General features: G+C 40.2%; 53 protein-coding genes (2 of these 53 cut by a window edge). 39 read left to right on the top strand and 14 right to left on the bottom strand.

Translation table 11 applies throughout. The features are described from left to right. From ACFFGV_RS16955 to cysQ, 30 genes are all read left to right on the top strand, one after another. A protein-coding gene (locus ACFFGV_RS16955; RefSeq protein ID WP_377350372.1) for a DPM/DPG synthase family glycosyltransferase crosses the window boundary here: on the top strand, positions 1–29 show its 3' end. Its footprint begins 943 nt before the window's first position; the window shows 29 of its 972 coding nt (coding positions 944–972); its start codon lies off the left edge, out of view; it ends in the stop codon at positions 27–29. Further along, positions 16–1,767, top strand: a complete 1,752-nt coding sequence (locus tag ACFFGV_RS16960) for a DUF6020 family protein (protein WP_377350374.1) — start codon at positions 16–18, stop codon at positions 1,765–1,767. The genes ACFFGV_RS16955 and ACFFGV_RS16960 overlap by 14 nt, the downstream gene beginning before the upstream one ends. Beyond that, positions 1,760–2,107 (top strand): EamA family transporter, encoded by a 348-nt coding sequence (locus tag ACFFGV_RS16965; RefSeq protein ID WP_377350377.1) that lies wholly within the window; start codon positions 1,760–1,762, stop codon positions 2,105–2,107. Before ACFFGV_RS16960 ends, ACFFGV_RS16965 begins: the two co-directional genes overlap by 8 nt. Further along, entirely contained in the window at positions 2,097–2,429 is a 333-nt protein-coding gene (locus ACFFGV_RS16970) for an EamA family transporter (RefSeq protein WP_377350379.1), read from the top strand. The genes ACFFGV_RS16965 and ACFFGV_RS16970 overlap by 11 nt, the downstream gene beginning before the upstream one ends. Positions 2,430–2,757: 328 nt before the next feature. Next, the gene (locus ACFFGV_RS16975; RefSeq protein WP_377350381.1) at positions 2,758–4,998 is read left to right on the top strand and encodes a cell wall-binding repeat-containing protein; all 2,241 of its coding nucleotides are present in this window, start codon (positions 2,758–2,760) and stop codon (positions 4,996–4,998) included. Between the two features lie 18 nt (positions 4,999–5,016). Next, positions 5,017–5,886 (top strand): hypothetical protein, encoded by an 870-nt coding sequence (locus tag ACFFGV_RS16980; RefSeq protein WP_377350383.1) that lies wholly within the window; start codon positions 5,017–5,019, stop codon positions 5,884–5,886. Positions 5,887–6,184: 298 nt separating this feature from the next. Beyond that, positions 6,185–7,708, top strand: coding sequence for a murein biosynthesis integral membrane protein MurJ (gene murJ, locus ACFFGV_RS16985; RefSeq protein ID WP_377350385.1), 1,524 nt, complete (start codon positions 6,185–6,187; stop codon positions 7,706–7,708). Continuing rightward, on the top strand, positions 7,705–8,598 hold the full coding sequence (locus ACFFGV_RS16990) for a PIG-L deacetylase family protein (RefSeq protein ID WP_377350387.1): 894 nt from the start codon (positions 7,705–7,707) through the stop codon (positions 8,596–8,598). Before murJ ends, ACFFGV_RS16990 begins: the two co-directional genes overlap by 4 nt. Positions 8,599–8,685: 87 nt before the next feature. After that, positions 8,686–10,059 carry an O-antigen ligase family protein gene (locus ACFFGV_RS16995; protein ID WP_377350390.1) on the top strand — a complete coding sequence of 458 codons (1,374 nt, stop codon included), beginning with the start codon at positions 8,686–8,688 and terminating at the stop codon, positions 10,057–10,059. A gap of 2 nt (positions 10,060–10,061) precedes the next feature. Beyond that, a complete protein-coding gene (locus ACFFGV_RS17000; protein WP_377350393.1) occupies positions 10,062–11,159 on the top strand; it encodes a glycosyltransferase in 1,098 nt (365 codons plus the stop codon). 2 nt (positions 11,160–11,161) lie between these two features. Next, the gene (gene pssD / locus ACFFGV_RS17005; RefSeq protein ID WP_377350395.1) at positions 11,162–11,635 is read left to right on the top strand and encodes a PssD/Cps14F family polysaccharide biosynthesis glycosyltransferase; all 474 of its coding nucleotides are present in this window, start codon (positions 11,162–11,164) and stop codon (positions 11,633–11,635) included. After that, complete coding sequence (gene pssE / locus ACFFGV_RS17010) at positions 11,632–12,111, top strand: PssE/Cps14G family polysaccharide biosynthesis glycosyltransferase (RefSeq protein WP_377350398.1); 480 nt, start codon at positions 11,632–11,634, stop codon at positions 12,109–12,111. The genes pssD (ACFFGV_RS17005) and pssE (ACFFGV_RS17010) overlap by 4 nt, the downstream gene beginning before the upstream one ends. 95 nt (positions 12,112–12,206) lie before the next feature. Next, a complete protein-coding gene (galU, locus tag ACFFGV_RS17015) occupies positions 12,207–13,091 on the top strand; it encodes a UTP--glucose-1-phosphate uridylyltransferase GalU (protein ID WP_377350400.1) in 885 nt (294 codons plus the stop codon). A 15-nt stretch (positions 13,092–13,106) separates the two neighbouring features. Further along, positions 13,107–14,417 (top strand): UDP-glucose dehydrogenase family protein, encoded by a 1,311-nt coding sequence (locus ACFFGV_RS17020; RefSeq protein WP_377350402.1) that lies wholly within the window; start codon positions 13,107–13,109, stop codon positions 14,415–14,417. Positions 14,418–14,451: 34 nt separating this feature from the next. Continuing rightward, positions 14,452–15,612, top strand: coding sequence for a sulfate adenylyltransferase (gene sat, locus ACFFGV_RS17025; protein ID WP_377350404.1), 1,161 nt, complete (start codon positions 14,452–14,454; stop codon positions 15,610–15,612). A gap of 13 nt (positions 15,613–15,625) precedes the next feature. Next, positions 15,626–17,395, top strand: a complete 1,770-nt coding sequence (locus tag ACFFGV_RS17030; RefSeq protein WP_377350406.1) for an SLC13 family permease — start codon at positions 15,626–15,628, stop codon at positions 17,393–17,395. A gap of 9 nt (positions 17,396–17,404) precedes the next feature. Beyond that, entirely contained in the window at positions 17,405–18,004 is a 600-nt protein-coding gene (gene cysC / locus ACFFGV_RS17035; RefSeq protein WP_377351109.1) for an adenylyl-sulfate kinase, read from the top strand. 258 nt (positions 18,005–18,262) lie between these two features. Beyond that, the gene (locus ACFFGV_RS17040) at positions 18,263–19,024 is read left to right on the top strand and encodes a YveK family protein (protein WP_377350408.1); all 762 of its coding nucleotides are present in this window, start codon (positions 18,263–18,265) and stop codon (positions 19,022–19,024) included. After that, on the top strand, positions 18,996–19,694 hold the full coding sequence (locus ACFFGV_RS17045) for a CpsD/CapB family tyrosine-protein kinase (RefSeq protein ID WP_377350411.1): 699 nt from the start codon (positions 18,996–18,998) through the stop codon (positions 19,692–19,694). The genes ACFFGV_RS17040 and ACFFGV_RS17045 overlap by 29 nt, the downstream gene beginning before the upstream one ends. A gap of 30 nt (positions 19,695–19,724) precedes the next feature. Further along, positions 19,725–20,498: a tyrosine-protein phosphatase gene (locus tag ACFFGV_RS17050; RefSeq protein ID WP_377350413.1), complete on the top strand. Its 774-nt coding sequence runs from the start codon at positions 19,725–19,727 to the stop codon at positions 20,496–20,498. 22 nt (positions 20,499–20,520) lie between these two features. Next, complete coding sequence (locus ACFFGV_RS17055; protein ID WP_377350415.1) at positions 20,521–21,189, top strand: sugar transferase; 669 nt, start codon at positions 20,521–20,523, stop codon at positions 21,187–21,189. Positions 21,190–21,214: 25 nt separating this feature from the next. Beyond that, positions 21,215–22,264 carry a polysaccharide pyruvyl transferase family protein gene (locus ACFFGV_RS17060; RefSeq protein WP_377350418.1) on the top strand — a complete coding sequence of 350 codons (1,050 nt, stop codon included), beginning with the start codon at positions 21,215–21,217 and terminating at the stop codon, positions 22,262–22,264. Between the two features lie 38 nt (positions 22,265–22,302). Then, positions 22,303–23,517: an O-antigen ligase family protein gene (locus ACFFGV_RS17065; RefSeq protein ID WP_377350420.1), complete on the top strand. Its 1,215-nt coding sequence runs from the start codon at positions 22,303–22,305 to the stop codon at positions 23,515–23,517. After that, positions 23,514–23,963 (top strand): PssD/Cps14F family polysaccharide biosynthesis glycosyltransferase, encoded by a 450-nt coding sequence (gene pssD, locus ACFFGV_RS17070; RefSeq protein ID WP_377350423.1) that lies wholly within the window; start codon positions 23,514–23,516, stop codon positions 23,961–23,963. The genes ACFFGV_RS17065 and pssD (ACFFGV_RS17070) overlap by 4 nt, the downstream gene beginning before the upstream one ends. Before the next feature lie 10 nt (positions 23,964–23,973). Further along, the gene (gene pssE / locus ACFFGV_RS17075; protein WP_377350426.1) at positions 23,974–24,483 is read left to right on the top strand and encodes a PssE/Cps14G family polysaccharide biosynthesis glycosyltransferase; all 510 of its coding nucleotides are present in this window, start codon (positions 23,974–23,976) and stop codon (positions 24,481–24,483) included. Continuing rightward, on the top strand, positions 24,476–25,483 hold the full coding sequence (locus tag ACFFGV_RS17080; RefSeq protein WP_377350428.1) for a glycosyltransferase family 2 protein: 1,008 nt from the start codon (positions 24,476–24,478) through the stop codon (positions 25,481–25,483). Before pssE (ACFFGV_RS17075) ends, ACFFGV_RS17080 begins: the two co-directional genes overlap by 8 nt. 17 nt (positions 25,484–25,500) lie before the next feature. Further along, positions 25,501–26,250 (top strand): sulfotransferase family protein, encoded by a 750-nt coding sequence (locus tag ACFFGV_RS17085; protein WP_377350430.1) that lies wholly within the window; start codon positions 25,501–25,503, stop codon positions 26,248–26,250. A gap of 32 nt (positions 26,251–26,282) precedes the next feature. After that, positions 26,283–27,755, top strand: coding sequence for an oligosaccharide flippase family protein (locus ACFFGV_RS17090; protein WP_377350432.1), 1,473 nt, complete (start codon positions 26,283–26,285; stop codon positions 27,753–27,755). 83 nt (positions 27,756–27,838) lie between these two features. Next, positions 27,839–28,828 carry a UDP-glucose 4-epimerase GalE gene (gene galE, locus ACFFGV_RS17095; RefSeq protein ID WP_377350434.1) on the top strand — a complete coding sequence of 330 codons (990 nt, stop codon included), beginning with the start codon at positions 27,839–27,841 and terminating at the stop codon, positions 28,826–28,828. A 21-nt stretch (positions 28,829–28,849) separates the two neighbouring features. Next, complete coding sequence (gene cysQ, locus ACFFGV_RS17100) at positions 28,850–29,629, top strand: 3'(2'),5'-bisphosphate nucleotidase CysQ (protein ID WP_377350436.1); 780 nt, start codon at positions 28,850–28,852, stop codon at positions 29,627–29,629. A 145-nt stretch (positions 29,630–29,774) separates the two neighbouring features. Here the strand turns inward: cysQ and ACFFGV_RS17105 are convergent, their stop codons facing one another. After that, positions 29,775–32,102, bottom strand: a complete 2,328-nt coding sequence (locus ACFFGV_RS17105; protein ID WP_377350439.1) for a hypothetical protein — start codon at positions 32,100–32,102, stop codon at positions 29,775–29,777. Positions 32,103–32,515: 413 nt separating this feature from the next. On the opposite strand from ACFFGV_RS17105, the gene ACFFGV_RS17110 reads away from it, so the two are divergent. Next, a complete protein-coding gene (locus ACFFGV_RS17110) occupies positions 32,516–34,363 on the top strand; it encodes a cell wall-binding repeat-containing protein (RefSeq protein WP_377350441.1) in 1,848 nt (615 codons plus the stop codon). Positions 34,364–35,088: 725 nt separating this feature from the next. On the opposite strand, the gene ACFFGV_RS17115 is transcribed toward ACFFGV_RS17110, so the two are convergent. Then, a complete protein-coding gene (locus ACFFGV_RS17115) occupies positions 35,089–36,192 on the bottom strand; it encodes a glycerol dehydrogenase (protein WP_377350443.1) in 1,104 nt (367 codons plus the stop codon). Positions 36,193–36,313: 121 nt separating this feature from the next. Continuing rightward, positions 36,314–36,814, bottom strand: coding sequence for a competence protein ComK (locus ACFFGV_RS17120; RefSeq protein WP_377350446.1), 501 nt, complete (start codon positions 36,812–36,814; stop codon positions 36,314–36,316). A gap of 493 nt (positions 36,815–37,307) precedes the next feature. Between ACFFGV_RS17120 and ACFFGV_RS17125 the strand changes: the two genes are divergently transcribed. Further along, positions 37,308–37,817 (top strand): RNA polymerase sigma factor, encoded by a 510-nt coding sequence (locus tag ACFFGV_RS17125; protein ID WP_377350448.1) that lies wholly within the window; start codon positions 37,308–37,310, stop codon positions 37,815–37,817. 728 nt (positions 37,818–38,545) lie between these two features. On the opposite strand, the gene ACFFGV_RS17130 is transcribed toward ACFFGV_RS17125, so the two are convergent. The 3 genes from ACFFGV_RS17130 to ACFFGV_RS17140 are packed head-to-tail and all read right to left on the bottom strand — an operon-like array spanning position 38,546 to position 40,399. Next, positions 38,546–39,154 (bottom strand): ABC-2 transporter permease, encoded by a 609-nt coding sequence (locus tag ACFFGV_RS17130; RefSeq protein ID WP_377350451.1) that lies wholly within the window; start codon positions 39,152–39,154, stop codon positions 38,546–38,548. Then, a complete protein-coding gene (locus ACFFGV_RS17135) occupies positions 39,135–40,022 on the bottom strand; it encodes an ABC transporter ATP-binding protein (protein WP_377350453.1) in 888 nt (295 codons plus the stop codon). Before ACFFGV_RS17135 ends, ACFFGV_RS17130 begins: the two co-directional genes overlap by 20 nt. Next, a complete protein-coding gene (locus ACFFGV_RS17140) occupies positions 40,022–40,399 on the bottom strand; it encodes a GntR family transcriptional regulator (protein WP_377350456.1) in 378 nt (125 codons plus the stop codon). The genes ACFFGV_RS17135 and ACFFGV_RS17140 overlap by 1 nt, the downstream gene beginning before the upstream one ends. Before the next feature lie 452 nt (positions 40,400–40,851). On the opposite strand from ACFFGV_RS17140, the gene ACFFGV_RS17145 reads away from it, so the two are divergent. Further along, entirely contained in the window at positions 40,852–41,811 is a 960-nt protein-coding gene (locus tag ACFFGV_RS17145) for an LCP family glycopolymer transferase (RefSeq protein ID WP_377350459.1), read from the top strand. A gap of 192 nt (positions 41,812–42,003) precedes the next feature. Here the strand turns inward: ACFFGV_RS17145 and ACFFGV_RS17150 are convergent, their stop codons facing one another. Continuing rightward, positions 42,004–42,135 (bottom strand): zinc-ribbon domain-containing protein, encoded by a 132-nt coding sequence (locus ACFFGV_RS17150; RefSeq protein WP_377350463.1) that lies wholly within the window; start codon positions 42,133–42,135, stop codon positions 42,004–42,006. A gap of 180 nt (positions 42,136–42,315) precedes the next feature. Between ACFFGV_RS17150 and ACFFGV_RS17155 the strand changes: the two genes are divergently transcribed. The 3 genes from ACFFGV_RS17155 to ACFFGV_RS17165 all read left to right on the top strand — a co-directional run bounded on the left by ACFFGV_RS17155 (position 42,316) and on the right by ACFFGV_RS17165 (position 46,474). Then, a complete protein-coding gene (locus ACFFGV_RS17155) occupies positions 42,316–44,112 on the top strand; it encodes a cell wall-binding repeat-containing protein (protein ID WP_377350465.1) in 1,797 nt (598 codons plus the stop codon). A 592-nt stretch (positions 44,113–44,704) separates the two neighbouring features. After that, positions 44,705–45,475: a tyrosine-protein phosphatase gene (locus tag ACFFGV_RS17160; protein WP_377350468.1), complete on the top strand. Its 771-nt coding sequence runs from the start codon at positions 44,705–44,707 to the stop codon at positions 45,473–45,475. A 123-nt stretch (positions 45,476–45,598) separates the two neighbouring features. Beyond that, positions 45,599–46,474, top strand: coding sequence for a PP2C family serine/threonine-protein phosphatase (locus ACFFGV_RS17165; RefSeq protein WP_377350469.1), 876 nt, complete (start codon positions 45,599–45,601; stop codon positions 46,472–46,474). A 71-nt stretch (positions 46,475–46,545) separates the two neighbouring features. Here the strand turns inward: ACFFGV_RS17165 and ACFFGV_RS17170 are convergent, their stop codons facing one another. Continuing rightward, positions 46,546–46,785, bottom strand: coding sequence for a hypothetical protein (locus ACFFGV_RS17170; RefSeq protein ID WP_377350472.1), 240 nt, complete (start codon positions 46,783–46,785; stop codon positions 46,546–46,548). 300 nt (positions 46,786–47,085) lie between these two features. Between ACFFGV_RS17170 and ACFFGV_RS17175 the strand changes: the two genes are divergently transcribed. The 3 genes from ACFFGV_RS17175 to ACFFGV_RS17185 all read left to right on the top strand — a co-directional run bounded on the left by ACFFGV_RS17175 (position 47,086) and on the right by ACFFGV_RS17185 (position 50,140). Next, positions 47,086–48,081 (top strand): hypothetical protein, encoded by a 996-nt coding sequence (locus ACFFGV_RS17175; protein ID WP_377350474.1) that lies wholly within the window; start codon positions 47,086–47,088, stop codon positions 48,079–48,081. 479 nt (positions 48,082–48,560) lie between these two features. Then, positions 48,561–49,355, top strand: a complete 795-nt coding sequence (locus tag ACFFGV_RS17180; protein WP_377350476.1) for a carbon-nitrogen family hydrolase — start codon at positions 48,561–48,563, stop codon at positions 49,353–49,355. Positions 49,356–49,372: 17 nt separating this feature from the next. Beyond that, complete coding sequence (locus ACFFGV_RS17185) at positions 49,373–50,140, top strand: putative hydro-lyase (RefSeq protein ID WP_377350478.1); 768 nt, start codon at positions 49,373–49,375, stop codon at positions 50,138–50,140. 33 nt (positions 50,141–50,173) lie between these two features. Here ACFFGV_RS17185 and ACFFGV_RS17190 read toward each other — a convergent pair whose 3' ends face one another. The 6 genes from ACFFGV_RS17190 to ACFFGV_RS17215 form a co-directional block, all read right to left on the bottom strand. Then, on the bottom strand, positions 50,174–52,258 hold the full coding sequence (locus ACFFGV_RS17190) for an LTA synthase family protein (RefSeq protein ID WP_377350480.1): 2,085 nt from the start codon (positions 52,256–52,258) through the stop codon (positions 50,174–50,176). A gap of 382 nt (positions 52,259–52,640) precedes the next feature. Further along, the gene (locus ACFFGV_RS17195) at positions 52,641–53,609 is read right to left on the bottom strand and encodes a nuclease-related domain-containing protein (RefSeq protein WP_377350482.1); all 969 of its coding nucleotides are present in this window, start codon (positions 53,607–53,609) and stop codon (positions 52,641–52,643) included. A gap of 231 nt (positions 53,610–53,840) precedes the next feature. Beyond that, positions 53,841–54,863 carry an ABC transporter ATP-binding protein gene (locus ACFFGV_RS17200; protein ID WP_377350484.1) on the bottom strand — a complete coding sequence of 341 codons (1,023 nt, stop codon included), beginning with the start codon at positions 54,861–54,863 and terminating at the stop codon, positions 53,841–53,843. Beyond that, complete coding sequence (locus tag ACFFGV_RS17205; RefSeq protein ID WP_377350487.1) at positions 54,860–55,795, bottom strand: C40 family peptidase; 936 nt, start codon at positions 55,793–55,795, stop codon at positions 54,860–54,862. Before ACFFGV_RS17205 ends, ACFFGV_RS17200 begins: the two co-directional genes overlap by 4 nt. Continuing rightward, positions 55,792–56,889, bottom strand: a complete 1,098-nt coding sequence (locus ACFFGV_RS17210) for a dipeptide epimerase (RefSeq protein ID WP_377350490.1) — start codon at positions 56,887–56,889, stop codon at positions 55,792–55,794. The genes ACFFGV_RS17205 and ACFFGV_RS17210 overlap by 4 nt, the downstream gene beginning before the upstream one ends. 127 nt (positions 56,890–57,016) lie before the next feature. Then, positions 57,017–57,671, bottom strand: the 3' end of a protein-coding gene (locus ACFFGV_RS17215) for a peptide ABC transporter substrate-binding protein (protein ID WP_377350492.1). The gene runs 974 nt beyond the window's last position; 655 of the gene's 1,629 nt are visible here — the last part of the coding sequence; its start codon lies off the right edge, out of view; its stop codon occupies positions 57,017–57,019.

Genomic DNA, 57,671 nt, shown 5'->3' on the forward strand with positions numbered 1-57,671 from the left:
AGAAGGAAGCTGAAAATGTACCGTCGTAATGGGTTAGAGCTCCTCTTTAGCATACTATTGGGGGTTATCAGTACCGTTTCCTTTGTATCACTATACCAGGCTATTTCTTATACGTCCTGGATAGTGCTGTTAGGAACCTTTATTATTTTTACAGTGTTGTATGCAATGTTCATTCGATATTTCTTGAGTAATCTGAATTCCTTTGTTGATTTTGTGAAAAGACCGGCTGTTGTTGCCGTTGTACTCATTTTTTCTTTATTGCTTTGGACTAGTCTTAGAAGCTCCTTAAGCTATTTAGAAGACAACAACTTATTTATCGTTTTATTTGTGTATCTTTTCTCTTACTTCACAATTGTTTCTTTGGTATTGGGAGCATTTCATCTTCTTGTTCATCGCTCGATGACACTTGTATGGACAGTCGTATCGCGGAAAAGAATTCTATGGTACGCTCTACCGTCTATTATTATTTTTTCCATTTATTTAATGGGATTCTTCCCTGGAAATATGAGTCCGGATTCCATGTCCCATTGGCGGCAGGTGCAGTCGCATGAATTCAGCAACTGGCACCCGGTTATGTACACATGGTATATGATTCTTTTAACATCGATATGGGAATCTCCAGCTATTATTGCTTTGTCCCAAATTGTTATCTTATCTCTCATTCTTGGGTATGGAATGTATCGGCTGGAAAGAAGCGGAGTGGAGAGGAAATGGCTCTGGCTTGTTGCCATCATCTTTGCTATCTTCCCTATAAACGGCGTGTTCTCCATTATTCTGTGGAAGGACATTCTATTTAACGCCTTTTTATTCTTATTCACCATCCTGATTTACAATATTGTCTCGACTAAAGGGAAGTGGATGAGCTCTTACGGTCATCTTGTCTTATTAGGGGCGACAGTGTTAGGGGTTAGCTTTTTGAGAAACAATGGCTTGCCTATCTTTATCGTCATGGCCATCCTGCTTATAATAGCGTACCGCTCGTATTGGAAGCAACTGTTGGTAACGCTCGGTGTCGTTGCTGGCATTAACTTCGTAGTTACAGGCCCTATCTATGAAGCAATGGATGTAAAACCGGCCAACCCAAACGAAGTGCTGAGTATTCCTACGCAGCAGTTTGGTAAGGTGATTCAAGAGGACGGTGAGCTAACTGCGGAGCAACAGCAGTATTTAGGAAAGATTCTCCCGCTTGAGACGTGGAAGAAAGAGTATTATCCGTATTTAACGGATTCTATCAAATTCCATGACGACTATAACTCAGATATTATCTTTGATGACTTTGGGTATTATTTAAGCACGTGGGCAGCGGTGCTGCAAAATAACGTTGGTTTGTATGTAGGTGCCTATTTAGATCAGACTTCATTGATTTGGCAAATAAACCAGCCAGAGGACGGGTACACGAATACCTTCTCGAGAAGAGTGTATCAGCCGAATGAATTTGGTATGGAAACAACTCCAGTCAGTACGACTCTTCACGATGTGATACGAACCAATTTGGAGCGTACTGAAGACTACCTGATGGAATTTATATGGCGTCCAGCTACGTACACCTTCTTCATTTTACTAACGGGAATAGCTCTTTTCTTTAAGAGTGGTGTTCGATCCCTTTTGATTATTCTGCCTGTTTTCTTAAATGCAGGAACGATCCTACTGGCCTTGCCTGCCCAGGATTTCCGTTACCAGTATGCCAACTTCCTGATTGCCTTCCTTATGGCAATCATCGGATTTATCACGTTGGACACAAAGAAAGAGAAGGTACCACATGAATAGCTTTATAGAATCCATTAAACGCAATAGAATCGGTATCGCCCTGATGGTGATGGCCTCCTTGATGACAGCACTCGGGCAAATGTTCTGGAAAATGTCTGATGGAGGCATCAACCTTCTATTAGTGGTCGGCTTTGTCCTCTACTTCCTCGGTGCCGTATTTATGATTATCTCGTTTCGATTTGGCAGCCTATCTGTTCTTCATCCATTGTTGAGTATCGGATATGTATTTGCCCTGTTCTTCGGTAGTATGATTTTACAGGAGACGATTACAGAGTCGAATCTGATCGGTACCTTGTGTATTATCGTAGGGGCTGCTCTAATTGGGGGTGGTGACAATTAAGTGGGTATTTGTTGTTATGCTGTTCACCCTGCTCGGATCGATTGGCGGCTTTTTCTTTAAAAGGGCAAGTGCTAACGGTCTCGAGATTAGTAAATACTTTATGACTCAATTGTTCATTGGGGGGGCGTTTTATGGGACCGGTGCTATATTAAATATCATTACGCTGCGATATTTACCGTACACCGTCGTATTCCCCTTAACGTCTATTACGTATGTGTGGACCTTCCTCCTGTCCTATTTCTTCCTGAAAGAGGTCATATCGCTTCGCAAGATCATCGGAGTCGGTCTTATTATCGCCGGATCCTTTTTCTTAATTATGTAAAAGCCTTCCTGATGGAGGGCTTTTTTTAGTTTTGTCGAAATATAGAAAATCAAAGAAATTTTTAGCGAATAAACACTTAAGACTAAAGGGTGGCGAGCCGATATAGTAGAGGAGTCAGGAGTTAACATTACGCCACCATTTCCTTCTATTTATCTACTTCTCATCTACTATTTCATATTACGTATTCGTACCAAATGCCTTTTTATGAGCACAACTATTGGATTAATTTACAAATTTTTTATCGAATAATGTAGAACTCTTTACTTACCATGGTATATAGTTTACATAGTGCTAAACACATGGAATAACATAACAGGGGAGGATTATCTTGAGAAAGAGCATTGTATTTATTCTGTTTGTCTCCGTTTTTGGAATGCTGTTCTTTCCGAACCCAGCACAGGCTGGCAGTAAGAACACCATTATCATAGATCCGGGACACGGCGGAAGATATACAGGGACAGCTGGCTATTCAGGCAATTCTACTGGATACGCCGAGAAGCATGCAAACCTGGAGGTATCTTTAAAGCTTAGAGACAAATTAGAACGCAGAGGCTACACCGTACATATGACCCGCACGAGCAACAGCAAGGATTTTGGTTACCCGCTTCATACGGATTTAGGGAACAGGTCCGACTTAGCAAATGAGCTAGCCGAAGGGAATAATAATCATACCATTCTTCTATCTGTCCACCATAACGCATCTGGCTGGTCTCCAAGTACTAGAGGGTATGAGACGTATTACTTCGATATTGAAAATGGTATCGACCAAAACTACCCACCAGACCCATTACAGATTGAATATTCACCAGAAAGCAGACGACTAGCACACACAATACATAATCAAATCATAAACAATGTACCAATTTCGGAGGGGCCGAACGGCATCAAGGCGAATGACTTGTTTGTTACACGAAATGCGCACATGCCTGCCGCATTGTTGGAATTAGGCTATATGTCTAACCCTGATGAAGAACGATTAATAAAGACGGATAAGTATCAGAACAAAGCATCAGAGGAAATTGCTAATGCAGTAGATCAATATTTTGACGTCTATGAAGTTTATGATCATGAGGATAATCGTTTGAAAATCTATGAATCTAAGAATAAAGCGTTAGACTATGCCAAATCAAAGAGTAACGTGTATGTGCTGGATAAGTCTAAGCAAAAGCAAATCTATAATAGTATTGCTAAAGACTTTGGAGTGTACCATACCTCTCAGGAGGACATCAACAAATTATTCGTATCCAAAGAAGATGCGATAAACTATGCAGAGGATTGGAAGCATACAAGAGTAGTCAACAATAAGACTGGCGACATTCTATGGTCGAACTATATGTCGAAAGACTTTGTCGTCCAGCAGAGATCAAACGGCACCATTTCTCGTCATTATCAGGAGGATCAGGCAATCGAGTATGCGAAGGATCACAAGGATACGCAGGTTGTTAATCTAACCAATGGGAAAGTGGTATGGAACAATTATTTAAGAACGAAATATAAAGTAACTCATGCCGAAAAAGGTGTATTGAAAGAATTTTATCACAAAGGCCCAGCGATTGATTATGCCGATACATGGGCAGGCACGACGGTAGTGAACATGAGAAACAATGCTACTGTGTGGGAAAATGACAAAAAAGCAGGGAGCTTCACCTTCCAAACAGAGGAAATTTCCTCTAATAACCGTGTTCGTACAGCGGTAGAGGTATCGAAGAAGCTGTATCCAAATGGCTTCTCATCTGGACACTCAGCTAAAACCGTCATCCTGGCCACAGCCCATGCCTACGCAGATGCATTATCTGCTGCACCATTGGCGGCACAGGAAGGGAACGCTCCTATTCTACTTACAAATCCAAACAGCATGGAACAAGAAGTGGAGCAGGAAATTCACCGCCTAAACACGAAGCGTGTAGTCATTCTCGGCGGACCAAATGCGGTATCAGCCTCCATTGAGGATAAGCTGGAAAAGAAAGGGCTGAGTGTAGACCGCATTGCCGGAAACAATCGAGTTCAAACAAACCAGAAAATCAATGATCGACTAGATGATGTCGACGGTGCAATGGTTGCTTCAAGCTCAAGCTTCCCGGACGCTCTTGGAGCCGCTCCTATTGCTGCTATGAAGGATTGGGCGATTGTATTAACCGATAAGACAATGGACCCGGCCAGTAAGGAGTATGTAAACTTTAAGGATGTAGCTATTGTAGGCGGTGACGGAGTCGTTTCCAATAGTGTCGAGAATGCTTTAATCGATCAAAACGGGAAGGATCGCGTCATTCGCTTAGCTGGGGACCAGCGATATGAAACACAAAATGAGATTCTTACCTATTTTGAAGAGGACATTTCCTCTGCTCATACATTGACCGCAACAGGGGAGAACTTCCCGGATGGGTTAACGGCATCCTCTTTAGCAGTCAAATACCACGCACCATTAGTATTAGTAGGAAAAGAAGTAGATCGTTCTATGGATGGCTTCCTACAACAATACGGAAACGAAAATGCGATCGAATCGTTGAAGGTCGTAGGCGGAGTGCTGAAGGATAACGTCGTCCATAATATTTCTAACTACTTAGACTAACCTCTGGAGGTGTCGACCATGCGAAAAACTCTGTATTGTATTCTGTTGGGAGCGCTGCTTGTATTAGCAGCCTGCTCCAATGACTCGTCGAAAGACATAGAGGATATGGATTCCAATGAAACAGATGCCAAACAATCCAATACCGATGAACAAGTAAGTGACGACCAGGCCGAGCAGGATACGTCCGACGGCAGCGAGGAAGAAGGCAATCCATCCGATGAGGCAAGTGATGACACAGAGGATGATTCGTCGTCAGACAACGACAGTTCCGAGGGAAACACATCTGACTCATCAGAGGAGGAGAATGGAGATAATAATTCCTCCTCAGATAATGATTCAAAGCAGAACGAAGAAGAAAGCAACGACCTTTCTAAAGGATTGAATACGTATCGTCCGGAGGAAGGGATGACCAAGACCTTTATTCAGGATGACCAGTATGAAATCACCTTTAACATTGTGGCCACCAACAACACGCACCTACAACGGGTCATTCGCTTTGGGGACATTGAAACGCTGGAAATCCTAAAGTGGGTCGAGAACGACGTCTCTGTTGTCTATAAAGAGGAAAACCCTGAGAATACGAAGGACCAATTAGACTCCTTCGAGACCTTTGAGCCGCCAGAAACAATTATAGACCTTAAGCAAAAAGGCGAAGGCAAGAAAGATGAATGGCAAATCACGAAGGAAAACGCAACGGTCGAGCTCCCTTATAAAAAGCTCGACAATGTGATCGTCGTTCAAAAAACGCAAACCTCCAGCAGCTCTAATAAGAAATCGATCCTGACTAGATACTATGCCGAAGGACTAGGCATGGTAAAGGAAACACGAGAGACAGACGGAAGCAATGGCTTTAAGTCTGTAGCAGAATTACAAAGCGTGAAGAAATAACAGGGAAGCCTCTATTCTATATGGAATAGGGGCTTTTTGCTTGTCGAGCCTTTTGTAGAAGAATGGATGGCATGAAAGCGAAGAAACGCTGTTGATGGCACAGCTATTATAGGCGATTGTGAGCACCTCAACCAAAAACAAGCTCCCCATCCGACAAGCGGATAGGGACGCTGCTGCAATTTCCTTCTCGGAAAAGTAAACAAAATGTAAAAAAGAAATCCTCTTCTGAGTTGTCGAAAAATGTTATACTATTCTGTGGTTATACTAACGAAAATGAATGATGAGCGAGGTATTTGGATTGAAGTCTAAACTAGGTCTGGCTAGTATTTTATTCCTGCTAGCAACGTTACTGTTAAAAATATCAGGGCTTGTCCGGGACATGGTCATTGCCTTCTACTTCGGTGGAAGCTTAGAGAGTGATGCGTTTTGGGCTGCTTTTATTATACCGAATATGATTATTTTGTTCTTCACGACAGGCATGAAGAATGCGCTGGTGCCTAGCTACATACAGGCTATTGAGAACAAGCGTCATGAGTATCATTTAAATCATGTGTTTACAGGAACCATACTGATCAGCCTGCTGATCTCAGTACTGGGAATCGTTCTGGCCCCGTATTATATTCCGCTTTTATATGGAGGATTAGGAGAAGAGGGGCACGACATTGCGATTGTCATCTCGATGATATTCTTCTCGTCTATCTTCTTCATCGGCATGAACGCTGTACTAGAGGCCTTCTTTGATGCTGAGAATCGGTTTGCTCTATCGATGGTGTCCCAAATCATCGTCATTGTATCGCTCATTTTAGGAGCGGTATTCTTCGCCGAAACATTAGGCGTTTATGCGCTCGGGTACGGTTATTTAGCTGGTACTATCCTATCCCTGCTCTTTAAGCTGGTGATTGTGTCGAAGCGGAACGTACCGAAGTTAACGTGGAAACTCGATTGGCCTGAGGTAAAGGATTTTTATATTGTCTTTTTCCCAGTCGCCTTGACCGTTGCAGTGGGACAAATTAACCTCGCAGTAGATAATGTTTTTGCTGCCCAGTTTAAGGACGGTGTCGTGACGAGCTTGAACTATGCGAAAAACCTTGTCCATTTCCCGCAGGCTATCTTTGGCGTGACGATTGGCACCATCATCTTCCCGCTTATTTCTAAAGCGAACTCTCAAAATGACCATCAGCTCTTTAAGAAGGGGATCGAGCAAGGGCTAACAACCATGCTGTTTATCCTGCTTCCATCGATCGCTGGTCTTATGCTCCTTATGCCTAATATTATCGAGCTGCTATACCAGCGTGGACAATTTGATGCGAACGCTACGAGGACTACAGTGGAAATTGCGTATTATTATGTAGGCTCTGTCCTGTTCTTCAGCCTTCACAATGTGATTAATAAAGGCTTCTATACGTTGAAAAAAGGACACCTCATTATGATTGTCGGCGGCTTTGCCATTTTATTAAACGCTGGATTGAACGTGCTCTTTACCAATTGGCTTGGCTATCGCGGCATTCCACTTGCCTCGTCGGTGATGGCAGTATTCTACGTGGGCACGTGCTTCCTCATCTTCCTGCGCCTCGTCGATGGGTTAAAACTTCGGATGATAGGGAAAGAATATGCCAAAATCATTTTAGCAGTAGCCGTCATGGCAGGTGCTGTGGTGGGTGTCTTGACCCTAGTGGAGGATTGGAATAATATCATGCAAATTATTACGGTAGCCATTAGTGGAGCCGTGGTCTATACAGGCAGTGTATTTGCGTTGAAGGTCGATACGATTAAGATTTTCACGAATAGATTCTTGAAGAAGAAGGGGAACCAAACGTCATGAATGTAAAACAAATGCTCATGAATGCTAGTGAGCCTATTATTAACCCGATTACGAAAGCAGTGTTAAAAAAGCATTATAATCGCAGCCTGGAGCTGTCAGAGCCAGGTCCATATAAGAGGGTCGTTGTATTTGCTCCCCATATGGATGATGAAACGATTGGAGCAGGAGGAACTATCCGTCGTCATCTCCAGGAAGGGGCCGAGGTCCATTGTATCTTCAGTACAGATGGAGCGAGCAGTGAGAGCGAGCTGCCGAAGGAAGAGCTGAGCCGCATGCGTAAGGAAGAAATGGAGAAGGTCAACACGATTCTTCACATGCACAGCATTCGCTATATGGATCTGCCAGACGGCCAAGTAGAAAGTAATGCACACTCTCAAGGACTGCTCCTGGAGCTATTGAAGGAAATTGATCCCGACTTAATCTATTGTACTCCTTTTGTAGATGCTCACCCCGATCACGTGGCAACGGGGGCGATACTTGCTGATACATTACAGCTATGGAACAAAGAGGATGTCACGGTTCGTTTATATGAAATCAATTGCCCTATCCCACCGGATGAAATAAACTGTGTTATAGATATTACCTCCACTTATGATACGAAAAAGAAAGCAATCGATAAGTTTTCTTCTCAAGTAATTGCCTTTGATGGCTTCTTAGCATTAAATCGTCTGAAGAAGAACCTGGTAAATGATGGAGCTGTGAAGGCGGCAGAAGCATTTATCGAGCTGTCTGAGGACGAGTTTATCAAGCAGTATGACGCCTTACGTCAGAAGAATTATGCCTACCACGAAATATTTAAACAAGCGAATAGAACGGTTACACTCCTGTGGGCTATTTACAAAAACTACCCACAGAAAAAACAGATGTATCAAGAAAGACTATTACAGTAGTAATAGAACATAGGTAAAAATGGAAGAGTATGAATAGAAAGTACCATTACTAAATTACGGAGATAGTCCGCTGGGGGAGAATAGAGTATGTTTGAGGGGAGAAAAACAAATCACTTAGTGAAATGGGCAGAAGCCTATTTCATTTTATTCATATTATTACAGCCGATTCTGGATATGACGGCGTATATTAATTTACCAATTTCAGAACCAATTCGAGTACTGACAATGGGGCTAGGATTTATCTATATCCTACTGCTTCCAAACACACGAGCCAAGAAATTTGCTTTAGGCTACATTGGGGTACTCGCCTTGTTTATGATCGCAAGCTTCGCGAACAATTTTGTATTTAAGGATCCATTCTCCTTGTCGGTGGAAATGATCTACATTATTAAAACAGTCTATGTACTCATGATGCTGATTATCTATTACTTTGTGTTTCAATCACTCAGTAAGCGAACCAACTGGCGAAACAGTGTTCAGAAGTACGTATTTATCAGTATGTCGATCATTGGGGTCGTAATGGTCGTATCCTCCATCACGGGAACGGGAAAACGCAGCTATGATGCCTTAGCGAAAGAGGGGCATTCCGGCTGGTTTTTCGCAGCCAATGAGCTCAGCGCCATTCTTGCTATGGGCTTTTCTGTCATGCTGCTATACTTCATGAGACAGTCTAATATCAAAACAAAGCTACTCTACATTCCGCTTTTGCTTAGCGCGATATGGGGGATTCTCACGGTAGGAACGAAAGTAGGTCTAGGCGGCCTGCTCATGGTGCTTGGCTTTGGCTCGTTAATCGCCTTTGTGGACATTTGGAAAAAGAAGCAATGGAGCAACGCCATCATTGTACCATTATTGCTGGCTGGCACGATTGCCATCATTCCATTCTCTGCTATCGGGAACAACCTGGGCTATACCGTTACGAAAATGCAAGAGGGCAACGGGGCGGATGGGACGGATCCTGCAACCGGTGAAGATGGATCCATTGACGGTCCAGACCGAACCGAGCAGGCAAAAGAGCTATTAAGCGGCCGGAATGATTTCTTACGAGATAAAATCAATCAATTTGAAGAAGCGAATATTTCCCAGAAGACACTAGGCATGGGACGCGGTGGCAACTATGAGGACGTTCCAAAGCTTGTAGAAATGGATTTCATCGATTGGTTCTTTAACTATGGGGTGCTGGGAATTATTATTTTGGCGCTTCCTATCGCATTCTTTGGCATTACCATCATCAAGCACTTAATCGAAACAAGATTCAAAGTGTTTGACGGAGAAACGCTATTAATCGGTATCGCTGTAGGATTAGGTCTTGGTACCGCATTCCTCGCTGGTCACGTGTTATCCTCACCAGCCTCTGGTATCTACCTTGTCTTATTCCTGGCTTATTTACACCATGCAACAAAGCCAACGGTGAAAAACGTGCAATCGGGTTCGAACGACATTAACAGTGAGGTTGGATAATCGTGAAAAAGATACTCGTCATAACCAACATGTATCCAGGGCGTATTAGCAAAACCTTTGGTATTTTTGTCAAGAACCAGGTAGAAGCACTGAGAAGTCACGGTACAGACGTAGATGTAGCAGCAGTGGATGATCCGAGGATGGGGAAGCCGAATGTGCTGAAGAAGTACACGAAATGGATGCTCCAGACGATGAGACAGCTCGTATCAAAGGGAAAGCAGTATGATGTGGTCCACGCTCATTACGTTTTCCCGAGCGGCTTCTTAGCGCTAGCCTTCAAGAAGCTGTTTGGCACCAAGCTAGTCGTGACAGCACATGGCGGGGATATTGATAAAATGCCCCACAAAAATGCCTTCATCTTTAACCAGACGAAGAACATCCTTCAAAACGCCGACCATATCATCGCAGTCGGCGAAGCGTTGAAGGAGGAAATTGTCCAAACCTTTGGTGCTGATGAACAGCGCGTTACCATTATGAGCATGGGAGTCAATCGAGACGTGTTTACTCCGACCAATCAACAGGCTGCGAAGCAAAGGCTCGGCCTTGACCCGAATAAGAAGTCTCTCCTCTATGTAGGCAATATTATAGAAGCAAAAGGGCTAAGAGAGTTGCTGCAGGCCTATTCCTCTATAAAAGCAAAGGATGCTGATACAGCGCTCCATTTCGTCGGCAGCCCCAAGAAGGAAGCATTTCTACAGGAGCTGAAGCAGACGATAGAGGAGCAGACGATAGAAGATGTCTACTTCCTAGGACCCAAGCCGCAGCAGGAAGTCGCACTCTGGATGTCGGCAGCCGATGTATTTGTGTTACCGTCCTATATAGAAGGCTTCGGACTCGTAGCGGTAGAGGCCATGTCGTGTAACACTCCCGTTGTCGGGACAGATGTTGGTGGCCTATCCTACCTCCTGCGTAACGACCATGGGGTGTTGGTAGAGCCGAAAAATGAAGCGTCCTTACAGGAAGGAATCGAACGAGTGCTGTATAATAAAGAGTTACAGCACACGCTCACCACGAACGGAGAAAAGCAAGCACAAGATAATGATCAAGAAGTATTAACGAAACGACTTCAAGAGATCTACGAGAAGATCGGAGAGAACTAACCATGAAGAAAAACAAAAAGCTGCTGCTAATCTCGTCCATTGGCGGCCATTTAACTCAGCTTCTTCAATTAAAGCCACTATTTGAGAAGTATGAATATCATCTTGTCACAGAGAAATCGGAAATAACGAAGCAGCTAAAGGATACGTACCCAACCTCCCTGCTCGTCTATGGAGCGCGGAACTATCCTTTTCGCTATATCTTTAAATTTTCCTACAATATAATCAAGTCCTTCTTTATCTTTTTGAGGGAGCGACCTGACGTAGTCATTACTACAGGCGTGCACACCGCTGTACCGATGTGCTATATTGCCAAGCTGTTTCGGAAGAAGGTCATTTTCATTGAAAGCTTTGCAAAGTCATCCAGCCCAACCTTAGCCGGACGCATGGTGTACCCGATTGCCGATTTGTTTATCGTCCAATGGGAATCGATGTTAGACGTCTACCCTAACGCTGTATATGGAGGTAGTATCTATTGATTTTTGTTATACTAGGCACCCATGAGCTGCCATTTACCAGGCTGTTAGACGAAGTAGAACGACTAAAGCAATCAGGCGAGATTACAGACGAGGTTATAGTCCAAAACGGTAACACAGCCTATCAAACCGATGTCATGACATTAAAGCCGTTTGTAAGCTATGACGAGATGGATCAACTATTCGAGGACGCCCGACTCATTATTACCCACGCCGGAACAGGCTCTGTGACAACAGGACTGAAGAAGGGCAAGAAGGTCATTGCAGCAGCCCGCCTGCACAAATACGGCGAGCACAATGACGATCATCAATTGGAATTAGTGGATGTATTCCTCGAGCAAGGCTACATTGTAAGCTGGGACGATGGAGAGGATTTAGGAGAGGTCATGAAGGAAGCAGAGACCTTTGAACCAAAGCCATTCCAATCTGGAAAGCAGCAAATGTTTAACCTAATTGAAGATTTCATTGAGAAGATATAAGCCAAATCGCACTTTATGATTCACCCTGCAGAATATGGTAAACTGAAAACGGACGTTCATTCCTTGTATGAACTCTAATGAAGGAGCTGAAGCACATGAAAGTACGTAAAGCGATTATTCCAGCAGCAGGACTAGGCACACGCTTCCTGCCTGCCACAAAGGCGCAGCCGAAGGAAATGCTGCCGATTGTCGATAAACCAACCATTCAATATATTGTTGAAGAAGCAGTCGCTTCTGGCATAGAAGACATCATTATCGTATCCGGTCGTGGCAAAAGAGCCATCGAGGATCACTTTGACAAGTCTTATGAATTGGAAGAAAAGCTTGCCGAAAAAGGGAAGGACGACATGCTGCAGCAAGTACAGGAAATTTCAGAGCTAGCCAACATCCACTACATCCGTCAAAAGGAACAAAAAGGATTAGGACATGCTATCTCCTGTGCCAGTCGCTTCGTAGGAGACGAACCATTTGCCATCCTCCTTGGAGACGACATCGTACAATCAGAAGAGCCATGCTTAAAGCAGCTAATGGACGTTTACGAGCAAACCGAATCATCCGTTATCGGAGTACAATCCGTATCAGAGGACCTAGTTTCTAAATACGGCGTCGTTACCCCAGTAGAGGGTGCAGATACGACAAAGGACCAAATCGAAATTACCGATCTAGTGGAAAAGCCGAGCAAGGAAGAAGCACCATCCAACCTGGCCATCATGGGACGATACGTACTAACACCAGAAATCTTTAACATCTTAGAGACCCTCCCACCAGGAAACGGCGGCGAGATTCAATTAACAGACGCCATCAAGCAGCTGAATCAAGACCAGAAGGTAATCGCCTATAACTTCCATGGCACACGCTACGATATCGGGAACAAACTAGGCTTTATCGACGCAACGATTGATTTTGCGTTGAATCGAGAGGATTTGAAGGATGACGTTACACAATTACTTCAAGACAAATTAAATAAATTACATCAATGAAATTAGGTGAAAACAATGAAAATATCAGTAATTGGCACAGGCTACGTTGGATTAGTAACTGGTGTTTGCCTCACAGAAGTTGGACATGAAGTCACCTGTATTGATATCGATGAAAAGAAAGTGAAATCCATGCGTGAAGGGATTTCACCTATATATGAACCAGGTCTAGATGAAATGATGAAGGCTAATATAGAGCGACAGCGACTATTCTTTACATCCAGCTATGAGGAAGGAATGGAGGGAAAGGAAGTCGTCTTTATTGCTGTTGGAACACCGCAATCAAAGGATGGATCTGCAGATTTAACATACTTAAACAAAGCTTGTAAAAGCATAGCACAAAATATGAAGCGGGACTTAATTGTGGTAACAAAGAGTACTGTACCAGTCGGTACGAACGAGCATGTGGAGCAAGAAATCACGAAGCACATTACAAATGGCTTTAAGGTAAAGGTTGCTTCCAACCCAGAGTTCCTTCGCGAAGGCTCTGCCATTTACGATACCTTTAATGGCGACCGCATTGTTATAGGAGCAGAGGAAGAAGCAGTACTTGATAAAGTAAGGTCCATATACGAAAGCTTTAATCTACCGATTGTTTCTACAGACCTTAGAAGCGCTGAAATGATTAAGTATGCTTCAAACGCTTTTCTAGCAACTAAGATTAGCTTTATCAATGAGCTAGGGAACCTTTGCGAGAAGCTAGGAGCAAACATCGAAAACGTATCAGCAGGAATGGGCATGGATCAGCGCATTGGTAACAAATTCCTGCAGGCCGGCGTAGGCTATGGCGGCTCCTGCTTCCCGAAAGATACAAATGCCCTCCTATCTATAGGAAAAAGCTATGGGCACGACATGCCAATCATCCAAAGCGTTATCGACACGAACGAAAAGCAGCAGCGTATTATAGTAGATAAAATTAAAGAATATTCACCAGACCTACTGAATAAAAAAGTGGCTGTACTAGGTTTAGCATTTAAGCCAAATACAGATGATATGAGAGATGCTCCATCCATCAAGGTAGTTCGAGAGCTAGTTGATGCAGGTGCAGAGGTACACGCCTATGACCCAATAGCTTCTGAGAACGCCCGAATCTTCCTGCCAGGCTCTACTGTATATAACAGCTCTGTTGATGAAGCAATAGAGGATGCAGATTTTGCTGTTATTATGACGGATTGGAAGGAAATTAAAGAATATGAACTACAAAAATTTACAAAGTTATTGAAGAATCCTGTTTTATTCGACGGTAGAAACTGCTACAATTTACAAGAAGTTGCGCAATATGGACTATCCTACTACTCCATTGGAAGACCTACAGTAGGCATGAATTAATCCATTAGCAAACAACATAACGGAGGGGAATACTTTGGTACAAACTTTAACTAACGAATCTATTCCACATGGTGGTACTCTTGTTAACCAAATTGATGAATCCAAGCAAGCTAAAGAAGAAGCACAATCCTTACAGAAGCTGACTATTTCCAAATGGTCTATCTCTGACCTTGAGCTAATTGGCATTGGTGGCTTCAGCCCACTGACTGGCTTCATGAAAGAGCAGGACTACACTCGTGTAGTAGAAGAAATGCGCTTACAAACAGGCGAAATTTGGAGTATTCCAATCACTCTTCCTGTTAGCGAGAAAGAAGCAAAGCGTTTCAACCTAGAAGAGAAAATCGCACTGCAGGGGGAAGATGGTATAATCTACGGTACCCTTACAGTCGAAGAAAAATATACGTATGATAAAGAAAACGAAGCAGAGAAGGTGTATGGCACTAAGGAAGAAGCACACCCTGGCGTGAAAAAGGTGTACGACAAGGGCGATGTGTATCTTGGCGGACCGATTACATTAATTAACCGTCCAGACCATGGAGAGTTCTCTGACTTCTACCTCGATCCAGCAGAAACACGTCAATTGTTCGCAGATCTTGGCTGGAAAACCGTTGTAGGCTTCCAAACTCGTAACCCTGTACACCGTGCTCATGAGCATATTCAAAAAACTGCTCTAGAGGCGGTAGATGGTCTATTACTTAACCCGCTTGTAGGGGAAACAAAATCGGATGATATTCCAGCAGACGTTCGTATGGAAAGCTATCAGGTTATCATGAAGAACTATTACGTAGAAGATCGCGTACGTCTAGTTATTTATCCTGCAGCAATGCGTTATGCAGGACCTCGTGAGGCTATCCTTCACGCAACGGTTCGTAAAAACTACGGCTGTACCCACTTCATTGTCGGTCGTGACCACGCTGGTGTCGGCGATTATTATGGCACCTACGATGCGCAGACTCTTATTGAAACAGTAGAGGATGAGCTAGGAATTGCTATCTTTAAGTTCGAGCACGCGTTCTACTGCCAGATATGCGAGAACATGGCATCTGCAAAAACGTGCCCACACGACAAAGAACATCATGTTCACCTAAGTGGAACGAAAGTAAGAGAATTGCTACGTAACGGAGAGCGACCTCCGAAGGAATTCTCTCGTCCGGAAGTGGCTGACGTACTGATTAAAGGTATGAAGCAGAACTAGAGGTGAATGGCATATGACAGCTGAAATGATTGTTGTCATCATAGCTATCATACTAATGCTGGTCGGGCTATTTTTCGAGATAGTCCGACCAGATTTATTAGTATTTGGAACGTTATTTTTCTTCCTTATGATGGGCTATGTAAATACAGAACAAGCATTAACCGGTTTCTCCAACGAAGGCATGCTCACCGTAGCGCTTCTGTTTATTATATCTGGTGTGTTTGAAAGAAGTGGCTTAATCGAAAGACTGATAGGTAAGTTTCTGGCCAACACCAAATCAGAACGAGGGGCGTTAGTGAAGCTGCTAATCCCAATCTCTACCTTTTCCGCTTTTTTAAATAACACCCCGATCGTTGTTACGCTAACCCCTATAATCAAGAAATGGGCTTCTGAACAGAAGATATCTCCATCCAAGTTTCTTATACCATTATCCTATGCATCCATTATCGGGGGGACTATAACCTTAATGGGGACCTCTACTAACTTAGTAGTAAATGGTCTTCTGCAGCAGGAAGGGAAGGAATTCACGTTCTTCCAGCTTGCCTGGGTAGGGCTGCCAGTCACGTTAATTGGATTAGTCTATTTAATACTGTTTAGTCCTAAAATTCTTCCTAATAATCAAAGCTTAATAGAGAAAGTAAAAAAGAATACGAAGGACTATTTAAGTGAAATAGTAGTGACATACGAATTTCCTCATAATGGACAAACAGTGGAACAAGCTGGGTTACGAAATTTAAAGGGTCTATATCTGATTGAAATCATTAGAGAGAACAGAAGTATTACCCCGGTAACGGGAGAAACCACCATTTACCATGGGGACAGACTTCTATTTACAGGAATGCTATCTACCATAGCTGATTTACAGAAAAGAAAAGGACTTACGCTTGATACCGGTACAGATTTGTCGCTGAATGATGTCGAACAACAGGACGCACCTTTGGTAGAAGCAGTTGTTTCTCATCAGTCCTATCTAATTGGAAAAACGATTAAACAAAGCCGGTTTAGAGAAAAATATAACGCGGCTGTTTTAGCTGTACACCGAAATGATGAGCGAGTTCAGGGGAAAATAGGAGATATAACACCAAAAGCCGGAGACCTATTATTGCTTGTTACGGGGCAGGATTTCGACCCTAACCAAGAGCATCGAGATTTCTATACTACTTCTCCAATTGAAGAGCAGAAATTCTATGAAAGCGAAAATAAAGGCTGGCTGGCACTTATATTGTTATTAAGTATGATTGCCCTAGTAACGTTTCAAGTGATATCTATCTTTAAAGCGATGGTGATTGCAGTCGGAGTACTTATTGCAATAAAAGCCATTTCCCCAAAGCAAGCAAAGCAATCGGTGCAATTTCAAGTATTATTATTAATTGCCAGTGCCTTAGGTATTGGTAATGTCATTAAGGAAACAGGAACGGCCCAGTTTTTAGGAGCTACTATCGTAGAATCACTGGCACCATTAGGTGTACTGGCTATCTTGGCATCCATCTACGTAATGACAAATGTATTTACTGAGCTTATTACCAACAACGCCGCAGCTGTTATTATGTTCCCTATTGGCATAGAAGTAGCCTCCAAAGTAAACTTGGATCCTATAGGAATGGCGGTCTTGGTTGCTGTTGCTGCGTCGGCTAGCTTTCTATCCCCGATTGGCTACCAGACCAACTTAATTGTCTATGGCCCAGGAGGCTACACCTTCAAAGATTATATTAAGACTGGATTACCACTTACATTCATTGTTATGATAACAACGATAGGAATTGTATATTTAAAATATATTTAGGAGTGAAATATATTGGCATCGACTAACATTACATGGCACAATTCAAAAGTAACAAAGGAAGACAGACAGAAACAAAAAAATCACAAAAGCCCTGTCATCTGGTTCACAGGCTTATCAGGATCCGGTAAATCAACTGTATCCGTTGAATTAGAAAAAGCATTGTATGAGCATGGAGCTCACGCCTATCGCCTTGATGGTGACAACGTACGCCATGGCTTGAATAAAAACCTTGGCTTTAGCCCAGAAGATCGTAAGGAAAATATTCGTCGAATCGGGGAAGTAGCCAAGCTAATGAATGATGCAGGACTTATTACCCTGACAGCATTCATCTCCCCTTATCGAGAAGATCGAGATCAAGTAAGAGAGCTATTAGAAGACGGAGAATTTATCGAAGTATTTGTTAAATGCTCTGTAGAGGAATGCGAAAAGCGCGACCCTAAAGGCTTATATCAAAAAGCAAGAGCTGGAGAAATCAAAGGCTTTACCGGCATTGATGCTCCTTATGAAGAGCCTAAAAATCCAGAAGTAGTAGTAGAAACAGATAAAATGGAGCTTCATGAATCAGTAGAAGCAATTATGAATTACCTAAAAGAAAAACAATATATTTAATTTTTTATTCAAAAAGACTTCGGTTTTAATGAACCGAAGTCTTTTTTTGTCAAATTTTATTAATTTTCATGAATATGTATTCCCAATACTGGTTTTTTTTGTTATAAATGTATTTATGGAAAAAATTAGACCTAATACTTTAGTCTTACCCTTTGTTTTGTAATCTAAACGTAAAAATTCCTACAATTTTGCTGAAAATTGTCTAATCTATGCTATAATGTACCACAGATTTACATATTGAAATGGAGGAAACAACATATGGAGGAAACAATTTCATTAAAAGAAATCAGTCATACTTTAAAAAAACGTTGGTTAATGATAATTTCTTTTAGCTTAATTGCAGTTATTATATCAGCAGTGGTTAGTTTGTTTATACTTACCCCTAAATATCAAGCAACTGCTCAATTTATTGTTAGCACTCAAAATAATGGTCAAAGTAATCAGGTTGACGTAAATGATATTAAAACTAATGTTGAATTAATAAATACATATAACGTTATAATAAAAAGTGACCGTATATTAAACGCAGTAAATGAAGAGTTGGAATTTACAGGAGGATCCTCATGGATAAGAGAGAAACTAGAAATAACAAATGAAAAAAACTCACAGGTTGTAAATGTAAATGTTAATGATAGCAACCAAGAAAATGCTTCAAAATTAGCCAATACTATAGTAAAAGAGTTTAAAGAAGAAGTTCCAAACTTAATGAATGTTGATAATGTAAATATTCTTACGGAAGCTCAAGTTGTAAATAACGCAAGACCAATCTCGCCAAAACCAATGTTAAATTTGTTAATAGCCTTAATATTAGGATTGATGTTAGGTGTAGGGACTTCATTCTTACTTGAATATTTAGATCAAACAATTAATAGTGAGGAAGATATAAACAGTAAACTAGATTTGTCAGTACTTGGCGTAATTTCACATATTGATGAAAGTGATGTTAAAGATAGTTCCAGCAATTCATTTGTTTCAAAAAGGAGTAATTCTTATGAGAAGAAACAGAAAAAAACGATTTAAGTCACATCAAGGTAGAACATTAATAACTGATTTAAATCCTAGTTCACCTATTGCAGAGCAATATAGAACAATTAGAACAAATATAAGTTTTTCTGCGGTCGATGATAAAATAAATACCCTAATGGTAACATCATCTAACCCCTCTGAGGGGAAATCCTTGACAACTGCTAACTTAGCTATAGTATTTGCGCAACAAGGTAGTTCTGTGCTCTTAGTAGATGCCGATTTAAGAAAACCAACCTTACATTATACATTACAGAAAAGTAATACATTAGGACTTAGTAATTATTTAGTTGGAGCACAAACAATAGAATCAATTGTACATAACACCTCTATTGATAATCTTCATGCTGTTACTTCAGGCCCTATACCCCCGAATCCTTCAGAACTATTGGGATCAAAATCAATGGGGAATTTTATTGAAGAATCTAAACATATATATGATGTAATTATCTTTGACACACCTCCAGTCCTAGCAGTTACTGATTCTCAAATCCTATCAAGTTTATGTGACGGAACAATTTTGGTAACTAGGAATAAGCAGACAGAGATTGATGAGGCTAGAAGAGCAAAAAAATTACTGGCACAAACTAATGGAAGGTTGCTAGGGACAATTTTAAATGATGCAGAAAGAAAAAAAGAAAACTATTACTATTATTATGGTAACTGATAAATCAATTAATGTTAGGGGGGCTCAATAATGATTGATGTTCATACTCACATACTCCCGTGTATAGATGATGGGGCTCAATCTATTGATAACTTTTTGAGTATGGCTAATGCAGCAGTTAATGATGGCATAACTACAATGGTTGCTACTCCTCATCATAAAAATGAGAATTATAATAATCCTTCAAGTTCTATAGAACAACTCACTTATCAAATGAATTGTTTGTTAGAAAAGGAGAAAATCCACCTAGAACTGGTTCCTGGTCAGGAAGTAAGGATGCATGGAGATTTGTTGGAGGGGTTGCATATAGGAGAAATACTTCCAATAAATAATAAATCTTATGTACTAGTGGAATTCCCATCAGATCATATCCCGAAATATTCAGATGAAGTGTTTTTCAATATGCAATTAGAAGGCTATAAGCCAATAATAGCACATCCAGAAAGAAATAGAGAAATTATTCAAAACCCTGAAAAGTTATATGATTTTGTTGAAAGAGGGATTATTACGCAAATTACTGCAAGTAGTCTGATTGGATTATTCGGAAAGAAAATAATGAAATTTTCATACAAACTGATCAAAGAAAATTTAACCCATATTATTGCATCAGATGCTCATAATGTTAATCAGCGAGGTTTTTGTCTTAACAAAGCCTACCAAGAAATAGAAAATAAATTTGGTGAAGGATTAGCTAATATGTATTACAGTAATTCTTTTTCAGTTTTAAAAGGATTACCTATTGAATTGGTGCAGCCAAAGTATAACAAAAAGAATACGATTAGAAAGTTATTTAATATATATTAATTTGAGAGGATGAAGTTGGGCGATGAAGGAATATAATAATGTACCTCAACTAAATTCTGAAAATAATTCCTATAGAAAAACAAGTAAAATATATCCTTTTAATAAAAGAATAATAGACATAATTGGGTCTACTATTGGAATTATATTCTTATTTTGGTTATTCCTTATAATAGCAATTATTATAAAAATGGAAGATCCTAAAGGTCCTGTAATATTCAAGCAGAAAAGAATAGGGAAACATGGTAGTGAATTTAATATGTATAAATTTAGATCCATGGTTACAAATGCTGAAGAGTTATTAAAAAATTTGAAAAGCGAAAGCGATGTAACTGGGGCTATGTTTAAAATGAAGCATGATCCAAGAGTTACAAGAATAGGTAAGTTTATTAGGAAAACTAGTATTGATGAATTACCTCAACTTTGGAATGTTTTAGTTGGTAACATGAGCCTAGTTGGTCCAAGACCTCCATTGGAAAAAGAAGTAATGGAATATAGTGAATATGATAAAACAAGGTTAAAAGTAAAGCCCGGCTGTACGGGTTTGTGGCAAATAAGTGGTAGAAGTAATATAGGATTCAAAGAAATGGTGGAATTAGACTTGAAATATATTAATGAACGAAATACTTTATTGGATATAAAAATTATCTTCAGAACAATAAAAGTTATTTTTTTATCAGAGGGAGCTTATTAACCTGTAATTTAAGGAGTTTATCTTAATGGAGAAAAAAAATATAGCTGTCTTAGCATACTTTGAAAAAAATCTTGGTGACGATTTATTTATTAAGATGCTGCTAGAACGCTATCCAAATGTGAATTGGTATCTTATTGGTGCACACGAAAGTTATAAGGGTATGTTCCCTAACATGAATATACAAACAATAAGTAAGAGATATTTCTTATTAAACTTCTATAAATTTGACGCCTTAATTAATATAGGGGGATCAATTTTTATACAAACACCACGTTGGTATGGCTATTTTATAAAAAGATTGGCGTTAACCTTGCCGTTAAAAGTTTTGAAAAGAAAAGTATTTGTGCTAGGTGCAAATTTTGGTCCTTATAATAGTAACCTCTTTGAAAAAAGCTATAATTATTACTTTAAAATTTTAGATGATGTATGCTTTAGAGATAGTAAAAGTTACAATTTATATAGGAATATTAATAGAGTTAGAGTGGCACCAGATATTATATATGGTCTAAATACAGATAAATACAATGTCCCTACAGAACCCAATAGTATGGGGGTTTCTGTGATGAGTTTAATCAATAGACAGAACTTAAGAAAATATAATAAAGATTATTTAAATAATCTGTCCGAAAGTATTTCTGATTTAATTAAAAGAGGGTTTAATATAAAACTGTTTTCTTTTTGTAAAGAAGAAGGAGATGAGAGAGCAATTAAAGATATTTTAACCTTGATTTCTCCTAGCGAAAGGGAATATATAGAAGTTATTAATTACAATGGTAATATTGATGAATTTCTTTATCAATATTCCAAGGTTGAATCCTTTATAACTCTAAGATTCCATTCTTTAATTCTGTCACAACTGTTTAATCAAAATATTTATCCAATCACATATAGTGACAAAACAATAAACGTTTTGGAGGATTGCTCTATTCAAGACTATTTACACATTAAAAATATTACTAAAATTAATAGTGAGAGAATATTGAATTATTCCAATAAACACAACCTTAATATAAAATACAAAAGTAAGAGTTCAAATCAACATTTTAGTTTAGTCGATAATTTTTTGCCAAGATAACTCATCTGGTTTGAATTATATGAGAGTTGGTAGATAAGTTGTTAAGTAATAATATATCATTAAAAAAATATTCCTTTATATTCATAATTCTTTGGATGGTGATAATTGCTCCAAAGTCTGTTCAGTTAATATTGTTTTTATTTTTGCTTCCTTTTATTCTTCCAAAAAAGTTTAAGTTAGATATTCCATTAATTCTAGGGATTTGCTACATAATTATTTATGCTTCTTCAATAATAATAAATGTGTTCAGATTTGACCATGAAATAATCCGAGTCATTGCATCTGGTAATAATCTGCTTATTTGGATATTAGCTTTCTTATTTTATGTTGTGTATAAAGAGAATAAAGTAGAAAAATTAGAAGTAACTAGAATATTAAAGAATAACTTCTACATTCTAATATTTCTTTATTATGCTTCACTATTTCTTTATTTTATATTAGATAAGCCTAATATATCATTATTCGGTCATTCTTTGTATGATGAAGCTTGGTTTGATAACAACCTAGTTATAAGATTTTCTGGATTTACAGATTATGCCAATTTAGTTATTATGTTTGTGTTTTTGTTTTTCCCATTCTTTTTACATTATATAAATAATAAATCAAATAATTTTTATAAGTTTTTTATGGTCATGAGTGTTTTTTTGGTGGTGGTTCAAACTTATTCTAGAAGTGGATATGTTCTATTAATTTTCCCAATATTTTTTTCAATAACCCTATATCTACAGGAGAAATTAGATAAGAGGTTACTATTGCTTATTTATATGTTAAATATGGTGATTTTGGTAGTTATATTAAGTTACACACCAGCTAGCGAGATTGTATATTCTGTCTTTTTAGAACTATTAAATGCAAGAGAGGGTAGTACAGAAACTAGGTCTTTGTTATTGACTGAAAGCATTAATATTACAAATACTTTATCTCCTTATATTGGAATGGGGATAAAAACTCTCTCGCCTTTTGGATTATTACCCTACGGTTCTCACTCAACGTTTGTGGGATTTTTCTACAAAAGTGGCTATATTGGTTTGATTATAACAAGCTTTTTATTCATAGTTATTAATTTGAAATTAATAACATTTTTAATTAGAAGGGATCACATATTAAGAAGTAGTTTATCCATACATTTAATTATGGTATCTGCAATGTTTTTTGTAGAGGATATTGATGGAACAAATTGGTTGTTGGTATTTTACTTCATATTAGTAGGTTACGTGTTTAATTCTAAAAATTGGAGTGTAAATGAAAAATGAAAATATGTTTTGCAACATCAAGTGGCGGACACCTGACTCATTTAGTCTTACTAGAAAAATGGTATAAAAATCATGATAGATTTTGGGTTACTTTTAATAAGGAAGATGCTAAAACGGTACTTGCAGATGAAAAGAAGTTCTTCTGTTATTATCCTACAAATAGAAGCATAAAGAATTTGGTGAAAAATAGTATATTGGCATTTAGGTTAATATTAAAAGAAAGACCAGATGTAATTATTTCAACAGGAGCAGGTGTAGCAGTCCCCTTTTTTTATATAGGGAAATTATTTGGATGTAAAACTATATATATTGAAGTATATGACAGGATAAATATACCGACATTAACAGGAAAACTTGTGTACCCTATTACTAACAAATTTATTGTACAGTGGGAAAGTCAATTGAAGTTTTATAAAAATGCAACTTTAATAGGTCAGATAGTGTAGGTGAATTTTTATGATATTTGTTACAGTTGGCACGCATGAGCAACAGTTTGATAGGTTAATTAAGCATGTTGATCAATATGTTCAAGATAATGGAATAAATAAGGCTGATATCTTTATTCAAACGGGTTACACCAAATACAATCCTAGTAATTGTACTTATAAATCGATGCTAACATATAAAGAAATGAATTATTACTACGAGCTCGCAGATATCATTATTACTCACGGAGGACCAGGTAGTATGTTTCTACCATGGAAGTTAGGAAAAAAGGTTATTGCTGTACCAAGAAAAGTAGATTTTGGAGAGCATGTGGATAATCACCAAGTTGATTTTTGTGAAAAAATGGAAAAGGAAGGGAAAGTTATAGCTGTTAAAGAGATTTCTGAGTTAAGTAGCCATATAGATAATATGTTTAATAATAAAACACAAACACGCTTATATACGAATAACACAAAGGAATTTATAAAAAAATTCAATAAAGAAGTTAACTCTTTGTTTGATGGTGTAGAAAATGGTTGATTTAAGTATTATTATACCGGTCTATAATTTAGATAAGTATTTACATGAATGTATTAATTCACTTGTATATCAGAAAGAGAGCCGTTATACTTATGAACTGGTTTTTGTAAATGATGGAAGTAATGACAATTCTTTAAAAATATTGTCCAATTTCAAAGAATGTTATCCGGATATAATACATGTTTATAGTATAAAAAATTCAGGTGTATCTTATGCGCGAAATTATGGAATTCAAAAATCAAATGGAAAATTTATTGCATTTGTAGATGGGGACGATTGGGTTAGTAAAGACTTTGTGTACAGAACTCTTGATAAAATTGTAAATAAGGATATACAATTTGTTATATCATATATGGCTCATGTATACGGGCAGAAAACATTAAATGAGAAAGAGGAAATTAATAAATTTCTTTTTAATCTAGAAAACCATGTTACTGGAAAAATATTCGATAGAGAAATACTTCAAAATAACCAAGTTGTATTCCCTGAAAATGTGAAAATAGGTGAAGATTTTGCTTTTTTATTCTCTTATATATTATTGATTGATAATTATGAGATAATACATGAGCCTTTGTATTTTTATAGGAGAGAAAGAGAGGGCTCTGCTATGAGTAGTAAATCTAATTCAAATTTATTTTTAGACATCAACTCCGCATGTGAAAAATTATTATCATTTGCATCTGATAAACAGATACTAATTGAAAATGAAAGAGAGATCGAGTACCTATTCATAAAAAATGTTATCGCAAGAACAATTCCTAAAATTGTAAAAAATAATTTTCCTAATTATAAATTAATTAAAAAATTAGTAAAAAAAGAATACACTTTTGTAGAACAATATTTCCCTGATTGGTGTAATAATCCCTATTTCACTGAAGACATAGAAAGTTATTTTAAAGAAAACGTAGGTTCGAAGTATTTGGAAAATTTAACATTAATGAGAAACCCTAAAGCGTCCCATTTTGTTAAACTATATATTGATAATAAAATAAGAAGATAAAATGTGGAGGAATACAATTGAATTTAAACCATAACAATTCAAAGAAAATTTTTATAGTTGGGTCTGGTAGGTCAGGAACCCATTGGTTAGGGTATATATTAGATGATCACCCCGACATTACAGTTTCAATAGAGAAGAAACAAATATTTAATAAAGTTACTGAAATGGCTTTAAATCCAAACTCTAGAAAGGACCTCTTTGCCAAATTATTAAATCTTTATAATAGAGAAAGTTTGAAATGTAAGACAAGCTATTACGCAGATAAAAGTCATCCAAATTTATGGTTGGTTGAAGCATTAGCTAGTATATATCCTGATGCATATTTTATCGGTATTCAAAGAAATCCTTATGCAACTGTTGCCAGTATGTTAAAGCACGGGTATGAAGGAGTGTTAAAATGGCATAAAGAATACACTAAATATCCAATACCTAATAAGTTCTTGGGTATTACGTCAGATAATATTAAGAATTACGAAGATTTTCCTATTGCTAAAAAATGTGCATTAAGGTGGTTAGCACACAAAAATAGAATGGATCAAATACAAAAAGAAGAAAAGTATAAACTGCATGTTGTTAAATATGAAGATTTAATAACAGACACTAATAATGAAGTAAGAAAGATTAAAGAATTTTTGGAAATAAAAGAGGATATGTCAATTCCAAATGTTAAGAAAGAGTCTTTAAATAAATGGAAGGAACAACTTACAAAGGAAGAAATTAATCAGGTTTATGAAATTGTTGGAATCGGACCGGATGAATACATTTAGTAATTATTATGTTTTATTGAGGTGTACTAATTTTGTTTGCTAAATTCAAAAATAAACATATGTTAGATTTATTATTTTTGACCCTCTCCCAATTATTAAATGCATTCTTATCATTTATTATTCAAATTATCTTGGTTAGAGTTGTTTCAGTAGAAGCTTATGGTGCTTTATCAACTGTGTTAAGGCTTAACACATTGTTTTCTACTCTAATAGTTTTTGGCGTAGGTAGGTTTTGGTTGAGAATTTTCGCTTCTGAGGGCGTTAATGCTTTTAGGTGGGTCAAACCAACTTTATTTTTAACTATTCTATCCACATTTATGACAGTACTCCTTTATATAATCACTATTTGTTTTGTTGAAAATAATTTAACTATTACAATTGGCTTTATAATGATAAGTGCACTAATTGCTCAAGGCACTACTGACTTAGCATTATCTGTTCTGCAATTAGAGAGTAATTATAAAGTTATTTCTATTTTACAGGTATTAAATAATGGCTTAAGGTTTTTAGTAGTTATAATTGGTAGTATAATTTCATTCGATATATATGGGATTGCGATTGGTTTTTCAATGGCCGCCTTGTTGTTAATTGTTATTCAAATACCTATTATTGTTAGGATGTTTTCAGAAAATCTCTTTATAAAAGAGAAATCAATAGCAAGTGAAGTGAGTTTTGTTGACTCTCCTGATTTTAAACAAACCGTTGTAGGTACTTGGCCATATGCGGTAGGTGGTTTTTTCTTTCTTGTTTATTATCAAGTAGACATACTATTACTTAATATAATCAATGGGGAAATGTCGGCAGCCTACTATAATGTTGCATTTACTGTGCTCAGCTTTTTATACTTATTCCCAAATGTTTTATACCAAAAATTTCTTTTGCCTAAAATTCACAGATGGTCTGTCAGTTCTCCAGGTAAAATTCAAACTTTGAATAATTTGGGGACAAAATGTGTTGCTATAATTGGTTCAATATTTATGATTATAGTTGTAGCCACCTCGAACACTTTAATTCCACTAACATTTGGAAAACAATATGAAGTATCTGCATCAATATTAATGATTATGTCTTTATCTTTACCTTTTAGATTAATGGGAAACAATTATGGAAGTTTGCTGGTGACCAGGGAAAATATGGTTAAAAAAGCTAAGTATCAAGGGGTTGGTGCAGTATTAAATTTGACCCTAAACTTATTGTTGATACCTTATATTACAGTGTTTGGTGCTGCTATATCTACGGTAATTACAGAAGGTTTAATAACATTGCTATTTTACCGAGGCGTTAATAAATATATTTTCAAGAGTGCCATCCGTTATAAGTTAAACTTTAATTTTTTTCAATTTTATTTATATATCTATATGTTAGTCCTCGTTAGCTTTATTTTTTATATACTTTCTTTATATAAAGAAAATATATATATCTTTATATATACCTTTATTACAATAGTGATTTTAATCAAACCGGCTAAAGTAATTTTTAGAGAGTACATATTAATTAAAGGTTAACGCTTGTTTTGTGTGACGGGTTAAGAAGTCTAATTATTCTTTTAATTACGAATGCATACGAGATAAATTAAGGAGGTATTAAATTGAGTTTATTAATCTGCGGCGGCGCAGGTTACATAGGAAGTCATGCAGTAACAGAATTAATAGGAGCTAATCACAATGTTATTGTGCTTGATAATGTATCAACAGGTCATTATGGGGCTATTCATCCAAAAGCTACATTTGTTCAGGGGGATTTAAGAGAAAAAGGTGATGTACAGAATGTCTTTGAGAACCATTCCATTGATGCAGTTATGCATTTTTCAGCCAGCTCTTTAGTCGGTGAAAGTGTAGAGGATCCACTTAAATACTATGAAAACAACGTTTATGGAACGATGAATCTCTTAAAAGTAATGGCCGAACATAATGTTAAACAGATTGTCTTCTCTTCAACCGCAGCTACGTACGGAGAGCCGGAGGAAGTTCCTATTTTGGAAACGGCCCCTACTGAGCCTACTAACCCTTATGGGGAAACGAAACTTGCTGTAGAAAAAATGTTAAAATGGGCGGAGCAGGCTCATGGAATTCGCCATGTTATTTTGCGATATTTTAATGTAGCTGGTGCTCACCCTAACTACGATATTGGGGAGGATCATAGACCAGAGACGCACCTTATCCCCATCATCCTGCAGGTTGCTCTTGGACAACGGGATCATATTAAAATGTTTGGGGACGACTATGCGACTGAAGATGGTACTTGTGTTCGGGATTATATTCATGTACTTGATTTGGTACGAGCACATATCCTAGCATTGGAACGGTTAGAACATGGTAGTCCCTCTGCCATTTACAATTTAGGGAATGGGGAAGGATTTTCGGTAAAAGAGATGGTGGATGCTGCAAGGAAGGTTACGGGACATGAGATACCTGCTCAGGTGGCTCCGCGACGGGCGGGGGACCCGGCTAAACTGATTGCTTCTTCACAGAAAGCAAAAGAAGAGCTTGGTTGGATACCTGAATATACTAATATGGAAGATATTATTGCAACGGCATGGGAGTGGCATCAAAAGCATCCGAATGGCTATGAAGATTAACCTACAAACTGGAGGCTAACAATGAAAAACGTAATCCAAGCAGCTATTGAAGCTGGGCAAGAAATTATGAATATTTACGAGAAGGATTTTGCTGTGGAATATAAGGAGGATGAATCTCCATTAACCGAGGCTGATCAGAAGGCACATGCTGTGATTGAGAAGCGCTTGAAGGAGCATTATCCGTCTATTCCAATTTTGAGTGAGGAAGGGAATCATCTTTCTTATGAGGAACGAAAAGAGTGGGATGAATTCTGGCTGGTGGATCCTTTGGATGGTACGAAGGAGTTCGTGAAGAAGAATGGCGAATTTACGGTTAATATTGCATTAATTCGTGATGGTAAGCCTGTCCGTGGTGTTGTGTATGCTCCTGCTCTTGGGGATGTGTATGTGGCTGATGAGGAGAAGGGTGCTTATAAAGTATCGAATGTTCTTCTTGGAGACGTTGAGCAGTCTGAGGCGGTGAAGCTTCCATTGGCTAAGGCAGATGATCGAGTGGCGAAAGTAGTAGCTAGTCGTTCTCATATGTCGGAAGAGACAGCGGCGTTTATTACTGACTTAGAGAAAACATATGAGTCCGTTGAAACGGTTTCTGCTGGTAGCTCGCTTAAGCTTTGCCTAGTAGCGGAAGGCTCTGCTGATTATTATCCGCGCTATGCTCCAACGATGGAGTGGGATACGGCTGCTGGACAAGCGATTGTGGAATTAGCTGGAGGTACAGTGGACGTAGCAAATGAGGAGACACCGCTCGTTTATAACAAAGAAAATTTACGAAATCCGTGGTTCTTGGCTACAAGAGGGTAATAGATAGAAAAGCTGCGATGGAAAGTATCTCCCTGTCGCAGCTTTTTCTTATTTATGTTCAATTAAGAAATTGATTTGTCGCTTGGTAAGGATTCAACTGAAATAATAAAGGCTAGTGTTACATAGTAGATTGATTCTTATCAATTTAACTGGCCGGAAATTCTTCATTCAATCCATATAGTAACTCCATCACATCATACAGTATTTTTGGCCCTTTCGTTCCGGTGCAATATAGTTCTTTTTTTCCTGACGTTGCATAGATAAATATTTTACTATTTAGTTTAGAATGGTAATCTGGAAGGTCCACCATCTGATCAAAAGCAAAATATCCAACGTTTCCTTTCATGGTACTGCATATGCCTTCTTTTACAATGGCAAATCCCTCGTCACCTTTTCCAAATACGGTATTATCATAGTATCCAATTAATTGGTTAGCGCTGATCTCCATTTTATTTTTCTTATTAAATACCTTGAGGAAGTTTTTTGCTTTTTTAGTGTCAATGGCTTCGCCCATTCCAATTCGTTTGTCATCTAACTTTATAGCTTCTTTCTGAAATTCTTGAAGCTTCATCTCCCAAAATTCTTTTAGCTCTTCTGTGGTTATCTCTTCATCTACGCTTCTATTGTTATTATTATTTTCTCTCTTTATGAGACTGTTGCTCTCTACATTTGTTATATTAGGAAGAATTATTTCCATAAAGTCAATGAAGTTCTCTGTATTTCTTAATTGCGTAACGGTTAGGGTATAGCTTCCATCAGTAGCGTGGAGAATGATGCTATACCCTTTTAGTTCAATATTTTGAATGAGGTTTAAAGGTATTGGATCACTGTTTCGAGTATAGATATGTGTATGCAAGATAACAAAACCTTCTTTAGCAGATCCCATTAAGGTATCATCATATAAAAATAATACAGTTTCATTAATGGACATGTGATGCAAGTATGTATTTTGTGCATTTATCCACTTCTTCTCTGGAATGTCATGTTTACCATAAAATCTATCCCCGAACGGTTGGTTGCCAAGTGTGTCAAATTCCTCCAATATAGTAGCCACATAAGCAGTTTGATAAGAATTGATGGATACTATAGTTCCTAGTACATTTTCCTCTATTCCATGAGCTTCCTCATTTTGTAACTGATATTTCTCTTTTAACTTAAAGACCTCCTCTTTTAACTCATCCATTGGTAAATCCAATTGGTTCAGCTGCTCAAGGTTGTTACGATAATAGTGAAGAAGAGTTGGCTTTTCGATTTCATCCAGTACAGTTTTATTTAATTGTAAGTCTTTCTTTATAGCATTTAAATCGTTTAAGGTTTCCTCATCCGGGTATCCATTTGCTGTCGCTTCGTTCCAGTATTTTTTATAAGTGGCTTCTGGAGATTGGTATGCTAATTTAATCAACTGAGGCTTTACTTCCAATTGATTTAATATATATAAGATATAAGATTCAGCAGTTTCTATATCATATGTAAAGAAATCCTCTATAAAATTTGGTTTTGGTAAGCTTTTCAAAAAAGTATCCCAAATTCGATGACCTTCTTTAATTATGGTAACTAGTGCACGCTCACAACCATCCTGGCTGGAAGGATGCAGGGTTATTTCTATTTCAGGCTTGTTATGGAAGTTAAGTAGAATACTTTGTTTAACTAATCCAGTATTATAGACCTTCTTAAGATCTTTATAATAATAACGGTAAACTCTCTCAGCATACCGTACAAATAATCCAGTGTAGGTGAAAATCCAGTCTGAGTAATCAGTAGAGTAATAGGCTATTACACTTCTTTCATCTATATGCAGGTTAAAACGCGAGAGTAAAGTACTAATACCAGTACCACTTCGAACAGTAGCTGGCTGAAATTGATTAAAGGAAACATGATCTTTTATAAGTTGTCCATTTAGATAGGAAAGGGTATCTTCCAAATCTATCGTTTCTTTTGGATTATCTTGTAAGAATAAAATGAGATCTTCATGATCAAATGTCTTGTTCTCTTCAACATGTTCCTCTACTTCCGGACTTTCTGGCTCAAACAGCAAGTATTCATCAGATGAAATGAACTCTTCAAACGTTAAATATTCTAATTCACCTAACTCTCCGTTTTTCCATTTAAACCCTGGTAAAATGCCTAGTCCCTTAATTGGAGTATTCAGGAATTGAAGGAGGTCATCGTACATATAATATTCAACCTGTAGATATGTTTTAAGGGATAAATCTGCTATAAAAAAATAATCTTTCTTAAACATACTAGCAAAATCAATATTCCATGTTATACCATCGGATGAGCATATAAGAGTATCGGCAACATAAGCCTGGTCTACACTATCTTGAGGAAGGAAATCCAAATTCATTGGAAGAAAGATAATTTTGTCAATGGGATGACATATCAGCATTTGCTGGTTAGCTTTATCCTTATAAAATTGATGGAATCCTTTAACTACTGCATTTAGTTCATTAATAGAATCTATTTCTTGCAACGGAAACAACCCCTTATCCTATTTAAATAATTGATGTACGATAAACAGAAAGTAATTAAATGGTACCAGATTTTTCATTCAAATGTAATTCTTTATTCCTGCTTATCTGTGATTAAATCAAAATTTTGATAGGCTTTATGGTTTAGGAGGTAGGGTTTCTTATTGAATGGGTAATTTTTCTATTTTAGTATGGAATTCTTACAGGTCCTCTAGATGTCATATCAATTAAATGATCTCGATCACTATCGCTATACCAGAATGTGACATTTCTTTTAAACAGAGCTCCTGTCTCCGTGCTTAATCCTTCCTGGTTTATTATTGAACCGGCTTAAACACCATCACCCTCATTGGAAAATCATAGGGCAAATGGTATGATGAATAGGGATTACATAGAATGTATATAGGGGGATTCGATGCAAAAGGTTATGACTTTCACTAGTATTCTAGTGATGGCAGTACTAGCTTTCGTCATGCCAGCAAACGCGCAGGCAGCAGAAACGCTAGATAACAATGATATTAATAAACTGCTAACGGAAATTGCAAAAGAAAAAGAGGTTCCGCCGGAATTAGCTAAGGCAATTGCGCATATGGAAAGTGGCTGGAAGCAATGGAAGGACGATGCTCAAACGAAGCCGAACATTAGTAATGACGGTGGTATTGGCATTATGCAGGTGACGTCGCATATTTGTGAGCAGGGGGATTCCTCTCGTTCGTCTCACTGTTTTGATGAAGAGAAGCTGAAGCATGATATAGCGTATAACATTCGAGCGGGTCTCGATATTTTAAATGAAAAATGGGATAGCATGGGCGCAGGTAATCTGCCTGTAGTGAATTTTAAAAACCGATCTCACATAGAAAGCTGGTATTTTCCGGTTATGGCCTATAACGGTATTAAGCCGGTAAATAGCCCTGTAACGAGAGATGGTAAAAGGAATCAGGATGCCTATCAGGAAAAGGTTTTTGCTAGATTACAAGCATATAGTATGGATGGTCAGCATTTAGTAGACATACCGATGAAGAAAGAGGATTTTACATACGAACGAGATTCCGATAAGAATATTACCTTCAATAAGCTTCATTACTATGTGGATACTTCTTTAACAAAATCCACGCAAACCTATCAGGAAGGGGACCTAGCTTACGTAGAAACGACTAAGAACTTTAAAACGAGTCCAAGTGAAACGAGCTCTCAGCGTGAACTTCAGGAAGAGGTTGTCACCGTACTTGATAAAGAAACCTACTATGATCGTTCAGCTGATTCGAATGGTCGACATTGGGTACGATACGAAGTTAAAGTCCATACAGAGGCTGGGGAGAAAACAGGCTACGTTGCTTCTAGTGTGATGCAGCGCCTTCCATATCTTGATCGATTGCACGGAAGTAATCGAAATGAAACCGCAGTGGAAATTTCGAAACAAGGCTGGTCGAAGGGGGCAGATGCCGTCGTCCTTACGAGAAATGATGCTTATCCGGATGCATTAACAGGTGCACCGCTTGCATATCAGGAAGATGCACCTATTCTATTAACCAATACTGAATCTCTTCCAACTGTTACGAAAAACGAGATTAAGAGATTAAATCCTGACAAGGTCTTCATCCTTGGAGGGTCGAAGAATGCAGTAAGCACCAATGTGGTAAATCAATTAAAGCAATTGGACAGCAGTCTAACCATTAAACGGTTAGCTGGAAATGACCGTTATGAAACGGCCCAGGCCATCGCGAAAGAAGTAAATAACAAAACAGATAAAGCAGTCGTAGCCACAGGAAATAAGTTTCCAGATGCGTTATCTGTAGCCCCTTATGCAGCACGAGAGGGAATGCCGATATTACTAACGAAAAAAGGGTCCATTCCACAACCAATGAAGGAAGAATTGACCAAGGTGGAAGAGGCAGTATTAGTCGGTGGCCCAGGAGTAGTGAACAACGATGTGTATAAGCAATTACCAGGACCTGCTGTACGAATAAATGGCGACAGCCGTTATGAAACAGCATCGGCAGTCGCTATGTATTCCAGAATGAACAGGGAAACAGCCTTTATTGCTACAGGAGAGGATTTCCCAGATGCATTATCTGGTGCTGTATTGGCAGCAAAAGAAAATGCTCCACTTCTTTTAGCTAAAGAGAACGACCTTACCGACGCTACTCGTAGCTTTATAGAAGAAAGCCCACAACCTACGTATGACTTCACCATACTAGGTGGACCAAATGTAGTAGGGGTGGAGGATGTATTAGCGAAGTATTCTATTGAGTATGGGTATTAATTAAACAGTAGGTCATGCTCTAAAGATTAAGGGATAATATGGAAAGCTGCGGTGGGGAGTTTCTCCCTATAGCAGCTTTTTTTGCGCGTTGTTCGCTAATTAAAGTACTTTTTTATAAGCTCTAAATCCAATCTTCGCAACAAAAGTACTAAATAAGCACTCATTTTTATTAATTATGTCGAATAAACTTTTTTAGCGTAGCTGAATGTTAAGATAGTGGTTCCTATTGCTAATATTAATACGAGAACTAAACCTAAAACCCCTAATAAGTCTTCATCAGCTGGAGCAGTTCTAAAATATATTACATCTAATAAATTGTAGAATATTAAAAAATTACCAATAAAGTGTAAAAATTGTAATGTTTTAAGGATATTCATTTCCTCCTCTTACTTAATATGCTAGTTAACATATAAATTATGGACTCTATATTTTAAACATGCGCTCGATAATAAGGTATGTAATTAAGTAGTTTGGTAACTTGTTGGCAGCGAAAGAAGAAGCTCCATCTTCTATAATAAAGGAGAATATATTACCCGTAAGTATATTTCCTAAAGCCCACAACCTACGTATGACTTCACTATATTTAGGTGGACCAAATGTAGTGGGTGTGGAGGATGCATTAGCGAAGTTATCTATTGAGTATGGATATTAAACCGTTAGGGTGAGAGAGGAAAATAAGAAAAGCTGCGATGGGAAGGTTCTCCCTGTCGCAGCTTTTTCATTAACTATACTTTGGCTCTAAAGGCTTTGGCATATTGATCGGTCGCTTGGATGGCATCTGCTACTTCCTCTGCTGTAATGGTAAAAGCTTGGTGTATGGTTTCTCCGTCTGTCGTTGCGGCCTGTGCGACTTTAAGGATGTCTTCGTCTGTTGCATCCTTTAGCTTAATATCCTCGAGTGTAATAGGTAAGCCTAGGCTGTCATATAGCTTCATGTATCGTTCTAGTTCTTCCTTCGGGTGTTCCTCCATGGTTAACTGCACTAGTGTTCCAAAGGCGACTTTTTCCCCATGGGTCAGGTGATGGATCTCGCCTTCTAAGGCGGTAAATCCGTTGTGGATTGCATGAGCGGCTCCGAGACCTCCACTTTCAAAGCCAAGCCCGCTCAGTAGTGTATTGGCTTCTATGACATTTTCCAGTGCTGGGCTGACCACTTTGCGTTGGGCAGACTGATAGGCTAGCTCTCCGTATTCGAATAATACCTCCTCGCATTTCTGGGCGATTGCTTGCGCTGCGAGTGTTGGCTGTCCACCTGCCATTGTGTTCCCGCCAAATTGTCGAACACTTCGTACCTCTACCCAGGTTGCTAAGGCGTCTGCAATGCCGGATGCCAGAAAACGTGGCGGGGCGCTGGCGATAATATTGGAATCTACTAGGACAAGATCTGGATTCTTTTGATAGAATCGATAGGACTCAAATATTCCCTCTTCTGAATAGACAACAGATAAGGCACTTGTTGGTGCATCTGTTGAAGCTGTCGTCGGTATGATGACCGTATAGGCATTTACCTGATCCGCAACGGCTTTAGCTGTGTCGAGTGTTTTTCCTCCCCCAATTCCAATGACGATGGAGGCATCTGCCTGTTGACTTTGCTGAACAATACGGTCGATTTCAGTTGTGGAGGACTCTCCATTAAATACTACATTGGTCGTGTCCATGTTTGCTTCCTGCATGTACCTTGCGACTTTGTTACCTGCAATCTTCCACACGGTTTCGTCTGCGATAAGGACTGCTCGGTTGCCAAAGCCTTGTAAATGGGTGCCGATTTCTTGGATAGAGTTTCTGCCTTGAACATACTTAGCTGGACTAATAAATATTCGTTCCTTCATTTGAATCCCCTACCTTACTTCCATTTATTTGTACATGTTAATTGTACTGCTAACAGGAGAATGCGGGAACAGGGTACAGGTGGAAATGTTTGAATCTTTTATGACAGGCAATTAACCACTTTTACCCAGAATGCTTATTCCCGCCAGGACGATAGGCGAAATGCTGCAGGCACATGGCTGCCCGTTCCATCTGGTTTTTAAATACCTTGTAGGAAACCGGAACAATTAGCGTGCTGTGGTCCTTGAAGGTTACGAGCACCTCATTGCTATCACGTGGTTCATAATCTAATACGTTCAGTGGAAAGATCCACATGCAATCGAATCGTTTAGGTGACACGGTTGGAAAGGTGACGATGCCGAAAATAGGGTCTATGACGATAGGGACCTTATGATACATATGTAAGTAGCGGACGACCGCCTCCTTTTTTCCTTTATAGGAGGCACCTCTTTCCATGCAGGCTTCATTGAGTATATCGAGATGCCTGGCTGCCAGGTGCCTATCATCTCTGCTGTCTTTTACCTTTGTTTGATATTGAGGATGTTCGTTCATAAATATTGCTTGTGTGCATGGTGTGATTAAACCTCGATGCTCCTGTACGATTAGAAATGATTCTGTGCTCATTCTCGTTTCCCCCTGATTCTTCTATTGTTTATCATATCGCTCTATTACAATAATGTCTTTCCTCTCTACCACACGTGCAGCTAGTACCTCTCCTTTCTAGGTTTTTTATTCCTGTTGTGTGCAAAGAACATCTCTATCGATGTAAAAGGAATCATTATAGAAAAGAATAGAAGTATAAATCACGAGATTTTGCAGGAAATTAGACTCTCTTTTCTATCGTTTATTATATAGAGATAAGAAACATAATAGGTACAATTTACCATTTCTTAATAAAATTCATAAAAATGTAATATATAATAATTATTTACATGAAAAGCTCTTTTCTGACACTTTTTTCTGTTTCTTTGCAAAAAAAGGGACGATTGTAAGGTGGAATAGGTTTTTTCATGTACAAAACAGCTTTTTTGTTCAGGTGAGTGCCGTTGAAAATCAAAGTATGCTGTACACACCGGCGGAATAACAAGGAAACGCGTTTCCCTTCATGAGGGGAAAGATGAAGCAGTCGTTACATTTTGAGGATATAGTGGTGGAATACGGTAATATGATACATCATGTCATCCATCGTCTTGGCATACAGGATAGAAGCGGGGAGTTTTTCCAGGAGGGTCTTCTTGCATTATGGAAGGTGTGTGACACTTATGAGGAAGAGCGAGGCGCATTGTCCTCGTACGTGTACTATATGATTCGAAATCAGCTCATTAGTAAAATTCGAACCACTAACCGCAAGCAGAAATTAGAGGATGAGCTTGTCGGTAGCTTTCAGGAAGAGGCAGTTTGTGAATTGGAAGTCCCTAGGCTTGACCCGAAACTCTATGAGGAGATTGAATCGAGCTTAACTACAAATCAAATGAAATGGTTTGTAGGAGCAGTGATAGAGGATCTCACGCTAAAGGGGGTAGCAGAAAAGGAAGGAGTTAGCCTAGCGGCGGTCAAGAACTGGAAACGCCTGGCCCAGCATAAGCTAAGAAAGAATCCAATGGTGCTGGAGTATCTTACTGATTGAACAGTATGAGCAAACAAGAGGAAGGGATAGGAACAATTATCATACAATAGAAGTAGTAACACGAGCATTAAGGGAGGGTTCCTATGCTAAGCAGCTTAAGAAAGCTATTTCAGACAAAGAAATGCGCTATCTGTGGTCAGAAGCCTAAAAATGGGCGACCTTATTATAATGATCAGGGCGAAGAAGTACTAGTTTGCCAGAAGTGTGTTCCCTATGCAGAGAGAAGAGCGATGAGACGAGTGTGAAGATATATGGGGAGAAACCAGAAACGAAGCATAAACGACTACATCATTCTCGGCGGTGAAAACCACGCGGTAGGCACAAAGGCAGAACAGCAATTGATCGAACTTGCTGAAAAGCAAAAATAAGAAAGAACGTCAGCATGCAGGAAAACCTCCATTTTTCCGCATGCTGTATTTTTTTGGACAGCATAGCCGTGCTCTACTGGTACTTAGCTGGCTGGCAGCAGCATGTATGAGCGGTTTTTTTCATTTTATGAGCGGATTTTCAAAAATATGGGCGAATTTTGAGATTTATGGGCGAATATCGAAAAATACGGGCGAATTTTACATTTTATGAGCGAATTTCAATATTTATGAGCGCGCCATCCAAAATGCACCTAATCCTGTTAGTAGGAAGGGAGCCGTTTTCTCTTTATAGGCTCCATGTCCCTCTTCAGGAGGAGTGCTTCCTCATGTTACCGTATGGAGCGGTCATTTCCAGTAGGATTACAATACCTTGTTTCTATATATTCGAATGGATAGCAGGCCAGAGAAAATGTATAATACCATAACGAGCGCTGCCATGATTAAATATAACTGAGTACTTTCTGAGCTTAACACCACTAGTGTCCATTCCCCAATCCTATCGTTCAAGTTTGGAACGACAAAGGTAACAATCAGAAGGTATAAGCCAAAGGCCACAATCGAGCCGATGGATAAGTAGCTGCTTTTAAACTTGTAACAAAACGGAAGAATTATCGAGGCAGCGGTTAGGGCGATAGCAATAATCAGGAATATATTTTTCCAAGGGATTATTTCTCCATGAAAGGCTAAGTTCCCGATGAAAATTGCTCCAGCAACTAACAATGTAAAGAGCATGGCAACGATGTATTTAGAACTGACTACCTCCTTCCTAGTATAGGGCAGCGCATTTAATAATGTATGGGTGGAAGATTTCTCATCCAAAGCGAAGGTGTTCGTATATAATACAATACTAAAGACGATTCCGACCCATATAGATGAAACATCTAGTGCGAGATATACACACAGTCCGGCCAACAGAATGAGGAGCGTTTTTTTCTGCAGAACAATATCTTTACCTATTAAGTTCAGCATGTCTGATCAATCCTTTCTTAGTAAAATACATAATGTCCTCAAGAGTCGGCTTCTCTATTAGCACCATGTCTTCAAATATATCTTGTACTCGTTTCCTATTGCATGTTAACGCCTCAAATCCGAAAGGAGACTTCTGAATCGCTATAAATTCCTGCTCCGTATCTCTATCTAATAGCTCCAAGCCCCCTTTTACCACGGCATATTGTTCTTCAATTTCATAGAAATTCTTCGTGAATATATGCTCTCCATTATGGATGAAGGTAATATAGTCAGCGATATTCATTAAATCTGTCGTGTTATGAGTAGAGAAAAAGATTGTTTTATTCCCGTCCTGGATAAGGTTATGTAACATCTCCATCAGCTCCCTTCGAAATATGGGATCCAATCCTGAAGTAGGCTCATCCATAATAATTAATTCTGCATGGTGGGATAAAGCGATGGTTAAAGAAGCCTTCATCTTCATCCCCTTGGAGAACGTCTTAATCTTCTGCTTTAGTGGCAGGTTAAACTCCTGAACATACCCCTGGAATACATGCTCATCCCAATGGACATAGGCTTTTTTTACAAAGTTTTTCATTTCCGTTAACGTAAGCTCTTCATAGAAGATGTTGTCGTCCAACACAAAGCCAATTCGTTGTTTTATCTCTTTTTCATGCTCCTTGTACCCTAAACCGAATATGGAGATCTCTCCGCTGTCAGGCTGTAATAAATTCATCATTAGTTTAATAATCGTAGATTTCCCAACCCCATTGCCACCAATGAAACCGGTAACATACCCTTTTTTAATATTCATTGAGAAATTGGTTAAGCAGAAATTTTCAAATGCTTTATGCACATTTCGAAACTCAATGACATGCTCCTTCTCCATCATTCATCCTCCTTATAAAGAATCGTTAGTAATTCCTTGAGCTCTGATAGACTTATCCCAATGTCTTTACTATTTTGAATGGCAGCTAATAACTGCTCTTCAATCCCCTTTAACTTTCCTTCTCTAATCATTTCGCTGTTCTGATCTGCTACAAAGGATCCCTTGCCAACAACCGAATAGATAAAGCCGTTTTTCTCTAGCTCCTCATAAGCCCGTTTAGACGTAATTAAACTAACGTTCAGTTCCTTTGCTAATTGGCGCATGGAGGGGAGTGAGTACCCTGCATCCAATTCCCCGGAAAGAACCTGCTCTTTAATTTGGTTATATATCTGTTCATAAATCGGCTGCTTTGAATGATTAGAAATGATTATTTTCATAGTTGTAACCTCTCCATAATTGTATATAAATGATTATATATAATATACACAATATACACACTTCTGTCTAGAAGAAATTAACATCTTTTCCTCGCCCTCTAAAAAAGTCCTATCATAGAGGTCTTTCCCAAAAAATTGGTTCTGCTGATGCTGTTGTAGATTTTTCTGAATAGAAACACTGTATAACGTTACGTCAGAAGCCTGCTCAGACAGAAAGCGCAGAGGAATGATTCCCATTTACTGAAACAAAAGATAGGTGGCAAACGTCTAATAGATATAGCATCTCTCATGGTGCGGTCAGCTTCTGTTTTAACCAGATTGTAACTATACAAAATAAGGAAGGATGCTGTACACTATACGGAGTGATGTGAATTTTTGTTAAAATTGGTCCTTACTGCTTAGAAAATATGAGATAATTGATGATAGGGAAATTAATTAAATGAGGTGTAACAATGGTCAGCAGACAAGATAAAAAGAAGCAAAAGAGGAAAAAGGGGAAATGGTGGAAAATAACGCTGCTTACTGTAGCATTTTTCCTGCTAGCAGGGGGAGGCTATTTATACTCCGTCTATAATGATGCAAAGCAAACAGTGGATAAGAAGATTCATGAGAATGTTTCTTCTATTGATACAAGTGTCGGGGACAAGAAGATGAAGGAACAGAAGCCGTTGAACGTTCTATTAATGGGAGTCGATGAGCGTTCTGGCGACGTAGGGCGATCCGATGCCTTAATGGTTCTATCCATGAAGCCTTCGGAGGATAAAATAAATATTGTTAGTATTCCCAGGGATACACGGACGACCATCGCGGGTAGAGGAACGGTGGACAAGATTAATCATGCTTACGCTTTCGGTGGAACCGATATGTCCATTAATACCGTGGAGAACTTTCTCGATATAGAGCTGGATTATTACGTAAAGATGAATATGGAAGGATTATCTGGACTGGTTGATGCAGTTGGAGGAGTGACGGTAAATAACTCTCTTCAATGGACAGATAAAGGCTATTATCAAAAAGGGTACGTGTACGACAAAGGAACGATTCAACTAAATGGTCCTCAGGCGATGGGCTATGTCCGAATGAGAAAGCAAGACCCACGAGGCGATGTGGGCCGAAACGAACGACAGCGTCAGGTCATTCAAGCGATTATCGACAAAGGAGCAAGCTTCTCCTCTGTGAACAAAATCGGCAGCATTCTCGATGTGCTTGGGGATAATATGAATACAAATCTAGAATTTGCAGATATGCGCAAGCTGTTCACGAGCTATCGGAACGTAGCGAAAAACGTGGAGACGTATCAAATGACCGGAACCGGAACAACGATTGGCGGTATTTGGTATTTGCAGGTGCCGGATGCAGAGGTGCAGAAGGTGCATAATATGCTGCAAAATAGCAAAGAGGGTCAATTATAGAGGAATAGAAAAGCCAGCTCCTATGGAGAGCTGGCTTTTCGTGTGTCCTACCAAAAAGAAAGTAAGCTTTCTACCTCATCTAGCATATTAAATACACCAGTACGAAGGATGATAAAGGTGATAAACATGGAGAGCAGCGTAGCGCCGCTGGCCCAATAGATGCTGTTGGTCGTTTGAGTGTGCGAAGCCTTTTCATAAATGAATAGGGCTGGGAACATGTATAGGATAAAGAAGAGAGATAATCCGCCAAGTGCTGGCTCCACACTCTGTACAAAACTCTGATTGCTCGTTGACTTCATGTCCGCATGCTGGACAGTAATTCAATGGAAAGTTCCCCCTTCACACATTTTAAGAATCTTTAGACTCATAACTTATGGACTATTATTCCGTTTTTGTATCGACATAAATTAACAATAATGAAGTAATTTAGATAATAAAAATGAAAAAGAAAAGGCACACAAGCTTTCCTGATTTGGAATACAGTAAAGTGGAGGTGTCTGTAGTATGAAGAAAAGCATTGTGCATATTTTACAGAAAATAAAGCAGCTTTTGTCTGGAAATAAACCTATGGAAGCCAAGCTTACAAAAGCAGGAATTACCTATCATGATGTAAACCAGCTGCTATCAGAGGCGGCGATTCGACATAATATTCCCCCGGAAATAATAAAAGCGATTGCTTACAAAGAGAGTAATTGGAATCAATGGGTGGATGACGAGCAAACGATTCCAACTCGAAGCTCGGCTGGAGCTATTGGAATTATGCAGGTATATAGCAATATTTGTAAGGAGGGGGAAACAGAGGGGTGCTATAACAAGCAACGTCTAGAGCGGGATATCGCTTATAATATTGATGCTGGATGTGAAATTCTTAATCAAAAATGGAACCAGGCGAAGTGGAATCAGATTCCGATGGTCAATGATGGAAACCGAAATCGTTTAGAGAGCTGGTACTTCGCATTACTAGCTTATAATGGTCAGAGACCACGCAATAATCCGTTTGAACGGGATGGCAATCGCAAGGAAGACACCTATCAGGATGGGATATTCTCCATTATGGAACAGTATTCGCTAGCCACCAGCCTGGCAGCACTACCTCTTCAGGAAGAGGATTTTTATGAGGAAAACAATCTCCTGCGCTACAGAAAGCTGCAATATGAGGTAGATACCTTGTTAACGAAATCGAGACAAATGTATCAGCCTGGCGATATAGCATACGTGTCGTATAGTGACGATTTTAAGGTCTCCCCTTCAGCTGCAGATGGAGCGGAGGTTACGCAACAAATGGTAAGGGTGCTGAGTAGTCATCATTATATAGATAAGAGTACACGTAACAATCGTATCCATTTTGTCCGATATAATGTAGAGCTGGAGAATGGACAAATAGGCTACATGAGCTCAGAAGTCATGGAGCCTGTAGTAACAAGAATCAGCGGCAAGGATAGATATGAAACCTCTGCAGCCCTTTCTCGGGAAGGGTTTTGGGAGGGTGCCTCTACCGTCGTCCTAGTGAGAGGAGATGAGTTCACAGACGCACTTGCTGGGACGCCGTTAGCCTATAAGCTGGATGCTCCAATCCTGTTGACGAGGACAAGTAGGCTTCCGTCTGACGTGAAGGAAGAGATAGACAGACTACGTGCCAGAAAGGTCATTCTGCTCGGTGGCGAAAATGCAATAGGACTGGAAGTGGAGATGGAGCTTCGAGGTAGGGGCTTGGATGTACAGCGAATTGCCGGCTCCAATCGTTATGAAACCGCAGCCCGTATTGCCGAGATGCTAGGATATAGCCACGGAAAGGCAATACTCGCCTATGGAGATAATTTTCCTGATGCTTTGACGATTGCACCATATGCCGCGCAAAAAGGAATTCCCATTTTGTTAACGAAAACGGACGTACTCCCAGATGAAACACGAATAGCTTTAGAGCGTGCGCAACAGACCATCGTAATTGGCGGTACCGGGATTATATCAGAATCCGTAATGGATCAAGTACCTGGCGAAGCCATTCGTCTAGCAGGCAGAGATCGCTATGAGACAGCTCAAATGATTAATGAAGTCCTCCAGGTGGGTAATAGGATGGCAATGGTCACTACTGGAGAAGCATTTCCAGATTCCTTAGCCGTGTCCGTTTTAGCCGCAAGAAGGAGAGCTTCTGTTCTTATTGTGAAAAAGACCAAAGTACCTGATGCTATAGAAAAGCTAATATTAGAAAATTTAATAGAGGAATTTTCCATTATTGGTGGAACTAATGTAATAGATATAGCAGAGGACTTAAAGAGGATGGGGAGGAAAATCAGACGTTAATTTTCTTCCTTATGTATAACCTCTCATCAGCTGGAGTACGATGTTACTATTAAACTGTATCGGAGGGAGTTACAATGAGAGATGAGGGTAACTTTTTTAAAGGTCTCCTGTGGGGTGTCACCTTAAGTGTGCCATTATGGCTCTCCTTGTTTGGCTGGGTAAAAATTATTCACGATGGTTTCTTCCCTTCTTAAGAAAGGGAAAACGCCTTTACATTTATTTGAACACCACGTGGAGCGTAGCCTACGCTAAAAGAGATTCCATCTTTCTTCTCCGAGGAACACAATAGATAGAAAAAAATGGAGCAGAGAGACGATAGGAAGGGTTAACATGAATAAGGAAGGGAATTTTTTTAAAGGTCTCTTATGGGGGATTCTGCTAAGTATTCCTCTTTGGATTTTAGTTATTTCCTTAATTGTTTGGTTATTGTGATATAGATGAAGAAGAAGCATCTTTGTGCAGGAGCGCAAAGGTGTTTTTTTTGTAAAAAATATTAATATTCAGTATTCGACAGATATCGTCGTTTACAGGTATCTATAATTAGGGTAAAGGATGGTACTGCACAAGCAATAGATAGAAGGAGGAGAGTTTTTTGATAGATATTCATTGTCACATTCTCCCTGGGCTGGATGATGGCCCGGAAACAACGGAAGCAAGTGTGAATTTGGCAAGAACGGCGTATGAAGAAGGCATACATACCATAGTAGCTACCCCACATCACAATATGCAGCTAACAGAAAACGAACCTCATACGATAGTAGAGGCGCTGAGTGCGTTACGCGTAGAATTAGAGAAGCATCACATTCCTCTCGAATTAATTGCAGGGCAGGAGGTGCGTATCCACGATCGTTTCATGGAGGACCTGGAGGAAAAGCGTATTTTACCAATCCATGAGGAGAGCAATTATATTTATGTAGAATTACCGAAGGACCATGTGCCAAGCTTTACGAGTAAGCTGCTGTATGATGTGCAAATTGCAGGGTATAAGCCTGTACTGGTTCATCCTGAACGGAACAAAGAGCTCCTGGAGAGTCCAGATGAACTGTACAAGTTAGTGAAATATGGCGTGTACACCCAGCTTACCGCAGCCAGCCTATGCGGCGAAAATGGGAAGAGGATTGAGAAGTTTTCGAAGCAAATGGTTGAAGCAAACTTAGCTCATTTTATTGCTAGTGGAGCTAATAAGCATAGTACGACCTTCTTTTTATCGGAGGCTTATAAAGTGGTAGCGCAAGCATTTGGAGAAGATATGCGCCGGCAATTCATGGTCAATGCCGAAAAGATTGTGGCAGGGGAGGAAGTTTCCAAGGACATGCCGGAACGGATAAAACAGAAAAAATTACTTGGGATTTTTCCTAGATAAATAGGTATAAGGGCTGCAGACATAGAGCTGTAGCTTTTATTATGCGATTTTTTCTATGGGAAGGGAATTGGGGACTGTGTCACGAAACGGTTGTAGAATACTCTCGTAAGTAGGAGGCTAACGATGATAAGAAACCATACTGTACATTACCAGCAAGGAGTCGGGCAAGAGAATGAGGATGCTTACGTTATTGATGAACAGCACCACGTCTACGCTGTCATCGATGGGGCAACAGGGCTGGACGGATTGCCTGGAAAGCTCGCAGCAGACGCCCTTCAGCAAGGATTGAAGGAAGGTAAAGCTGAGGAAAGGCTGCTCGATCGAGTGCTGGAGAGTAATCGCAGCATTGGCGAGCTGAATACAAAGGAAGAAGAGATTCTCCCGAAGGAAGAGCGTACCTCGTGCGGATTGGCTGCGATAAAAATATGGGAAACCGGACAGGTTGAATATGTACATACCGGGGACTGCATGATCTTTTTGGAATATGGCGATTCCCAAATCCGAAGTATCACCTTCGATCATTTAGCCCCTCTCGATACCTTAGCCATCAAACGACTACAGGTACAATGGGCGGAGCGGCTAGCACCGGATGAACACCCAAATACCTGGCCTGAAGAACGGATTAAAGCAACACTCCGAGAGCTGAGAGATATGAACATGCCGCGATTGAAGGAGAATCGTTCCAAAATGAATACACGGGGCGGCTATTCCATTATCGATGGTACCGAAGACGTGGCACAGTTTATCGAACACGGCACCTTTTATTTGCATAACGTCACACGTATATTAATGCTCTCCGATGGACTGCAGCTGCCGACCCATAAGGCACAGGGGCAGAATGTATGGCAGGAAACCGCAGCCTTTGCCTTTGAACACGGACTCGACGCTCTTCAGTCGCGTATAAATGAGCTGGAAGCAAATGACCCTGCATGCTATGATTACCCGAGGCTGAAGAGAGCGGATGATAAGACGGGGATTTTGTTGGATGTTGTAGGGTGATAGAGAAGGCTGTCCTCGTGGGAATTTTTTATGATTATACAGTAGCGTTTCTTCTGTAATGCCATCTAGAATCAAGAAAAAAGGCGGCCTTGGGAAGCTGTTAGGACTATAAAGGAAAGCCGTATCACTCTTTGCAGTGGTACGGTTTTTTTGACTTGAGTGGCATCATTTATCGCATCAATTTCGTATTTTTCATCTAATGATTTTGCTACTTGGATGTTTGAAAAAGTACTTTCTTCCCTTTCCTTTGTCGCCTTAATCTTAATTGCCGTATATTTCTTTTCCAAACCAACATTTATCAAGTTTAACACGAAAATGAAGCACCATCTTTAATATATTATCAAGGCAAAGGATTTGTTAATATTGCTTACCTTAAGCGACAGCAAAAAAGGATATTATTGTAATTTTACTAATTTCATATCTCGGATAACAAATTCTTGTTTATTTACACATCTTCTTAAGAGATGTGACATCTATTAAAATTTCATGATACTTATAAACCATGAAAATATTCTCATTTTTTCATTGCGTTCGTTATAACGATGGTTTATCATACTATTTGTAGCAAAAATGTTCGCTACATAGAATATCATTGGGGAGGAAACAATTTTATGGGGATTATTTCAGCAAAGGCTGCAGTAGCAGGAGTTGTGGCAACTGGTGTAATTGCAGGAGGTGTAATGTTTACTGGGGGAGAGACGGTGGACAACGTTAAAACTCAGTTAAACGATTTAAAGAACAAGGTGGTACAATACGAAGTAAGTGAAGGAAGTTTATTGGATAAAATCAATTTTCTAAAAACTGAAGCAGCGGAAAAAATAGAGCTTGCTAATCAGAACATACTAGGTGCTAAGAACAAAATTAAAGATCTAGAGGCGGATAAGAAATACCTAGAAAAACAAACTGATAACCTAAATAATGAGATAGAAGTATTAACAGATGAGAAAGAACAGCTTATCGTTGATCTAGAAGCTGCAAATAGTACTATCGCGGAGAAGGACGCTCTTATCGAAGAAAAACAAACTGAACTCGAAAACCTAGAAAACCAGTTGAGCGAAGTTAATGGAGAGTTAGACAAAACTAAAGATGAATTAACTGCTTTACAAGATGAATATGATGCTTTAAAAGTTGAGAATAACCAGAATAAGAATGAAATTGCAAGACTTGAGGCAGAAGTGAACAAAGCAAACGACAAAGTAGAGGAATTAGGAAATGTATCCCAAGAAGTCGCTGCTGCTACTGAAGAAGCCGAACCTATGACGGAAGAGGAAATTAACAATGTTGACATCGAAATTGGTGATATTCATGATGCTGAATTAGTTATACAAAAGCTTAACCTAACATATATCCAAGACGGTCAATCTGACAAATTCAAAGCAGAACATCCTGACTTAGACATACAAGAGGGAGATAGAGTTTGGCGAGTTACTAATAATAATGACTTCAAAGTTTATGTTGAGTGGCAAATGGCAGGAGGGAGAACCTCTGGAGAGTTGGTTGCTAATCCAACCCAAACTTTCTACATGACAGGCCAAGGTGGTACGATGATCATTAAATGGCAGGATGAAAATGGTAAATGGCAACAAAAAACTAAGGCGGGCGCATAATTACAGAGATTTATTGTTAGTAAGCCTCTGAACAATAATTGATTGCATTGAATTCAATACGAACGACACTCATATATCACTTTGACCGGTGGATTATCTTGAGTGTCGTTCTTTTCTTATATACGCCCATGCCCTAGTGCACATATTATATCACTTTATACACGTTGCAAAAAGTTCTAATGTGACGAGCTTGTCAGCTTTCTATCCAATCTTTCCAGCTTCCCCAATATCAGTTACCTCTTCATCTTTCAGTGTGCTATAACCTTCCAACTTCCAGAGGTTCTGATTCGTATTTAGACCTCTAGCACTACTCTTGACTTTATACTCCACCTTATTTGGTTAAACTCTTCAATATGTAGCCTCCTCGTAACAACTATACATAAGCTGCTATTTCCAACCATAATAATCAGAAAATTTGGTGTAGGGAGCAAACTTCCTTTAATATAGAGAGTAGAATAATGGGTTCGAGGAGGATATATATGCAGATAGCGATTTATCAAATGGATATTGTACCAGGAGATGTGAAAGCGAACCATGAGCGTGTGAGCGCTTGGATGGACGAAAATGTGAAGGGGAAGGACGTAGACATTGTCGTGCTGCCGGAAATGTGGACTACGGCCTATACGTTACCTGAATTGAAGGACGTGGCGGATGTGAATGGGGAGCCGACTACTTCCTTCCTGCAGCATATTGCTAAGAAATATGGTGTACATATGGTAGGCGGCTCCTTTGCCACTGTGGTAGGGGAGGACGTCTTTAATAGAGCGTGTGTTGTGAACAATCAAGGAGAAGTTGTGTACACCTATGATAAAATCCACCTCGTACCAATGCTCGATGAGCCGAGCTACCTCACAGGTGGGCGAGAAGCAGGACAAACGTTTGAGCTTGATGGAGTGAAAATGGGAATTATCATCTGCTATGATCTCCGTTTTCCAGAGCTCGCTCGTCAGCTAGCGTTAGAGGGGGCTGAAGTAATGTTTGTTGTAGCGGAATGGCCGTTGGCGCGGCGGAACCACTGGATGGCATTGCAGCGAGCTCGTGCCATTGAAAATCAGATGTACGTCATTTCGAGTGACCGTTGTGGAAGCTATGATGGAACAACCTTTAGCGGAACATCGCTCATCGTGGACCCGAACGGAGAGCTTGTTGCAGAGGGTAGCATTGAACAGGAAGAGATGATAACAGGCACGTTGGATTTAGAGGAAGTACACAAATGGCGCAAAAACGTACCGGTGTTTGACTCCCGAGTGAAGCACTTATATAAGGACCTTTAAAGGAAGGAGTGAAGCTGATGAACCCGACTGCAGAAAGGCTGGCATTTCGTACAGAAGAAAAAAAGGGCACGACTTCTGGAATGTGTCCAGGCTATGTGCAAACGAATATGGTGACGCTCCCGAAGGAATACGCCTTTGATTTCCTGTTGTTTTGTGAGCGGAACCCTAAATCCTGCCCCCTTGTCGAAGTGCTTGAAGCTGGTGTGACACGCCCGAAAACGGCAGATGCCGACATCCGAAGCGACCTTCCAAAGTATCGAATATATAAGGACGGAGTGTTTCAGGAGGAAGTAACGAATATCGTGGACTACTGGCAGGAGGATTTTGTCACCTTCCTGCTTGGCTGCAGCTTTACATTTGAGGAAGCGTTAGTACATGCGGGAATACCTTTGGCTCATCAACAGCAGGACAAAGTCGTCCCGATGTTCAAGACGAATATATCATTGGAAGGAGCGGGAGCGTTTACAGGCAAAATGGTTGTAAGTATGCGTCCCATTCCGAATGACTATCTGGATCAGACGCTAGCGATATCTGGTCAATTCGAGCATGCGCACGGAGAGCCTGTGCATATTGGCAATCCAGCGGATATCGGAATTGATGATATCCAGAGGCCTGATTATGGTGAAGCGGTAGAATATAACGATACAGATGCAACGCCTGTTTTTTGGGCCTGTGGCGTCACGCCGCAGCATGTAGCTCTACAGGCTAAGCCTTCGCTTATGATTACCCACGCTCCAGGACATATGCTTATCACCGATGAAGTAGATCCGTATTATCGTTCATAGAAAAAAGGAGAGTCTCCCATGGACTCTCCTTTATTATTGAGAAAATAATTCCTCTTCGGTGTACTGTTGACCGTCTAGCAAATCGTATTCTAACAGCTTGTAATGACTAAGCAGCGCAAGCTCTTTTTTAGGCAGCTTCGTTAAAATATTGCCGTGCTCATCCAGCTTAATACGCTTTTGAATTCCTGGCAGGTCCTGCTTCAGCTCTGATAAGAAATCATAAAAAGGAGGCTTTGGCGTACCTGAATATTCAAGCGCAAGAGATGGCAGATAGATTGGGCTGATGGTGCCAAGCTCTTTTTTCTGGATCGGGTAGTTGGCATAGAAGAATAGTGGCGTCTCATGATAGAGTACCTCGGCTTGCTCCTCGCTTTTCCCCTCTGTGAACCTCGCTTCTTTATAAAGTGCTTTATCACTGCCAAGTATCGGCAGGTGATCTCCCCAGAACACAACGAGCGTAGGTTCATCCAGCTGCTCTAGCTGCTCCACGAGCTGCTTCGTCGCCTCATCCGTACGCTTAATTCCTTCCGCAAATTCCTCCATCATCGGCTCATATTTGGAAGATAGTCCTTCTACGTCAATACGCATTTCCTCGTATTGCTTCCCGTCATAAGGGAAGTGATTTTGCATAGAAACGACGTGCATAAAGGACGGCTCGTCTGTCTTTTCTAAATGCTGAATCATTTCTTTAGTGAGGGCCGCATCGGATATATACTTTCCGCCGTTTTTATCGGTGTGCTCGAATCCCTCTTTACTGACGAATGCATCGAATCCAAACTGCTCATACACATTAGGCCGCTTATAATAGACACGCTTGTACGGGTGAAAGGCAGTCGTATCATAGCCATGCTGCTTATAGGTAGAAGCAATGGTCGGGAACGGGTCCTGCCCTGTGACCATTTCCTGATATGGTGTCGTTCCTGTTTTTAAAAAGGAAGTAGACATTCCCGTTAGCGCTTCGAATTCCACATTCGCAGTTCCTCCACCAAAACTAGGCGATAGGATTTGGCCGGATGGATATTCCTTCATTAAACTGCGGATATATGGCATTGGATCTTCACTAAATTGCAAGTTTTCCAGTTTTGTAGGATCCCAAAAGGTTTCGCTCATTAGAAAGATAACATTCGGACTTTGCTTAAATCCTGGCGTCGCACTTGCTGTACTGTAAGCTCCAGAGAGCGGGAGGGATTTCGTAATGTCCGTCACTCTTTTCTTATCATACTCATCAGGCTTCGCAAATTGGTTCCCCTGCATGTTGTATAGGAAGCTTACGACAAATCCGTTTGTTTTATAATTCTGCACCTGGTTCCACGGAATTAGCGACACTTCCATTTTGTCGATAACTTTGTTCGCATACGTACTTTCATAGTAGGTAAACGAATAAAGCAGGAAGGCAACAATCGGAAGGACAGCTAGGCGGGACCACCACACCATTTTCCCTTTTGGCAAAAATGGAATAAGCACAGCCAAGAGAATAATGGCTGCTGCGATAAGGAGCAGCAGCCCAATTGATAAATACTCGGATATCATCGGAATCACGTCGCCAACATGGGCGATCTGGTTAAAATCAGATGGGTACAGCGGCTCGCTTCGAAATTTCATTTTATTGTAATGGGCATAGGCCAATCCAGCTCCCACAGTAAGATAGAGCAAATGAGTGACGTGTACATTACCAATCAATAAATATAACCCAAGGGCGAACAAAGCTAAGTAAATAGAACTCACGAGGAAAATTGACGAGTTCTCCTGAATCCAATCTATCGCAGCATCGACCTGAAATAATTGGTTGGCTATCTGGAAAAAGAAGTTTACTAGAATAGCAGAAAGGATGGAGGAGAAGATGATAGCGAGAACGCTAGTAAGACGTGTTCGTTTGGTGGAAGAAGAGATATAAGTAAAGAAGCGCAAAGAGTAACGAGCTAATAACAAGCTGGCTAGAAATACCCCAGCTAAAATCAGTGCAAATACCCTTGTATTCGCTTGAATCCAATCGATTTGCTCTTGTATATTCATTTGGAAAATGGAAAGGTGGATAACCATTACTAGCAGCGTAGTTAAAAATAGATGGAACTCTACTATCGTTACACCTTTCGCGATAGTACGTAATGCTTGTTTCATAGATCACAGTCCTTCATAATTGGTTAATATCTACAATTATATTACAAATATTACTCATATGTAAACTTTTTGTTAATGTAGTATGAAGGCTATGAAAAGACAAAAAAATCCCTATCTGGAGGGAGCCAGATAGGGACTGCATAGGGTACCTAGTACATAGGCGTACGTCATATAGGGGAAGTACATAAGACTGCCGCATTAACTGGAATTGTCATGTACGGCACTATCATCACTTACATTACTCATTCATAACCACACACCTCTATGTCAACTCTTTTCCCACGGGTTAGAAAAGAATCACCGAAGCGGCGGTTACATCCATACTATACGACATACCTGTCTGCAGCGTGGGGGTTGTCTTTGAAAATTTTTATTTGTTTCCTTAAAGGAGTGAAGTGAGGTCGTAGCGAGTGGATTTGCGGGTGCCGGTGGTGGGGAAGTTTTCTTTTAGAAGAAGGCGTTTGATCACATCTCTAGAGGCAACGTCTAAGAAAGAGCGAGCTTCAGCATTGCTTATGTGTTGATGAAAAAGGAGAGCGTAATCTGTTAAAGATGATTGATGTGCTGTGTTGGAAGAGGTATTGCAGTATGGGCAGAACCACAGGGAGTTGCGTCTCCTATAACTGAAAGCATCGCACTTATTGCAATACACTCTTCTTAAAATATCTTTCCTATCAATATGGAGCTGCGCTAAGATAGATGGGAAATAGGTAACATGATGTTGAAGAATAGTAGAGTAGAGCTTTTTGAACTGACGGGTGGTAATAGCGGGTGATGGATATTCATCCCAAAAGCTATTAATCATACTAGGAAGTCTTTCCATTCGAATAACATAGGTAGCATAATCCTTGTTAGAGGTTCGGAAGATTGCATTTGGGTTGGCGCTGATGAAGCGGGCTTCAAGAGGTAGAGTGGGGAATTTGTGAGTGGATAACCATTCTTCTAACTTATTCCGCTGAGTAAACACCTGATGAACTGGATCATTCATAGCTGATTCCTTCTCGTCTTTCACTTTTTCCAGAAAGCCAAAATCCGCATTATAGACAAATGAGCCAGAAAGGTTCTTTGCTTCTAAGACAAGAATGAAATGAGGAGTGAGGAGGAGGCAATCGATTTGGAAGTAAGTATGGTTGAAATCTTCTAAACGAACATCAAACAAAATAGCATACGGCTTGTGCCTGATAAAAGAGAGCGGATAATGAAGAGCTCTTTCCCCAAGGTACCCACTGTAGTGATTCCTATACATTTGAGCAACTTTCTCTTTTTTGGGGTGATGGCCAGCAAGTCGTCGGTTCAACGCTTCCAATTGGCGGAGATAAACGGAGGGTTGATCGTTATTTTTAATAATCATTTGGAAACTCCCTTCTATTTGAAGTTATATATTAGACAAAAGAGGGGAGTTTCCTTCTTTATGGGCGAATTTTTTTATTTATAGGCGAATTTTCGAAAATATGAGCGAATATTGAAATTTATGGGCGAATTCTCCAATATATGAGCGGATTTATTAATTTATGAGCGCCCCAGCCCCCGCAAGGCCAGAGCTCCCTCACAAAAAAAGAATGCTCTTCCAAAAAAACTCTCCTCACCGAATATTCACCTTCACCCCGCTGGTGCTCGGTTTTTCGTCAGCATCCCCGATCTCGTCATTGTAGAGGTGGCATGCGACGTAATGGCCGGTGCCGATTTCCTGCCAGACGGGGGTGTGCTTGGCGCAGGCATCCATGGCCATGGGGCAGCGGGTACGGAAGACGCAGCCGGATGGTGGATGGATGGGGCTTGGGATTTCGCCTTCGATGACGATTTGCTCGCGCTCGTCTTCTACGTCTGGGTCTGGTATCGGGATAGCGGATAGCAGCGCGCGCGTGTATGGGTGGAGCGGGTTGTTATAGAGCTCTTCGCTGTCGGTGAGCTCGACCATATGACCAAGGTACATGACGCCGATGCGGTCTGAGATGTGCTGGACCATGGATAGGTCATGAGCGATGAAGAGGTAGGTGAGTCCTTTTTCCTCTTGCAGCTGCTGCAGTAGGTTGACGACTTGGGCCTGCACGGATACGTCGAGAGCGGAGATGGGCTCGTCGGCGATGATTATTTCTGGATCCAGTGCGAGTGCCCGGGCGATGCCGATGCGCTGACGCTGGCCTCCGCTGAATTCGTGCGGGTAGCGGTTGGCATGGTCGCGATTCAGGCCGACTTCTTCTAGAAGCTCATAAACCCGGTCGAGCTTTTCTGCTTCGGTTGCATACAGCTTATGTACCTCCATCGGCTCGGAGATAATCTCCTTTACGGTGGAGCGTGGGTTTAGGGAAGCATATGGGTCCTGGAAGATCATCTGCATGTTCCGCTTTAAGCGAAATTGCTCGCGCTCCTTCATGGTATGGATGTTTTCGCCGTTATACAACACCTCGCCGTCTGTAGCGTCATACAGCCCCATAATGGTGCGGCCGGTCGTGGATTTGCCGCATCCGGACTCCCCAACGAGTCCGAATGTTTCTCCTTTATAGATGTCAAAGCTTACGTCGTCGACAGCCTTTAGCTCAAGGCCCTTGCCGACTGGAAAATATTTTTTCAATCTATCTACCTTCAGGGTCACTTCCTGCTTCATGAGGATTCCTCCGTTTCGTGCCAAAAGCGCCGTGCTGCGCATAGCTCTTTTTCATAAAAGGTCCCTTCGATTGGGATGACCTCGATGCTTTTGCCGGTTTTTGGTGCGTGCAGCATTTTACCGTCTCCGTAATAGATTGCAACGTGGTGGACGCTTCCTTTTCCTTCCTCATAGGCAAAATAGATAAGGTCGCCTGGCGCTACTTCATCCAAAGGAATTTCTTTGCCGCTTAACACTTGATCAGATGCATCTCGTGGTATTTCATAGCCTGCAGCTTTGAGCATATTGTAGCTGAATCCGGAGCAATCATAGCCAAAGGAGCTCATGCCGCCCCAGAAGTATGGGAGGTCAATGAACTGCATGCCTGCAGCTACGACATCCTCACCGTTCCCCTGTGGAATGGCATCTAAGGAAGCAAATACTTCCACATGAAGCGCCTGTACGTAGGCTGGACCGTCCTCAGGCGTTCGTACCTGCACATAGTCCTCTGCTTTGCCAGTTACGGACAACAGCGTTAAGTAGCTGACATCGAATAGATGCTCGCCTTCTGTATTCAAAAGGGGAGCGGATGGAGTAATAACGCGTGCCACGGTGCTCGCATTCCAATGCTCGTCCACCTCGGCAATTTGGTGAATTGGTACCCAGCCGGGATAGCCGCGCTTATCTTTTTTGGAGGCTTGCGATGGAACAACGATTTCAGCCCAATAGCCCTTAATACGATCGACGATGACCTCTTCGCCAAACAGCATTTGGGATTGAACCAGATTATTGCTGCACAAGGCGAGCCGCGGCTCATAGGTCATGCGGGCATACCATTCATCGAGCCGGAGCGGATTCGTTAAACCAGGCTCATCTATTACACGTGCGGAATCGGGTGTGGTCCAAAGTGTTGCTACTGGTACTTGTACGATCCATTTTGTTTGTTCACTCATCGAATTGCCTCCTTTTCTGTACGCACATTAGTTATGCCAAGACCAGCCTCGTCTGTAAACGTTATAATACGTCCATTGTATTGCATACCGCCGTCAATTAAATCCTCGCTTAGCATGAGTGGTGCATCAAAGTCTACGCGGGTAACATTCCGCTGACTTGCAGCAAAGTGGGCTGCGGCGGTAACGCCTAGCTTCGTTTCAATCATGCTGCCGACCATGCATGGTACACCGAAGCTTTCAGCCAGCTTGTTAATTTGCAAAGCTTTATGAATACCTCCTGCTTTCATCAGCTTGATGTTCAATAAATCAGCACTTCTCGTGACAAGGACGCGGCGTGCATCCTCTTCTGAAAAGACACTCTCATCCGCCATGATGTGTATAGAGGTGTGGTCTGTCACATATTTTAATCCTTCTATGTCGTGGGCAGGTACTGGCTGCTCTACTAGCTCAATTCCAAGCTCCCGCTGCTCCATTTGCTGAATGGCGGATACGGCTTCCTTAGGGGTCCAGCCCTGATTGGCATCCAAGCGAATGGTGGCTTCAGAGCCGATTCGTTCGCGGATAGCTTCTATTCTCGCTATATCGGCTGCTATTGTATCCTTGCCAACTTTTATTTTTAATACAGGGAATCCATTTTCTACATAAGCAGCGGCGTCCTCCGCCATTTCGGCTGGAGAGTTCACGCTGACAGTGTAATCTGTTTCTAATTGTGATGTGCTTCCGCCAAGCAGCTGGTATAACGGAAGGCCACACCGTTTAGCAAAGCAGTCATGCAGAGCAATGTCTACGGCTGCTTTGGCACTCGTATTGCCGACAATCGACGTATGTAAGAGGTGGAGCACTTCTTCTCTAGCCAATAGGGACTTTCCTATAAGTGCCGGACTTAGGATATGCTTGATGGTTTCTTGGATGCTAAAGAGGCTTTCTCCGGTAATAACATGGGTAGGAGGTGCCTCTCCCCAGCCTGTGGTTCCATCATCACACGTTATTTTCACATAGATGGATTCTGCCACCGTTACAGTACGCAGCGCTGTTTTGAACGGCTTATGTAATGGTATGGCTACGGGATAGGTTTCTATGGTTTTGATGTTCATCGTGTCATCCTTTCAACTATGAAACGTCTTTCTACCTACTACTTTCGCTTTCTTCCCTCTTTATTCCTTTATTATGTATAGAAAACAGGACCGCCGCACCGATTGGGGCGGAAGTCCTGTAGTACCATTACTCTTTATCTGCCCATTTTAAATCTAGATAGCCAACTGGATGGCGGACAATGTCCTTCACTCCAGGCTTGTGCAGATACACTTGATTGTAAAAATGGATAGGGAAGATTGGCATTTCGGCAAACAGAAGTTTTTCTGCTTCATACATGTATTCAAAGCGTTGTTCTTCTTCTTTTTCAGCCTTTGCTTGCTCAATTAGCTTATCATACTCTTCGTTGGACCAGCCTGTTCTGTTCATCGTAGAGTTTGTCGTGAAGCTCTCCAGGAAGTTAATCGGATCGGCGTAATCAGCAAGGAAGGAGCTTCTGGAAAGCTGGTGCTTTAAGTTCTTTTGATCCTGCAGGAAAACATTCCATTCGGCATTTTCCAGTGTGATTTCAACGCCTAGTGCGTCCTTATACATTTCCTGCATACTTTCTGCGATAGCTTTATGGGATTCGCTCGTGTTATAGCTTAGGGTGATTTTCGGAAGCTCATCATACCCTTCCTCCTTCATCCCTTCCTCTAACAATTTCTTAGCTTCTTCTGGATTTGTCTCTACTAGCTTGCCGTTTACTTCACGGAAGTCTTTGTCAGATGGTCCAGTGAATCCTGGGGAGACAAAGCCAAATGCTGCTTCTTCTCCTTTTTTCGTAATATAGTCCACAATTTCC

The sequence above is a fragment of the Pontibacillus salicampi genome (assembly GCF_042434395.1).
Classification (GTDB): domain Bacteria; phylum Bacillota; class Bacilli; order Bacillales; family BH030062; genus Pontibacillus; species Pontibacillus salicampi.

Coding starts and splice junctions, on each gene's coding strand:
- ACFFGV_RS16960 (WP_377350374.1), top strand. CDS start 16: ATGTACCGTCGTAATGGGTTAGAGCTCCTCTTTAGCATACTATTGGGG.
- ACFFGV_RS16965 (WP_377350377.1), top strand. CDS start 1,760: ATGAATAGCTTTATAGAATCCATTAAACGCAATAGAATCGGTATCGCC.
- ACFFGV_RS16980 (WP_377350383.1), top strand. CDS start 5,017: ATGCGAAAAACTCTGTATTGTATTCTGTTGGGAGCGCTGCTTGTATTA.
- ACFFGV_RS16990 (WP_377350387.1), top strand. CDS start 7,705: ATGAATGTAAAACAAATGCTCATGAATGCTAGTGAGCCTATTATTAAC.
- ACFFGV_RS16995 (WP_377350390.1), top strand. CDS start 8,686: ATGTTTGAGGGGAGAAAAACAAATCACTTAGTGAAATGGGCAGAAGCC.
- pssD (WP_377350395.1), top strand. CDS start 11,162: ATGAAGAAAAACAAAAAGCTGCTGCTAATCTCGTCCATTGGCGGCCAT.
- galU (WP_377350400.1), top strand. CDS start 12,207: ATGAAAGTACGTAAAGCGATTATTCCAGCAGCAGGACTAGGCACACGC.
- ACFFGV_RS17020 (WP_377350402.1), top strand. CDS start 13,107: ATGAAAATATCAGTAATTGGCACAGGCTACGTTGGATTAGTAACTGGT.
- ACFFGV_RS17030 (WP_377350406.1), top strand. CDS start 15,626: ATGACAGCTGAAATGATTGTTGTCATCATAGCTATCATACTAATGCTG.
- ACFFGV_RS17040 (WP_377350408.1), top strand. CDS start 18,263: ATGGAGGAAACAATTTCATTAAAAGAAATCAGTCATACTTTAAAAAAA.
- ACFFGV_RS17045 (WP_377350411.1), top strand. CDS start 18,996: ATGAGAAGAAACAGAAAAAAACGATTTAAGTCACATCAAGGTAGAACA.
- ACFFGV_RS17050 (WP_377350413.1), top strand. CDS start 19,725: ATGATTGATGTTCATACTCACATACTCCCGTGTATAGATGATGGGGCT.
- ACFFGV_RS17055 (WP_377350415.1), top strand. CDS start 20,521: ATGAAGGAATATAATAATGTACCTCAACTAAATTCTGAAAATAATTCC.
- ACFFGV_RS17060 (WP_377350418.1), top strand. CDS start 21,215: ATGGAGAAAAAAAATATAGCTGTCTTAGCATACTTTGAAAAAAATCTT.
- pssD (WP_377350423.1), top strand. CDS start 23,514: ATGAAAATATGTTTTGCAACATCAAGTGGCGGACACCTGACTCATTTA.
- pssE (WP_377350426.1), top strand. CDS start 23,974: ATGATATTTGTTACAGTTGGCACGCATGAGCAACAGTTTGATAGGTTA.
- ACFFGV_RS17080 (WP_377350428.1), top strand. CDS start 24,476: ATGGTTGATTTAAGTATTATTATACCGGTCTATAATTTAGATAAGTAT.
- cysQ (WP_377350436.1), top strand. CDS start 28,850: ATGAAAAACGTAATCCAAGCAGCTATTGAAGCTGGGCAAGAAATTATG.
- ACFFGV_RS17110 (WP_377350441.1), top strand. CDS start 32,516: ATGCAAAAGGTTATGACTTTCACTAGTATTCTAGTGATGGCAGTACTA.
- ACFFGV_RS17115 (WP_377350443.1), bottom strand. CDS start 36,192: ATGAAGGAACGAATATTTATTAGTCCAGCTAAGTATGTTCAAGGCAGA.
- ACFFGV_RS17120 (WP_377350446.1), bottom strand. CDS start 36,814: ATGAGCACAGAATCATTTCTAATCGTACAGGAGCATCGAGGTTTAATC.
- ACFFGV_RS17125 (WP_377350448.1), top strand. CDS start 37,308: ATGAAGCAGTCGTTACATTTTGAGGATATAGTGGTGGAATACGGTAAT.
- ACFFGV_RS17130 (WP_377350451.1), bottom strand. CDS start 39,154: ATGCTGAACTTAATAGGTAAAGATATTGTTCTGCAGAAAAAAACGCTC.
- ACFFGV_RS17135 (WP_377350453.1), bottom strand. CDS start 40,022: ATGGAGAAGGAGCATGTCATTGAGTTTCGAAATGTGCATAAAGCATTT.
- ACFFGV_RS17140 (WP_377350456.1), bottom strand. CDS start 40,399: ATGAAAATAATCATTTCTAATCATTCAAAGCAGCCGATTTATGAACAG.
- ACFFGV_RS17145 (WP_377350459.1), top strand. CDS start 40,852: ATGGTCAGCAGACAAGATAAAAAGAAGCAAAAGAGGAAAAAGGGGAAA.
- ACFFGV_RS17155 (WP_377350465.1), top strand. CDS start 42,316: ATGAAGAAAAGCATTGTGCATATTTTACAGAAAATAAAGCAGCTTTTG.
- ACFFGV_RS17165 (WP_377350469.1), top strand. CDS start 45,599: ATGATAAGAAACCATACTGTACATTACCAGCAAGGAGTCGGGCAAGAG.
- ACFFGV_RS17175 (WP_377350474.1), top strand. CDS start 47,086: ATGGGGATTATTTCAGCAAAGGCTGCAGTAGCAGGAGTTGTGGCAACT.
- ACFFGV_RS17180 (WP_377350476.1), top strand. CDS start 48,561: ATGCAGATAGCGATTTATCAAATGGATATTGTACCAGGAGATGTGAAA.
- ACFFGV_RS17185 (WP_377350478.1), top strand. CDS start 49,373: ATGAACCCGACTGCAGAAAGGCTGGCATTTCGTACAGAAGAAAAAAAG.
- ACFFGV_RS17190 (WP_377350480.1), bottom strand. CDS start 52,258: ATGAAACAAGCATTACGTACTATCGCGAAAGGTGTAACGATAGTAGAG.
- ACFFGV_RS17195 (WP_377350482.1), bottom strand. CDS start 53,609: ATGATTATTAAAAATAACGATCAACCCTCCGTTTATCTCCGCCAATTG.
- ACFFGV_RS17200 (WP_377350484.1), bottom strand. CDS start 54,863: ATGAAGCAGGAAGTGACCCTGAAGGTAGATAGATTGAAAAAATATTTT.
- ACFFGV_RS17205 (WP_377350487.1), bottom strand. CDS start 55,795: ATGAGTGAACAAACAAAATGGATCGTACAAGTACCAGTAGCAACACTT.
- ACFFGV_RS17210 (WP_377350490.1), bottom strand. CDS start 56,889: ATGAACATCAAAACCATAGAAACCTATCCCGTAGCCATACCATTACAT.